The organism is Psychrobacter sp. C 20.9, assembly GCF_001921765.1.
Lineage (GTDB): Bacteria > Pseudomonadota > Gammaproteobacteria > Pseudomonadales > Moraxellaceae > Psychrobacter > Psychrobacter piscatorii_B.
In genome coordinates, this window is sequence record NZ_MRYC01000018.1 from 1 (window position 1) to 57,671 (window position 57,671).

General features: G+C 44.3%; 50 protein-coding genes, 2 tRNA genes and 2 pseudogenes. 22 read left to right on the forward strand and 32 right to left on the reverse strand.

Features of this window, described 5'->3' with window-relative positions; genetic code table 11:
* Positions 1-229 precede the first annotated feature (229 nt).
* Entirely contained in the window at positions 230-1,210 is a 981-nt protein-coding gene (locus BTW00_RS11315) for an NERD domain-containing protein (RefSeq protein ID WP_058023781.1), read from the forward strand.
* Positions 1,211-1,222: 12 nt separating this feature from the next.
* Here BTW00_RS11315 and BTW00_RS11320 read toward each other — a convergent pair whose 3' ends face one another.
* The 8 genes from BTW00_RS11320 to BTW00_RS11355 form a co-directional block, all read right to left on the reverse strand.
* The gene (locus BTW00_RS11320; protein WP_058023780.1) at positions 1,223-2,194 is read right to left on the reverse strand and encodes a peptide ABC transporter ATP-binding protein; all 972 of its coding nucleotides are present in this window, start codon (positions 2,192-2,194) and stop codon (positions 1,223-1,225) included.
* Positions 2,191-3,264 carry an ABC transporter ATP-binding protein gene (locus BTW00_RS11325; protein WP_178379298.1) on the reverse strand — a complete coding sequence of 358 codons (1,074 nt, stop codon included), beginning with the start codon at positions 3,262-3,264 and terminating at the stop codon, positions 2,191-2,193. The genes BTW00_RS11320 and BTW00_RS11325 overlap by 4 nt, the downstream gene beginning before the upstream one ends.
* Before the next feature lies 1 nt (position 3,265).
* Complete coding sequence (locus BTW00_RS11330) at positions 3,266-4,180, reverse strand: ABC transporter permease (RefSeq protein ID WP_058023779.1); 915 nt, start codon at positions 4,178-4,180, stop codon at positions 3,266-3,268.
* Positions 4,181-4,337: 157 nt separating this feature from the next.
* Positions 4,338-5,354, reverse strand: coding sequence for an ABC transporter permease (locus BTW00_RS11335; protein ID WP_058023778.1), 1,017 nt, complete (start codon positions 5,352-5,354; stop codon positions 4,338-4,340).
* Between the two features lie 242 nt (positions 5,355-5,596).
* Entirely contained in the window at positions 5,597-7,237 is a 1,641-nt protein-coding gene (locus tag BTW00_RS11340) for an ABC transporter substrate-binding protein (RefSeq protein WP_075107497.1), read from the reverse strand.
* Between the two features lie 624 nt (positions 7,238-7,861).
* Entirely contained in the window at positions 7,862-8,188 is a 327-nt protein-coding gene (locus BTW00_RS11345; RefSeq protein ID WP_058023776.1) for a DUF779 domain-containing protein, read from the reverse strand.
* A 200-nt stretch (positions 8,189-8,388) separates the two neighbouring features.
* Entirely contained in the window at positions 8,389-9,417 is a 1,029-nt protein-coding gene (gene adhP, locus BTW00_RS11350; protein WP_178379299.1) for an alcohol dehydrogenase AdhP, read from the reverse strand.
* 237 nt (positions 9,418-9,654) lie between these two features.
* Positions 9,655-11,181 (reverse strand): aldehyde dehydrogenase family protein, encoded by a 1,527-nt coding sequence (locus BTW00_RS11355; protein WP_075107498.1) that lies wholly within the window; start codon positions 11,179-11,181, stop codon positions 9,655-9,657.
* A gap of 514 nt (positions 11,182-11,695) precedes the next feature.
* Here BTW00_RS11355 and BTW00_RS11360 point away from each other — a divergent pair.
* The 3 genes from BTW00_RS11360 to BTW00_RS11370 all read left to right on the forward strand — a co-directional run bounded on the left by BTW00_RS11360 (position 11,696) and on the right by BTW00_RS11370 (position 15,109).
* Complete coding sequence (locus BTW00_RS11360) at positions 11,696-13,633, forward strand: AAA family ATPase (protein ID WP_075107499.1); 1,938 nt, start codon at positions 11,696-11,698, stop codon at positions 13,631-13,633.
* Between the two features lie 144 nt (positions 13,634-13,777).
* Positions 13,778-14,926, forward strand: coding sequence for a type I glyceraldehyde-3-phosphate dehydrogenase (locus BTW00_RS11365; RefSeq protein ID WP_075107500.1), 1,149 nt, complete (start codon positions 13,778-13,780; stop codon positions 14,924-14,926).
* A 92-nt stretch (positions 14,927-15,018) separates the two neighbouring features.
* Positions 15,019-15,109, forward strand: a tRNA-Ser gene (locus BTW00_RS11370).
* 115 nt (positions 15,110-15,224) lie between these two features.
* On the opposite strand, the gene BTW00_RS11375 is transcribed toward BTW00_RS11370, so the two are convergent.
* The 3 genes from BTW00_RS11375 to BTW00_RS11385 form a co-directional block, all read right to left on the reverse strand.
* Positions 15,225-15,956, reverse strand: a complete 732-nt coding sequence (locus tag BTW00_RS11375) for a hypothetical protein (RefSeq protein ID WP_256714061.1) — start codon at positions 15,954-15,956, stop codon at positions 15,225-15,227.
* A gap of 352 nt (positions 15,957-16,308) precedes the next feature.
* Positions 16,309-16,641, reverse strand: a complete 333-nt coding sequence (locus tag BTW00_RS11380) for a CopG family transcriptional regulator (protein ID WP_071002054.1) — start codon at positions 16,639-16,641, stop codon at positions 16,309-16,311.
* Positions 16,642-16,831: 190 nt separating this feature from the next.
* A tRNA-Asn gene (locus BTW00_RS11385) sits at positions 16,832-16,907 on the reverse strand.
* 492 nt (positions 16,908-17,399) lie between these two features.
* On the opposite strand from BTW00_RS11385, the gene BTW00_RS11390 reads away from it, so the two are divergent.
* The 12 genes from BTW00_RS11390 (at position 17,400) to BTW00_RS11445 (ending at position 30,178) form a co-directional block, all read left to right on the forward strand.
* Positions 17,400-17,744: a multidrug efflux SMR transporter gene (locus tag BTW00_RS11390; protein WP_075107501.1), complete on the forward strand. Its 345-nt coding sequence runs from the start codon at positions 17,400-17,402 to the stop codon at positions 17,742-17,744.
* Between the two features lies 1 nt (position 17,745).
* Complete coding sequence (locus BTW00_RS11395) at positions 17,746-18,339, forward strand: TetR/AcrR family transcriptional regulator (RefSeq protein WP_075107502.1); 594 nt, start codon at positions 17,746-17,748, stop codon at positions 18,337-18,339.
* Between the two features lie 106 nt (positions 18,340-18,445).
* Positions 18,446-19,948, forward strand: coding sequence for a betaine-aldehyde dehydrogenase (gene betB, locus BTW00_RS11400; protein WP_075107503.1), 1,503 nt, complete (start codon positions 18,446-18,448; stop codon positions 19,946-19,948).
* A 104-nt stretch (positions 19,949-20,052) separates the two neighbouring features.
* Positions 20,053-21,753 carry a choline dehydrogenase gene (betA, locus tag BTW00_RS11405; protein ID WP_075107504.1) on the forward strand — a complete coding sequence of 567 codons (1,701 nt, stop codon included), beginning with the start codon at positions 20,053-20,055 and terminating at the stop codon, positions 21,751-21,753.
* 277 nt (positions 21,754-22,030) lie between these two features.
* A complete protein-coding gene (betT, locus tag BTW00_RS11410) occupies positions 22,031-24,076 on the forward strand; it encodes a choline BCCT transporter BetT (RefSeq protein WP_075107505.1) in 2,046 nt (681 codons plus the stop codon).
* Positions 24,077-24,309: 233 nt separating this feature from the next.
* Positions 24,310-24,798 carry a M48 family metallopeptidase gene (locus BTW00_RS11415; RefSeq protein WP_075107506.1) on the forward strand — a complete coding sequence of 163 codons (489 nt, stop codon included), beginning with the start codon at positions 24,310-24,312 and terminating at the stop codon, positions 24,796-24,798.
* Between the two features lie 159 nt (positions 24,799-24,957).
* Positions 24,958-25,380, forward strand: coding sequence for a Replicative DNA helicase (locus BTW00_RS11420; protein ID WP_075107507.1), 423 nt, complete (start codon positions 24,958-24,960; stop codon positions 25,378-25,380).
* A gap of 25 nt (positions 25,381-25,405) precedes the next feature.
* Entirely contained in the window at positions 25,406-26,344 is a 939-nt protein-coding gene (locus BTW00_RS11425) for a DMT family transporter (protein ID WP_075107508.1), read from the forward strand.
* 216 nt (positions 26,345-26,560) lie between these two features.
* On the forward strand, positions 26,561-28,321 hold the full coding sequence (locus tag BTW00_RS11430) for a TrkH family potassium uptake protein (RefSeq protein ID WP_075107509.1): 1,761 nt from the start codon (positions 26,561-26,563) through the stop codon (positions 28,319-28,321).
* A 78-nt stretch (positions 28,322-28,399) separates the two neighbouring features.
* On the forward strand, positions 28,400-29,101 hold the full coding sequence (locus BTW00_RS11435) for a TrkA family potassium uptake protein (RefSeq protein WP_058023762.1): 702 nt from the start codon (positions 28,400-28,402) through the stop codon (positions 29,099-29,101).
* A gap of 43 nt (positions 29,102-29,144) precedes the next feature.
* The gene (locus BTW00_RS11440; protein ID WP_071002047.1) at positions 29,145-29,687 is read left to right on the forward strand and encodes a DUF3124 domain-containing protein; all 543 of its coding nucleotides are present in this window, start codon (positions 29,145-29,147) and stop codon (positions 29,685-29,687) included.
* Positions 29,688-29,764: 77 nt separating this feature from the next.
* Positions 29,765-30,178 (forward strand): PaaI family thioesterase, encoded by a 414-nt coding sequence (locus BTW00_RS11445; RefSeq protein ID WP_058023760.1) that lies wholly within the window; start codon positions 29,765-29,767, stop codon positions 30,176-30,178.
* Positions 30,179-30,224: 46 nt separating this feature from the next.
* Here the strand turns inward: BTW00_RS11445 and BTW00_RS11450 are convergent.
* The 8 genes and pseudogenes from BTW00_RS11450 to BTW00_RS11485 all read right to left on the reverse strand — a co-directional run.
* Positions 30,225-30,530 (reverse strand): annotated as a pseudogene (locus BTW00_RS11450) (cytochrome c); the annotation flags it as partial.
* Positions 30,531-30,588: 58 nt separating this feature from the next.
* A complete protein-coding gene (locus BTW00_RS11455; RefSeq protein WP_143506604.1) occupies positions 30,589-31,107 on the reverse strand; it encodes a cytochrome c in 519 nt (172 codons plus the stop codon).
* Between the two features lie 104 nt (positions 31,108-31,211).
* Positions 31,212-32,006: a PAP2 family lipid A phosphatase gene (locus BTW00_RS11460; RefSeq protein WP_075107510.1), complete on the reverse strand. Its 795-nt coding sequence runs from the start codon at positions 32,004-32,006 to the stop codon at positions 31,212-31,214.
* 92 nt (positions 32,007-32,098) lie between these two features.
* The gene (locus BTW00_RS11465; protein WP_083603640.1) at positions 32,099-32,569 is read right to left on the reverse strand and encodes a diacylglycerol kinase; all 471 of its coding nucleotides are present in this window, start codon (positions 32,567-32,569) and stop codon (positions 32,099-32,101) included.
* 239 nt (positions 32,570-32,808) lie between these two features.
* Positions 32,809-34,155, reverse strand: coding sequence for a HAMP domain-containing sensor histidine kinase (locus BTW00_RS11470; RefSeq protein ID WP_075107537.1), 1,347 nt, complete (start codon positions 34,153-34,155; stop codon positions 32,809-32,811).
* 77 nt (positions 34,156-34,232) lie between these two features.
* Positions 34,233-34,934: a response regulator transcription factor gene (locus tag BTW00_RS11475; protein WP_075107511.1), complete on the reverse strand. Its 702-nt coding sequence runs from the start codon at positions 34,932-34,934 to the stop codon at positions 34,233-34,235.
* Between the two features lie 56 nt (positions 34,935-34,990).
* Positions 34,991-36,682 carry a phosphoethanolamine transferase gene (locus tag BTW00_RS11480; RefSeq protein ID WP_256714062.1) on the reverse strand — a complete coding sequence of 564 codons (1,692 nt, stop codon included), beginning with the start codon at positions 36,680-36,682 and terminating at the stop codon, positions 34,991-34,993.
* A gap of 160 nt (positions 36,683-36,842) precedes the next feature.
* Positions 36,843-37,532, reverse strand: a complete 690-nt coding sequence (locus BTW00_RS11485) for a Crp/Fnr family transcriptional regulator (protein WP_075107513.1) — start codon at positions 37,530-37,532, stop codon at positions 36,843-36,845.
* An 85-nt stretch (positions 37,533-37,617) separates the two neighbouring features.
* On the opposite strand from BTW00_RS11485, the gene BTW00_RS11490 reads away from it, so the two are divergent.
* The 3 genes from BTW00_RS11490 to BTW00_RS11500 all read left to right on the forward strand — a co-directional run bounded on the left by BTW00_RS11490 (position 37,618) and on the right by BTW00_RS11500 (position 42,126).
* Positions 37,618-38,409, forward strand: a complete 792-nt coding sequence (locus tag BTW00_RS11490) for a class II aldolase/adducin family protein (RefSeq protein WP_075107514.1) — start codon at positions 37,618-37,620, stop codon at positions 38,407-38,409.
* A gap of 393 nt (positions 38,410-38,802) precedes the next feature.
* Entirely contained in the window at positions 38,803-41,160 is a 2,358-nt protein-coding gene (locus BTW00_RS11495) for an ATP-binding protein (RefSeq protein WP_075107515.1), read from the forward strand.
* 33 nt (positions 41,161-41,193) lie between these two features.
* On the forward strand, positions 41,194-42,126 hold the full coding sequence (locus BTW00_RS11500; RefSeq protein ID WP_075107516.1) for a response regulator: 933 nt from the start codon (positions 41,194-41,196) through the stop codon (positions 42,124-42,126).
* 123 nt (positions 42,127-42,249) lie between these two features.
* On the opposite strand, the gene BTW00_RS11505 is transcribed toward BTW00_RS11500, so the two are convergent.
* The 5 genes from BTW00_RS11505 to BTW00_RS11525 form a co-directional block, all read right to left on the reverse strand.
* Entirely contained in the window at positions 42,250-43,023 is a 774-nt protein-coding gene (locus BTW00_RS11505) for a sulfite exporter TauE/SafE family protein (RefSeq protein ID WP_256714063.1), read from the reverse strand.
* Positions 43,024-43,221: 198 nt separating this feature from the next.
* Positions 43,222-44,727: a tripartite tricarboxylate transporter permease gene (locus BTW00_RS11510; protein ID WP_075107517.1), complete on the reverse strand. Its 1,506-nt coding sequence runs from the start codon at positions 44,725-44,727 to the stop codon at positions 43,222-43,224.
* Between the two features lie 5 nt (positions 44,728-44,732).
* Complete coding sequence (locus BTW00_RS11515; protein ID WP_075107518.1) at positions 44,733-45,188, reverse strand: tripartite tricarboxylate transporter TctB family protein; 456 nt, start codon at positions 45,186-45,188, stop codon at positions 44,733-44,735.
* Positions 45,189-45,304: 116 nt separating this feature from the next.
* Positions 45,305-46,324, reverse strand: a complete 1,020-nt coding sequence (locus tag BTW00_RS11520) for a tripartite tricarboxylate transporter substrate binding protein (protein WP_075107519.1) — start codon at positions 46,322-46,324, stop codon at positions 45,305-45,307.
* A gap of 529 nt (positions 46,325-46,853) precedes the next feature.
* Complete coding sequence (locus BTW00_RS11525) at positions 46,854-48,143, reverse strand: SLC13 family permease (RefSeq protein ID WP_075107520.1); 1,290 nt, start codon at positions 48,141-48,143, stop codon at positions 46,854-46,856.
* 345 nt (positions 48,144-48,488) lie between these two features.
* On the opposite strand from BTW00_RS11525, the gene BTW00_RS11530 reads away from it, so the two are divergent.
* Entirely contained in the window at positions 48,489-49,211 is a 723-nt protein-coding gene (locus BTW00_RS11530; RefSeq protein WP_371915073.1) for a GntR family transcriptional regulator, read from the forward strand.
* Positions 49,212-49,379: 168 nt separating this feature from the next.
* Here BTW00_RS11530 and BTW00_RS11535 read toward each other — a convergent pair whose 3' ends face one another.
* Both BTW00_RS11535 and BTW00_RS11540 read right to left on the reverse strand, forming a co-directional pair.
* Complete coding sequence (locus BTW00_RS11535) at positions 49,380-50,075, reverse strand: hypothetical protein (protein WP_075107521.1); 696 nt, start codon at positions 50,073-50,075, stop codon at positions 49,380-49,382.
* Positions 50,076-50,254: 179 nt separating this feature from the next.
* Positions 50,255-50,515 (reverse strand): annotated as a pseudogene (locus BTW00_RS11540) (GntP family permease); the annotation flags it as partial.
* A 544-nt stretch (positions 50,516-51,059) separates the two neighbouring features.
* Between BTW00_RS11540 and BTW00_RS11545 the strand changes: the two are divergent.
* Both BTW00_RS11545 and BTW00_RS11550 read left to right on the forward strand, forming a co-directional pair.
* Complete coding sequence (locus BTW00_RS11545) at positions 51,060-51,923, forward strand: LysR substrate-binding domain-containing protein (RefSeq protein ID WP_075107522.1); 864 nt, start codon at positions 51,060-51,062, stop codon at positions 51,921-51,923.
* A 387-nt stretch (positions 51,924-52,310) separates the two neighbouring features.
* Positions 52,311-53,735: an aspartate ammonia-lyase gene (locus BTW00_RS11550; RefSeq protein ID WP_075107523.1), complete on the forward strand. Its 1,425-nt coding sequence runs from the start codon at positions 52,311-52,313 to the stop codon at positions 53,733-53,735.
* A gap of 137 nt (positions 53,736-53,872) precedes the next feature.
* On the opposite strand, the gene rluF is transcribed toward BTW00_RS11550, so the two are convergent.
* From rluF to BTW00_RS11575, 6 genes are all read right to left on the reverse strand, one after another.
* Positions 53,873-54,859, reverse strand: a complete 987-nt coding sequence (gene rluF, locus BTW00_RS11555; protein ID WP_075107524.1) for a 23S rRNA pseudouridine(2604) synthase RluF — start codon at positions 54,857-54,859, stop codon at positions 53,873-53,875.
* A gap of 111 nt (positions 54,860-54,970) precedes the next feature.
* A complete protein-coding gene (locus BTW00_RS11560) occupies positions 54,971-55,249 on the reverse strand; it encodes a peptidylprolyl isomerase (protein WP_075107525.1) in 279 nt (92 codons plus the stop codon).
* A 177-nt stretch (positions 55,250-55,426) separates the two neighbouring features.
* Complete coding sequence (locus tag BTW00_RS11565; RefSeq protein WP_075107526.1) at positions 55,427-56,281, reverse strand: patatin family protein; 855 nt, start codon at positions 56,279-56,281, stop codon at positions 55,427-55,429.
* Between the two features lie 246 nt (positions 56,282-56,527).
* Positions 56,528-56,881, reverse strand: a complete 354-nt coding sequence (locus BTW00_RS13855; protein WP_083603642.1) for a DDE-type integrase/transposase/recombinase — start codon at positions 56,879-56,881, stop codon at positions 56,528-56,530.
* Entirely contained in the window at positions 56,809-57,153 is a 345-nt protein-coding gene (locus BTW00_RS14310) for an IS3 family transposase (protein WP_143506605.1), read from the reverse strand. Before BTW00_RS14310 ends, BTW00_RS13855 begins: the two co-directional genes overlap by 73 nt.
* The gene (locus tag BTW00_RS11575) at positions 57,153-57,464 is read right to left on the reverse strand and encodes a transposase (protein WP_075107527.1); all 312 of its coding nucleotides are present in this window, start codon (positions 57,462-57,464) and stop codon (positions 57,153-57,155) included. Before BTW00_RS11575 ends, BTW00_RS14310 begins: the two co-directional genes overlap by 1 nt.
* Positions 57,465-57,671 lie beyond the last annotated feature (207 nt).

The following is a 57,671-nucleotide window of genomic DNA, read 5'->3' on the forward strand; positions in this document are numbered from 1 at the left end:
CTGCTTTAAATCGCTTTATGATTATGTTTGATGACCGTATCAGCAAGCATTTAATCTAAACGGCAGTTACACAGAATTCGGGATGGTCTCAGCACAGGCTTTCTTTCTTATCGTTAAATATCAGATACTCCACTGTAATCACTTAATACTTCCTTATAAATTTTTTAATGTGGTTGATAACTTATTATAATCGATATTTAACTTGCTATGAATTTAAAAGACGCTTCCTATGTCCCTAAAATCCACCTTCAAAGGCTTCCTAGGTGAAACCGTCATCAACGTCGCCATGTGGCTAAAGCTTGAAAAAGACGTTTATCATCGGCTAAACAATGTCACTTTGCCATTAGCCAATGGTGGTAGTACGCAAATCGATCACGTCATCGTCTCTGTATACGGCATCTTTGTCATTGAAACCAAAAACTACAAAGGTTGGATATACGGTAGCGAGAAGCAAAAGCAGTGGATACAAGCTTTTCCAAATGGAAGTAAATTCAAATTCCAAAATCCGCTACGTCAAAACTACTTACATATTAAGACGCTCGCAGATTTATTAGGCTTGGAGCTGAGCTACTTCCATTCGATGATTGCTTTTATCGGTGAGTGCGAGTTAAAAACCCGCGATGAGTTGCCCGAGCATGTATTGACCAGTGGTATGGTCTCGTATGTAAAGAAAAAACAAGATAAGCTACTCACTGAAGACGAGGTTTCATCTATCGTTGAGCAAATTAATAGCAATAGATTTAGTAAGTCTTGGCGCACCAATCGGCAGCATAAAGCTTATCTAAAAGATAAGCATAGCAACCCAAGTAAGAATACTGAGAATCCTACACTTGAACCAATAGTTAAAGAAACTGTAAGAAGAACTCCTCTAAAAAGTAGGGAAGCACATGGATGGTCTGGTCAAACTGAGGTTGAATCTACCGCATTACCAATTGATAGTCTAAATACTCAGCAAATAATCAAACCGCATGATATGGCTGATAAGGTTTTTCTTACGCCATTTGAGATTATAGAATCTGAGCCAAAAGTGAATGAACCTGCGATACTTAAAGCGACAGACCATGACGCTAATATCGATCAAGCGCCAACCTGCCCAAGATGCAACGGCGAGATGGTCAAACGTGTGGCAAAAAATGGCGCACGCCAAGGACATTCCTTTTATGGGTGCGCGCAATTTCCTAAATGCCGCGGCGTAGTAAATATTGATTAACTACTAGTCACATTACCCATATATTTCTTCCAAACGCAGACAAGCTACCAATCGACCATCCCATTCGCGCAGTTGTGGCTCGATTTCGCTGCACTGCGAGGTCGCATATGGACAGCGTTTATGTAGAGCGCACCCGCTTGGCGGATTAAGCGGGCTTGGTAGCTCACCTTGTAGGGTTAAATCTTTCTTTTGGCCATTTACTGTGGGTGCAGCTGCCAGTAATGCGATGGTATAAGGATGTTTTGGCGCATTATAAATGGCTTCTTTGGGCCCGTGTTCGACCGCTTGACCTAAATACATGACCATCACATCATCAGCGACATGACGTACGACTGACAAGTTGTGTGAGATAAAGACGTAAGCGGTACGATACTCATCCTGCAAATCCATAAACAGATTTAAGACTTGCGCTTGAATCGACACATCAAGTGCAGAGGTAGGCTCATCAGCGACGACGATTTTAGGATTGAGCATCATCGCGCGGGCAAGGGCAATCCGCTGGCGCTGACCACCCGAAAACATATGTGGGAAACGCCCAGCATGTTCAGGACGTAGACCCACGTTTCTCATCATCTCGTTGATTTTGTCACGCTTTTCTTCTTTAGACAGATTGGTATGAATATCCAACGGCTCTGTCAATTGATAGGCTATAGTATGACGCGGATTCAAGCTACCATAAGGGTTTTGGAAGACCATTTGAATTTCGGTACGTAAGTCTTTGAGCGCCTTTCTGCTATAGCCAGTGGTGGCTTCGTCGTTGATAAAAAGCTCGCCCTGCGTCGGCTGCTCGATGAGTGTCAGCTGGCGGGCAAGGGTGGATTTGCCGCAGCCTGATTCACCAACGACTGCCAATGTCTTGCCAGCCTCAAGCTCAAAAGAGATACCGTTCAGCGCTTTGACGTGCGCTTTTGGTTTGCCCAATCCTTGTGATACCGGATAGTGCTTATGTAGATTGTCTGCTTTTAAAACCACTTTATTACTCATACTTGTGACTCCAAAATAGCAGCGTGAGAGATGGGGGTGCGAGCAGTAGGATCGGCATAAATGCAGCGCACTTTGCCATTTGGTGTGTCCAAAATAGGCGGCGGCACGTCACAAGCAGGCTCTTTATATGGGCAGCGAGGAGATAATAAGCACCCGCTTGGGCGATCATATTGACTTGGTACGACCCCAGGCAAGCTGTTCAATCGATCTTGTCCGATAGCCAGCTCAGGAATGGCTTGTAAGAGCGCCTCTGTATAAGGGTGTGCAGGATGTTGGAAAACCTCTGGCACGGTACTAGTTTCAACCACTTGCCCAGCATACATGACCGCGACATCACGCGAGTTTTGTGCAACAAGGCCCAAATCATGGGTAATCAAAACCATCGCCATTTGTTTTTCGCGTTGCAATCGACCGAGCAAATCCATAATCTGCGCTTGTACGGTGACATCAAGTGCGGTGGTCGGCTCGTCGGCGATGAGCAGTTTTGGTTCACATGCAAGCGCCATCGCAATCATAACGCGCTGGCTCATACCGCCTGAGAGTTGATGTGGATACACTTTGAGTCGGTTTTTGGCGTCAGGCATTTCGACCAACTCTAACAGCTCTAATATGCGTGCCTGTACTGCTGCACCGCGCAAACCAAGATGCTTGCGCAGTACTTCACCCAGCTGCATCTCAACGGTAAAGCTTGGGTTGAGGCAAGACATCGCATTTTGAAAGATCATAGAGATGTCTTTGCCAATGATGCCGCGTTTTTCTTTGGCAGGCATACTGATCATGTCTTTATTATCAAACATCACTCGCTTGGCGCGGACGGTGGCAGACGGCGGCAATAGCCCCATTAGCGCCATCATCGTGACTGACTTACCTGAGCCGGATTCACCAACGACAGCGATGACTTCACCTTGTGTGATTTTTAAAGACACATCATCGACAGCACGAAAGGCACGCTTTCCTTGACCAAAAGTGACCGACAGATTTTCGATGTCCAATAACAGCGGCGCGTCTGTTGTTGATGCACCATTCATAGAAGTGTGAGTGGTAGGCGTTTTAATTAAAGGTTCAGTCATCTTAGGTCACCTGCTTTAATTTGGGATCGAGCGCGTCACGCAGGCCATCACCCGTCAAGTTAATCGACAATGCAGCCAAGAAGATAGCGACACCTGGCCAAATAGCGAGCCAAACGTTACTTTGAATGTATTGACGAGCCGTACCGAGCATCGCGCCCCATTCAGCATCAGGTGGCTGTACACCAAAACCTAAGAAACCAATCGCACCCGCTTCTAAAATAGCAGAAGAAAAAATCATCGTCGCCTGTACGATGAGCGGTGCCATACAGTTGGGTAGAATCGTGATAAATAATAAACGCAGCACACCAGCACCCATCACCTGCGAGGCGATAAAGTACTCACGTTGTAGCTCTACCATTGCGGTGGCGCGAGTCAGACGAATAAAGGGCGGCGTACAGACCAGTGCAATCGTAATAATCGTATTGGTCATAGAGGGCCCTAAGATAGCGGCAATGATGATGGCCAATAGTAAGCTAGGGTATGACATCAAAATATCATTGACCAGCATGACCGCTTTGCCCCAAACCTTGGGCCAAAATGCGGCACTAAGTCCTAGTGAAATACCGACTAGCATCGCAAGGGTCGTCGCGCTCAGACCGATAAATAAAGAGTAACGCGCGCCATACATCACCCGAGACAAGGTATCTCGTCCAGCATCATCCGTGCCTAGCCAAAACATCGCATCACCACCACTTAAAAAGGCTGGCGGCAATTGCTCTTGGCCGGTAAATAATTCATAAGGGTCATGGGGGGCAATTGCGGGCGCGAGTATGGCAACAATAACCATTAGCATGAGAATAATAAAACCCAACACCGCGCCCTTGTTTCGGCAAAAGGTCGATAAAAATAGTTGCCAAGACGATGGCGGTGTGGCAGCCATCAGATTGACATCAGAGGGGAGAACAGAAGGCTTCATGAGCAGTTCCTATAGTGGCTAGCGCAGTGACATTTTTTAGAATTTTGTTCCTAAAAAAGTACTAAGCATTGCTAAAACATCACTTCAGCGCCAATCATCACTATTTATAATATAAGTATTTATCAATGTGACATTGCAACACTGCAACATTGTGACATTAAGAGGTATGTCGAATACGTGGATTGATCAGACCATACAAAATATCAATAAATAAACTGACCAAAATCAAGGCAGTGGCGACCAACAAAATACCGTTTTGCACAATGGGGTAATCACGAGTAAAAAAGCCATCGAGAAGCCAATTACCAACACCCGGCCAGCTAAAGATAGTCTCGGTAATAATCGCGCCTGCAAGCAAGGTTGCCATTTGTAAGCCAACCACAGTGACGACAGTGATTAGCGCGTTACGCATCACGTGTACCATGATCACGCGGCGTGGCGATAAGCCCTTGGCGCGAGCCGTACGCACATAGTCTTCATCCAACACTTCCAGCATCGCAGAGCGTGTCATCCGCGCGATCATCGCGAGTGGAATGGTCGATAGTGCGATTGATGGCAAGATAAAGTGTTTGACCACATTCCAAAAAGCGCCCGGTTCCCCTGAGGTGAGAGAGCCAAGCAACCATGAGCCGTACAAGGGATGGACATCCAAGAACTGTGCGACAGAGATCACACCAGCAACGGGTAAAAGGCCAAGATAGTGAGCGAATATACCTGTCAGAATAGGGCCTAGTAAGTAGATCGGCATCGAGTATCCTGCCAGCGCCCCTGACATCAGAGTATAGTCAATCCAAGTACCACGGCGTAGCGCGGCAAAGATACCCAAGCTCACACCAATCACACTAGCAATGACAATCGCACATAGCGCCAACTCTAACGTTGGAACGAAGTGCGCAAAAAAGTCTTGTAACACAGGAGAGCGAGTACGAAAGGATTGACCAAAGTCACCCGTCAATATACCCGTCAAGTAATCCCAGTATTGAACGATAAGGGGTTTGTCTAATCCCAGTCTTTCTAGGGCGCGAGCATGTAGCTCTGGATCCACCATACGCTCACCCATCATGATCTCGACTGCATCGCCTGGTACGAGACGGATCAGAGTAAAAGTCGATAGCGTGAGGCCAAGATAGACAGGAATAAGAATGGCGATACGGCGCAGAATATAAAGTAGCATGGGCTGCTCAATAGTTGTGATTCAATGAGTGGAGTAGTAGCAATGAATGAGGTCGTCCGTGACCATGCCCTTAAATGACCAAGCACTTAAATCAAAAGTACTCAAGTGAAAGGTGCTCAAATGAAAAGTATGTGAGTCGAAAAACAATCAACTCATATAAATACGGCTGGAACAGAGATTCTGAGCCAGCCGAATACAAATCAAATAATAGTGCATGTCGTACCGGACGTAATTAGCTAAGGCTATTCAACTTTCACGCCATCGAAACGTACAGCACCAAGTGGACTGATTTTGAAATCCACAACGTTTGGTGCAGTGAACACGGTAACTACCGAATGCGCCATAGTCGTCCAAGGAAGCTGCTCTTTGAAGATCTGCTGAGCTTGTACATAGTCATCCACACGCTCATCTTGATTGGTGACCTGACGTCCTTTCATGACCAAATTATCAAAGTCTTTATTACACCAACGTGAGTAGTTATTACCACCGACCGCGTCACAAGACAGTAATGAGCCCAACCAGTTATCCGGATCACCATTATCACCCGTCCAACCTGCCAAGATCACATCAGGCTCGCCTTTCGCCGCGCGTTTTAGGTATTCGCCCCACTCATAAGTAACCAGTTTGGCATTGACGCCAATCTTCGCCCAATCTGCTTGGAGCATTTCAGCCATGAGTTTGGCATTAGGGTTATATGGACGTTGAACAGGCATGTACCATAAGTCGATGTTCATATTGTCCGCGCCAGCTTCTTTAATCAGCGCTTTTGCTTTTTCAACATCATAAGGTGCATCTTTTAAAGAATCGTCGTAGCCCCACTGCGTAGGCGGCATTGGGTTGGTTGCCTTGAGACCTTCGCTTTGATAGACAGCATTGATGATCGCGTCTTTATTGATCGCCATATCCAATGCTTGACGTACTTTAAGATCACTTAGCTTCGGCTTTTCAACGTTGTAGCCCACATAACCGACGTTGAAACCTGGTTGATCAAGAACGGTGGCTTTACCAGATTTTTTGACCGATTCAATTTCGGCAGGCTTTGGATATGCCGATACATGACATTCACCCGCTTGAACTTTTTGCGCACGAACGGCTGAATCTTTAGTAATAACAAACACAAGGTTGTCGATGTAGATGTTGTCTTTGTCCCAATAGTCTGGGTTTTTGGTATAACGGATTTGCGCGTCTTTTTGATAGGACGTAAAGACGAAAGGCCCAGTACCAACAGGTTTGTTATTGATATCAGGCTCATTACCAGAGGCCATCAACTGATCTGCATATTCAGCAGAGTTGATATAAGCAAATGGCATCGCTAGGTTTTGTAAAAATGGGGCATTGACTTCGTTAAGCGTGACTTTGACAGTATAGTCGTCGACCTTTTCGATATTTGAGATGATATCAGGTAATCCCATGCCAACTGAATAGGGGAATTCTGCAGGGTAAGCTTTGTTAAATTCAAAGTCTGGGTTGGTGAGACGTTTTAATGTAAAAATCAGATCGTCTGCGTTAAAATCGCGACTTGGTGTGAAATAATCGGTTTTACCGAACTTGACGCCTTTTCGAAGATTAAAGGTATAGGTCTTACCATCTTCGCTAATATCCCAGCTTTCAGCGAGTCCTGGCTGAATTTCAGTCCCATCTCTTTTAAACTGTACCAAACCGTTATAGATAGGATAAGCACTCGCATCAAAATCGGTGCCGGCGGTGTACTGTGCGGGATCGAAACCAGCTGGGCTGCCTTCTGAACAATAAAGTAGGGTTTTAGCGGCTTTTGCATCTGAGCTGGCAGCAGACTCGTCAGTGGTTTTATTGTCGCCACTACAAGCACTCATACCCAAGATAAGCGTTGTCAACAGCGTCAGTTTAAAGAATGATTTTTGCATTATTACGTCCCATGTAATGATAGGTAGTTGCTTATAAATTGCTATGCCTGTCTGAGGAATTAGCAAACTTTCAACTGCTTTTGGTATATTTATTTTGAAGATATGTTTTTTACAAAAAGATACATATATAAAGTTGAGAAAGATTTAATTTATATAATGTAGAACATATCGTTATAAATAAGTCGTTTGAATATACTCTCATAAATAGCGATAATGCAAGAAATCTTTGAAATAATTTAATAAAAAAGACGATTTCTATTATTTTAGAGAGCTAATACACCCAAAAAAGGTAACTTTTACGAATTTTGACAGTAAAATTCATAATAAAAAGTTATTAATATGCATGTATATTAATAAATTAGTTACTTTTCGGATACAAATATTTTTATTGTTGTGATGATAGACAAATGTATAAATGACAATGATTTGTAAAAATCAGTGGATTATTGAGCAGCTGCTGACTATTTGGTGCGGTAGCTATTAGATGCTGTGGTTATTAGGTGCTGCTATGATTTGTTTTTATTAAATCAGCCAGTTTTTCCCCAATATCATAGGACAAGCTAAGACTGTCATATGGGGTACATTATTTAAGATTAATGCTACCTAGTTTTGCGTCAAACGTCCTTATATCGTACAGATTTCTGAGCGTACGATAAAGCGTTTGCCTTCAGGGATTTCTAACGAAAAACTCGCACCGCGACCATTGACGACATCAATGGTCAAATCGGTATGCTGCCATAGATTGTATTGTGCGCGTCCCATATAAAATGGACAGCCAACAAGCTCACCAACCAGCACATCCTGACCGCCTACCTTAAACTCTCCTAATGGATAGCACATCGGCGAGCTACCATCACAGCAGCCACCTGACTGATGAAACATCAGTTTTCCATGCTTGGACTTTAGTAGCTCAATTAACGCTTTACAAGATTCTGTTGCTGCCAGTTTCATATCGTACTCCTTCTTATGGCCCATCCATGGTTTATATAATTGCTCTCTAGTATCAGTATGCCACAGTCAAATCAAAAAGGTCGCATCATCTTCAGACACATCACAACTGGCATATGACTAAAAAGATACGACCTTCGGCTGATAATTGACAGTTGGAATAACTATGTAATAAGCTTATAACACTGTCATTTTACTATCCGTTATTGATTATAGTCGATGACGATACGACCTTCGATTTTGCCATTACGCATCCGCTCAAAAATATCATTGATGTTCTCTAACGGCTCAGCTTTGACGGTCGCTTTGACTTTGCCAGCCGCTGCCATATCTAGCGACTCTTGTAAGTCAAGACGTGTGCCAACGATAGAGCCGCGTATGGTGATACCATTGAGTACAGTATCAAAGATTGACACCGGGAAGTCGCCAGTGGGGAGCCCGTTACATACTAAAGTACCACCGCGACGTAACATGCTTAAGGCTTGATCAAAAGCTTTTGATGATACTGCAGTGACTAACACGCCATGAGCGCCACCGATTTTTTCTTGTAGCAACTCGCCTGGGTCTGTATTTTTGGCATTTACCGTCACTGTTGCCCCCAGCTTTTTGGCGAATTCAAGTTTTTCGTCATCAATATCAACAGCAGCAACATTGAGCCCCATGGCAATGGCATATTGTACAGCCATGTGACCAAGGCCGCCGATACCTGAAATAACAACCCAGTCGCCTGGCTTGGTGTCGGTCATTTTAAGACCTTTATATACCGTGACGCCCGCACATAAAACAGGGGCAATCTCAATGGAGTCGACACTCTCAGGAATAATGCCAACATAGTTGGCATCTGCAAGGACGTATTCTGCAAAGCTACCGTTCACTGAGTAACCAGAGTTTTCTTGCTTTTTACATAAGGTTTCCCAGCCACCCAAGCAATGCGTACAGTGACCACAAGCAGAGTATAGCCATGGCACACCAACTCGGTCACCTGCTTTGACATGAGTTACGCCGTCACCGACCGCCGTGATCACGCCAACACCTTCATGACCTGGGATAAATGGCGGGCTTGGCTTAACAGGCCAGTCCCCCTCAACTGCATGTAAATCAGTATGACAGACGCCTGAGGCGTGCATTTTGACAACTATTTGCCCAGCACCTGCGGTTGGAATGTCGACTTCTTCGATTTTTAAGTCTTGACCGAACTCATGTAATACAGCGGCTTTCATTTTGTTAGTCATAATAAGCTCTCTTTTATGGGTGATTGATAAATGTTGATATAAAAAGTTGTTGCGATATTGCGTTCAAAACATGCAAACACCTTATTTTGAACGCAAGACTGTTACAAATTTTTCCTGCTGTGCGCCTAAGCGCATTAGAGGATATAAAAATTCGTCTCAGTTTTTTTATTTAGATCGTTTTAGCGAGCGGGCTATGTAACACTTGTGATAACCCGCTCCATGATTAGCAATGATGGTTTAGAAGAAGCCCATTTTTTTAGGGCTGTACGATACCAGCATGTTTTTGGTTTGCTGATAGTGGTCGAGCATCATTAAATGGTTTTCACGTCCGATACCAGATTGTTTGTAACCACCGAACGCCGAATGTGATGGATAAATATGATAGCAGTTGGTCCATACGCGGCCTGCTTGGATACCACGTCCGAAGCGATATGCCTTGTGTACACTACGGGTCCATACACCAGCGCCTAAACCATACAAGGTGTCATTGGCAATCTGCATGGCTTCGTCATCGTCTTTAAAAGTAGTCACGGCAAGGACAGGTCCAAAGATCTCTTCTTGGAACACGCGCATGTCGTTGGTGCCCTCAAAGATCGTTGGCTTGACGTAGTAACCGTCTGTCAAGTCGCCATCGTGCTTAGCTTGCTCTCCGCCGACGAGCACTTTTGCGCCTTCTTTTTTACCGATGTCGAGATAAGATAAAATTTTCTCTAGTTGGTCTGAGCTGGCTTGCGCGCCAATCATGGTGTCGGTATCGAGTGGGTTGCCCATTTTGATGGCCTCGACACGGGCGATACAGCGTTTGATAAACTCATCATAGATGCTCTCATGAACGAGTGCCCGCGATGGACAGGTGCAGATTTCACCTTGGTTCAGTGCAAACATCACTAGACCTTCGACCGCTTTGTCCAAGAAGTCATCGTCCTCATCCATAACATCGGCAAAGAAGATGTTAGGGCTTTTGCCACCAAGCTCTAACGTCACTGGAATGATGTTTTCGCTCGCGTACTGCATAATGAGGCGGCCAGTGGTAGTCTCACCTGTAAAGGCAACTTTATTGATGCGCGGATTTGACGCAAGTGGCTTACCCGCTTCGACCCCAAAGCCATTGACGACGTTCAGTACACCCTTTGGTAAAATATCAGCGATGCCGATGGTCTCTAACATGAACAGAATAGAAACTGGCGTTTGTTCGGCTGGCTTTAGAACGACACAGTTACCAGCAGCAAGGGCAGGTGCTAGCTTCCATACGGCCATTAGGATAGGAAAGTTCCAAGGAATGATTTGACCGACGACACCAAGTGGCTCATGAAAATGATAAGCCACAGTGTCTTCGTCAATCTGACTGATACCGCCTTCTTGTGCGCGAATGGCGCTGGCAAAATAACGGAAGTGATCAATGGCTAGAGGGATGTCGGCTGCGAGTGTCTCACGAACAGGCTTGCCGTTTTCGTAACATTCGGCAATCGCAATCGCTTCTAGGTTGGCTTCCATGCTGTCAGCAATTTTGAGTAACAAGTTGGCACGTTCAGTAACACTAGTCTTGCCCCAAGCATCTTTGGCAGCATGTGCGGCATCTAGTGCTTTTTCAATATCGGCAGGTTTTGAGCGGGCGACTTGGCAAATAGTTTTACCATCGATGGGGCTTGTGTTATCAAAATACTCTCCATCGATAGGAGCGGTCCACTCACCATTAATAAAGTTATCGTATTTTTCGCGGAACTGAACAGGGCTACCTTCCGTATTGGGATTTGCATACAGCATGAAACACTCCTTGTTGTGTTGTTTGTTTTATCGGATAATACAGGCGCAATTTTATCTATCCTAATATCTGTTATCGCAAAACAATATCAGTTGATGTTGTGATTGATTAACATCAATTGCTCTCTGTACACGTTCCATACTACTCGGCTTCTGCTGATAATCATACTAAAATTTTATAATGACTGATGAGTGAATGTATAACTTTAAGATTTGTTTTTTAGTGAAAAATAATATCGCTGTAATACTTTAACGGTATAGTAATAATAAGAATATCTTTAACGATTTTATTACTGGATAAGTCAAAAGATAACATATTGGTTTTTTATGAGTGTATAGAATAAAGTGCTTCTATAAAACATAATTAATAGACAATTGTTATTAATTATATTGGCGATAGTTTTAAATTGTTTGAGCTTAAAATCCCTGCCGTTCGGGTATGAACCGTTGCACTACTCTGTCAGTTGTCATGACTGTGTTGTTACTCTCTTTTTATACTAATAGTTGGTTTGAATCTATGCGTCAATCTTCTGCTCTTGATATCTTAAAAACAGGTCAAAACGTCTTTTTGACTGGCTCGGCAGGCTCAGGTAAGACGTATACCCTCAATCAATACATCGATTATCTACGCGCTCGCCGGGTACCTGTTGCGGTGACGGCCAGTACCGGTATTGCCGCCACGCATATGAATGGCACAACGATTCATAGTTGGTCAGGCATCGGTATCAAAGATGAGCTGAGCGACCGAGATTTGACCAATTTGTCACGCAAACAGTTCTTGGCAGACAGACTAAAAGACACGGCTGTGTTGGTCATCGATGAGATATCAATGCTACATGCCAAGCAGCTCAACTTGGTTAGCCAAGTGCTCAAGCATATTCGCAAAAACGACAAAGCCTTTGGTGGCATCCAAGTCGTGGTCGCAGGAGATTTTTTTCAGTTACCGCCGATTGGCAGTAAAGGGGAGACGAATCGTGAAAAATTCGCCTTTATGTCTGAAGCGTGGCTCGATGCCAAATTCCATATTTGCTATTTATCAGAGCAGCATCGTCAAGTCAGTGAAGCGGCAAATGGCGGGCTTGATTTGGATGATATTCTCAACCAAATCCGTCGTCAGGAAGTGACCTTTGAGGCGATTGCCGCCTTAGAAAACACGTACGATCAAAGCGTCGATATCAAGCGTACGCGTCTGTATACCCACAATCTCAACGTCAATAAAATCAATGACAAAGAACTTGCGTCTCTAGATGGCGAGATGATGCGTTTTGAGGCGACGGCGACAGGCGATAGTAAGCTGGTTGAGACGCTAAAAAAGACCGTGCGTACCCAAGACGAGCTGATTCTAAAAGTCGGCGCTAAGGTAATGTTTATCAAAAACAATGCCGAGCTTGGTGTCTCTAACGGAACGATGGGCGAGTTAATTGGATTTGCTGCTGTCAAAATAGACGATAAGGAAAGTAGTGACGCGTTAATCGAAGACGATAGCAGCGATGACGTTGATGAGGATGCTGCTGGCGAAAAAATGACAAAAGGTAAAAAGTCCGCTGCTAAGAAAGATAAAGAAAAGCCAAAGTCGAAGAAACCAACGACCCAGAAAATGCCTGTCGTGCGGCTTAATTCAGGACGAGAAGTCATCGCTGAGCCTGAAGAATGGATTATCGAAGATGAAACGGGTGAGGTGCTGGCAAGTTACTTACAAGTACCGCTCTGTCTGGCATGGGCGATTACCATACATAAATCGCAGGGCATGACCCTCGATGCGGCTGAAATCGATTTGTCGCGTACCTTTGAGTTGGGACAAGGTTATGTGGCATTATCACGCCTCAAGTCGCTATCAGGTCTACAGCTGCTGGGTATGAACGACATGAGCTTGCAACTCGATCCATTGGCTCGCGGCGCAGATAAGCGGTTTCTGGTACTGTCTGAAGAGGCGGATGCCAATTATGCGATGCTAGATGAAGAAAGCATGCAGCAGGCACATGAGAAGTTTGTTTTAAAGTCAGGTGGTACGCTCAGTCAATCCGTGATTGACGCCTATGCTGCGCTGCAAAAAAAGCGCCGCGAACAACAGCAAGCGAAAATCGATAAAAAACAGAAGTTAGGCAATCAGGTCTCTGACAAATCAGACAGTACTCTACTTGCGACCAGAGTGTTATTGGAGGAGAGTTTGACCATTGCGGAGATTTCAGAAGCACGTCAATTGTCACAATCGACCATCATGCGCCATATCGGTGAGCTAAAATCACAAGATCCGAGTCTTGCCTGCGATCATCTGCGTCCAAATGATGAGATCATGACAGCGGTTGGCAACGCTTATGTCGCCATCAAAGTTGCCAATAACCCAAACGACTTCAATGATGATGGCAGTATCAAACTGCGTCCGATATTCGATCATCTCAAGCAAAGCATTGACTACAACACCATTCGTTTGGCATTGATTTTTATCACGCCATAGTTTGTTATGACAAGATAGTTTGTTATGACAAGATAGATTTTACGACACTGTCGGTTTTTTGAACAAAAAATATTGAATCAACTGTTAGAGCATGTCTAAAGCGACAACGCCCATTCTTTATATCCCTTTATAGCGATATCTTTTATGCCTGATTTTTCTAGCGCCACTTATCAACTGACCTCTGACCCGTTAGCGGCGACCTATCGTACCACTGGTGAGCACTCACAGCCATTGAGAGTGGCTATTAATGGTTTTGGTCGTATCGGGCGCAATGTACTGCGCGCCTTGCTAGAGCGTTTTGAAGTATTAGGACGTGCAATCCATGTAGTCGCGATTAATGACTTGGCACCAGCAGATATTTTGTTGCATTTATTAAAATTTGATAGCACGCATGGTCGCTTAAGCCGCTTGGGGGTCAGTGCTGATATTATTGAGAGCGGAGCCGATAATGAGCATAAAACTCAGCTCTGTCTCACCAAAAACACTCTGACCTATTGCATCAATATGCTCTCAGAACCCAATCCACAAAACCTACCTTGGCAGTCGCTAGGGGTCGATGTGGTACTAGAGTGCACCGGTCACTTTCGCTCATATGAGCAAGCGATGCTGCACATCCATGCAGGCGCACAGCAGGTGATCATCGGTGCAGCGCCATTCGATGATGTGGATGCTTGTATCGTTATGGGGGTCAATACAGATGCGCTCATGCTTGATTTACCGATTATCTCCAGCGTTTCTTGTACCACGCAAGCACTAGTGCCGCTGATTGACACATTGGATAAAGCGTTCGGCGTCAAGTCCGCTATGATGACAGAGATTCATGCGGTTACCGCCGATCAGACCGTGCTCGATCAAGCGCATCGAGATCCCAGACGGGCGCGTGCTTCTGGCTACAATATTATCCCAACGACCTCGAGTAGTATTGCTGCGACGGAGCGGGTATTGCCAGCGATGGCGGGCAAAATAAATGGACATTCAATACGGGTGCCCACCATCGATGTGGCAGCGATTGATGTGACCTTTGTATTTGATACGCCAGAGGTCAGCGTTGATATTATCCGTGACGCCCTTCAATCTGCCAGTCAGACGCATTTACGTGACATCATGGCTTATACGGATGAGCCGTTGGTCTCTAGTGATTTTATTCATCAAACTGAGTCGCTTATCATAGATGGTCAGCAGCTCATGCAAGTAGGCGAGCAGTACAAGGTTTTTGCGTGGTACGATAATGAATGGGGTTATGCCAACAGACTGCTCGATATGTGCCTGCATCTGGCCTCAAGCAAGCGATAAACCAGTGATTCAAAGGTATTTGCAAATTAATTGAATTTTTTTAGATTAGGGGCTTGCATTATAAAAGGATGTCTATATAATGATGCACCAATGGAGACGTGGCAGAGCGGTTGAATGCACCGGTCTTGAAAACCGGCAAGGGTTCATAGCCCTTCGAGAGTTCGAATCTCTCCGTCTCCGCCAAATGCTAAAAAGCCCCAATCAGTAATGATTGGGGCTTTTTTTTATGGTGTATTTTATAAATACTGGACGACAGGCTCTATAAACCTCATAAAAGATCAAATGATGCGCAGTCCCCCTATTTAGCTAGTGAATTGCCAAACCCAATGCTTTGATCATCTGCCAATATAAGTGTGCCTTCTTTAATCTCGATCGTCATATCCTTCGTGTTTTTAATGGCGCGCATGACATTGATGTCTTCAATACTACTCTCGATGATGATCTTGCCAGATTGTTCTGGCTCGATGGCTGGATCAAATTGTATGAGAGGAACGTTGAAGTCTTTGCCTTGTTTCAGGTTGGCGTCTTTCATGGTTAGTGTGCCTTGAAAACTTTGTATTGCAACGTCTCCATGGTTGGATAGCATAAACTGCATTTTGACTTGGTTTAAGCTATCGCTATCACTGGTCTTAATCGGTAGGAGAGCGACAGGATACGTCTGTGCCGTCGCATTTGCTGTTTGACCTGTCACAATAGGACTTTTTTTGCCTGTTGGATTATTAGGATGCAGCCGCTCGTACTCACGCTGTTGTATGAGGGCCTGCTTGATAGTGGTGCGCGGCATGGCGCCCGATTCATACGCATCGCTAAGCTTCATGCGTAGCATATATCGACTGAGTAGCTGCTGATCGTCGGCAGGTAATTGCTCAAAAGTCTGTCCCAGTTTTTTTTGCCATTGATCAGAGTCAGTCGGTATGGTTTTTTGGTCTGGATCCGTTTGCGGCGACGAGCAACCCGGTGCTATCGCTAGCATGGCGACTGCCATAGTCAGACACAACGTTTTATAAAAATGCTGCTGTAACCCCATCATCGTACCCCTCCTTATACATTTTCATCCTCATATTGAAATTGAGGATGCACCCCAATCATTGCGACTATTTTCTTAATATACCGTGTTTGGGAACGGGTTTTGTTTAGTTATCGCTAACCACAGTCGCAAACGTACGATAAGGTCAAAGAATAAATGCGTGTCGGTATGAGGCAAAAAAGAGTTCAGAGAGCAAGGTTAATCTATAAATTGCAATCTCACCTTTATAATAGCCACAAAAAAGACCAAGCTTGCGTGAGCAGACTTGGTCTTTTTGATAAAAATAGTGACAACGTCTTAGAGTCTCAGTCAATCTCAGCCAGATCGTTATGATTAATACGACTGATGAAGGATATTATTGATCGCTGTCTTGCAATTCAGATAAAGAGTGAGAGATATTGTTGTTATGGGTCACAACGATTGCCTCATCGATGATGCGCTGGCTCACACCGCGCTTACGTAACGTCTCAATAAATACTTCGTCATGAGCGAGCGTATAATCTTGATGGTCACGATCGAGTCCTTGACGAATATAAAGACGGATAAGCCCTTGAATGCGCTTAAAACCCAATTCTGAGCTGGTTGTTTCTAATAGGGCAATCATTTCTTCAGACAACCGAATACTGATCGGGCGCATGATTTTTTGCGGATGATCAGAGAACTTATTTTTTACACGTGCAGGTATCATAATAAACCATTATTTTTAGTGAGTAGGGGTAAAACACTCAAACAAAAACGAACCCAATCAAAACTAATCTTACCATACAACAAAAATGCCAAAAAGAACACCGCTGCCATGCGAATATTATGATCAGTCAATATGAAAACGGCAACAATAAAAAAACCTTCATCAAATAGTGATGAAGGTTTTTAGTATATGGCTCTCCAACCTGGGCTCGAACCAGGGACACACGGATTAACAGTCCGTTGCTCTACCAACTGAGCTATTGGAGAATAAGCTGTCATAACTGCAAGTGTTTCAAGCTTTATAAAACAGTCATTACTTGGCTTGTTCGCGTTATGTGGGGCACATTTTAGCCAAGTCGTTAAAGGCTGTCAACCTTATTCTGAGATAAATTATAAATATTATCGCAATTATTATAAATAGGCGTTTATCCCTTATCAGATAGGACGTTTCAGCGCCTCTGCTCGTTCAATAGGGGCGTAAATAGACCGATTTGCTCACAATGATACGTACGCTTATAAAAATAAAAGACGTTACGTAGAAGAATGCGCAAAAAGCGCACGCGAGTATTTAGATCGTAAGACAAAGCAGGTAATAAAAACAGTTCTATCTTGAAATAAAAGCCATTACGACATGCTTTGACACAATAAAGTTGCAAGACAGCCCTTCACATTGGTAACAGAAATCTATAAAATACCGACCATGTGGTTTCTTTGCTATGTTTTATTAGCAGTTGCTTAAATAAAGGCGGTGCGCAAAAGATGAGTTCTACTACGATTGCCTACGGTTACCTAACCATTGCCATTATATGTGAGGTGGTAGGGACGACATTTTTGGTGAAATCAGAGCAGTTTACCCGTTTAGGGCCGACGCTGATGATGGGGGCGCTGTATGCGCTCTCATTTTATTTATTGGCACAGACACTCAAGGTGATACCGCTAGGCATTGCTTATGCGTTATGGGGCGGGTTGGGCATTGTGCTCACATCGCTTGCAGGTTTGGTGCTATTTAAGCAAACCCTTGATACGGCAGCAGTGGTTGGCATCGCCATGATCGTTGGCGGTGTCGTTGTAATGAATTTATTGTCTAATTCTGTGGTGCATTGATATGAGTGTAGAAATAGAAAATCCTTATAAGCGTAAAAAACAGCCAGAAGTGGTTCGCCGTGCTCTGCTCGATCAAGCGGCACGGATCACGCTTGAGCAAGGGCTATCTAAAGTGACGTTTCAGGCAGTCGCTGATGCGGCAGGCGTGACAAAGGGCGGTGTGATGCATCATTTTGCAACAAAAAATGCCCTTGTGCTTGAAGTGTTCGATGATGCAATGGCGAAATTTGAGGCAGCAGTCGAGGCCGCTATGGCAAAAGATCCTGTGAGTCATGGCGCTTTTACCCGTGCTTATATCGATGCCACCATCAGTCTGGGCGAAAAAGCGCAAAAAGAATACGACAACCAAGCCACCTTATATGTATTGATGCTAGGTGATAGTGAGCTGCGTGAGCTGTGGGCCAAATGGGCCAACACGCAGTTAGAAAAACATGCCGCCACTGACGATACTGAAACCCTATGTATGGCTCGTCTGGTCGCTGATGGGATTTGGCTCTCCGACTTTTCAGGTATCAACATATCAGATAAAAAATCGCTACATGATCGATTGATAAAAATGACGCAACCTGACTTTGACAATCGTTCGGGTCAATAAATATCCGGATTGCTAACCATCCAACTTTAGAATTTTCACAATGACGATATGATTTGGTAAAACGGCGTTTTATTGCCGCTTTTATCAATCCTCCCAAGGAGTATTTATGACAGATATCAACAATTTGACAGACATTATCGATTTAGAACAAGTGCAAACTGCCTATATTAATGGTCGCTACTTAGCGGTCGATGACACGCTCGCCACTTTTGAAGACATCAATCCAGCGACAGGTGAAGTGCTGGCAACCATTCAGCAAACCACCAATGAGCAGATTGATGATGCGGTCAAAGCGGCTCATAAAGGTCAAAAAATCTGGGCGGCGATGACCACCGTTGAGCGTGGTCGTATTCTCTCAAAAGCTGTTGAGATATTACGCGCGCGCAACGATGTGCTCGCATTACTTGAGACCAAAGACACGGGCAAAGCCTACTCTGAGACAAAGTATGTCGATATCGTCACGGGTGCTGATGTGGTTGAGTACTATGCAGGACTTGCGCCCATGATTGAAGGTCGTCAGATTCCACTGCGTGACACGAGCTTTGTCTATACTCGCCGCGAGCCGCTGGGTGTGGTCGCTGGTATTGGCGCATGGAACTATCCGATTCAGATCGCGATGTGGAAAGCCGCACCTGCATTGGCTGCTGGTAATGCGATGATCTTTAAACCATCAGAAGTCACGCCGTTGACTGCCTTAAAACTGGCAGAAATCCTGACAGAAGCGGGACTGCCAGATGGTGTATTCAATGTCGTACAAGGCAACTACGAAGTGGGTCAAGCACTGACCAATCATCCAGATATCGCCAAAGTATCATTCACAGGCGGTGTACCAACGGGCAAAAAGGTCATGTCGAGCGCGGCAAGCTCATCGCTAAAAGATGTGACATTAGAGCTTGGCGGCAAATCACCATTGATCATATTTGATGATGCCGATATCGATACCGCGGCTGACATCGCGATGATGGCCAATTTTTATAGTACCGGTCAGGTATGTACCAACGGCACGCGCGTATTTGTTCCTAAAGCGATGCAAGAAAAGTTTGAGCAAGCTATCTTGACGCGTGTTGAGCGTATCAAGCTGGGCGATCCGATGGATGAGAACATCAACATGGGTCCATTGGTCAGCTTCCCGCATATGGAGCGTGTACTTGGCTATATCGAGCAAGGTAAAGAGGGTGGTGCTCGTCTACTAACGGGCGGCGCACGTATCACGACAGACGCACTGGCAAATGGTGCCTTTGTTGAGCCGACGGTATTTACAGATTGCAGCGATGATATGACCATCGTCCGTGAGGAAATCTTTGGTCCAGTCATGTCGATACTGACCTATGAGACCGAAGAGGAAGTTATCCGCCGCGCTAATGATACCGATTATGGCTTAGCAGCTGGGGTTGTGACTGCGGATCTAAATCGCGCGCATCGTGTCATCGCTCAGATCGAAGCGGGTATTTGCTGGTTAAACACATGGGGTGAGTCAGCGGCGCAGATGCCGGTTGGTGGCTATAAGCACTCAGGTATCGGTCGCGAAAACGGGGTTGAGGCGCTTGAGCACTATACTCAGACCAAATCTATCCAAGTAGAGTTGGGTGCGTTTGAATCGGTCTTTTAACGAGTGGTATTGAGAAAGTGAGCGCAGTTTGGGCCTGATGACGCTGTGCATTTGACCTTGCTGCTACCAACCGATTTATATTTTTCCATATTATGGAGCATGTTATGACATCAACCACCCCTGAGTACGATTATATTATTGTTGGTGCAGGGTCAGCAGGTAATGTGCTGGCCACGCGTCTGACCGAAGACGCCGATATCAACGTGTTATTACTAGAGGCAGGTCGTCCAGATTATCGATTGGATTTTCGTACCCAAATGCCAGCGGCGCTTGCAATGCCGCTGCAAGGGACGACCTATAACTGGGGTTACAAAACAGATCCTGAGCCATATATGAACAACCGTGTCATGGACTGTGGTCGCGGTAAAGGGCTTGGCGGCTCATCGCTTATCAACGGTATGTGCTATATACGTGGCAATGCGCTCGATTATGATGATTGGGCAAAGATAAAAGGTTTGGAAGACTGGACGTATTTGGATTGCCTACCGTATTTTAAAAAGTCAGAAAACCGTGATGTCGGCGAAAATGACTACCACGGTGCGGGCGGCCCTGTTGAGATGACTACCTCAAAGCCAGGCGTCAATCCATTGTTCCAAGCCATGATCGAAGCTGGCGTACAAGCAGGATATCCGCGTACTGAAGACCTAAACGGCTATCAGCAAGAAGGTTTTGGCCCTATGGATCGCTTTGTGACCCCAAATGGTCGCCGCGCATCTACGGCTCGAGGCTATCTAGATCGCGCCAAGCCGCGTGACAATATCACGATTTTGACAGGGGCGCTCACCGATGTGATCTTATTTGATGGCAAGCGTGCCGTCGGGGTCAAGGTCGAGCATGGAGGCCAGACCAAAAAGTTTTACGCATCTCGTGAAGTGGTAGTGTCGTCTGGTGCGATTGCCTCACCGCAGCTATTGCAGCGCTCAGGTATCGGCCCTGGTCAGTGGCTAAAAGACGCTGGCGTGACAGAAATACTAGATTTACCGGGTGTGGGCAATAACTTGCAGGATCATTTAGAGCTGTATATGCAGTACGAATGTAAGCTGCCAGTCTCGATTGCGCCTGCCAATAAATGGTGGAATAAACCTGCCATTGGTGCGGAGTGGTTGTTCAATGGTACAGGCCTTGGGGCCTCCAATCAGTTTGAAGGCGGCGGTTTTATCCGTACGGATGAGACATTCACTCACCCAAATATCCAGTATCATTTCTTACCGCTTGCCGTGCGTTACGATGGTCGTAGTGCCAGTGATTCGCACAGTTTTCAAGCCCATGTCGGTTCATTGCGCTCGCCAAGTCGTGGTCGCGTCAAGCTGACCTCAAAAGACCCCAGTGCGCATCCAAGTATTTTATTTAACTATATGTCACATGAGCAAGATTGGCAGGAGTTCCGCGCGGCGATGCGTATTACGCGTGAGATTATGCATCAACCTGCGCTGGACCCTTATCGCGGTGCTGCCATCTCACCCACCGAAGACTTGGTGACCGATCAGCAGCTAGATGACTATGTGCGCGAGCATGGCGAGACGGCTTACCATCCCTCATGTACCTGTGCGATGGGCGAAGATAATGATTCGGTCGTCAATGGTCAAGGGCTGGTACATGGTATTGATGGCTTACGAGTCGTCGATGCCTCTATCATGCCAAATATCATTAGTGGTAATCTCAACGCCACCACCATTATGCTGGCCGAAAAAATCGTTGATAAAATGAAAGGCGTACAATTGCCGCGCTCTACGGCAGATTATTATGTGGCCAATGGAGCGCCGCTACGCGCTGAGCCAATGCGCGATTATCTCTCAACGGTGTAAATGACAAATCAGCATAAAATATGCTGCTAAATAAAGAACGATATCAGATAACTCCAAAATAATGGCCTTTCAACGTAAAGGCCTTTTTTATCAGCGTCAATATATGAGCGCAATGTATGTCATATATGGGTGTTATTTATCATTTTATTCTCTTTTATTCATTGGTACTGCTTTGTGCGTCATGCGGTTAAGTATACGTTATGTGGTCAAAAGTCATAATACTATGCCGGACAAAGCAATATCGGACACTGTTTAATTTACTTATTTGAGGTCTTTTATGTACAGTTCGCCATCAAAAGAGGTGACGAAACCGTTGAGCTTAAACAAAACTGTGTTTTTAGGTTCGGCTATTATTTCTATTTTATTGATCATCTGGACCATTGCTTTTCCAGATTATAGTGAGACCTTACTGAGTTCAAGTATGGCGTGGGTATCAGATAAGTTTGGCTGGTATTACATGCTAGTGGTTGCCGCTTATAGTATCTTTGCTTTGTTCGTTGGTTTTTCTAAATATGGCGATATTAAGCTGGGTCAAGACCACGAAAAAGCGCAGTTTCCGTTTTTAGCGTGGGCAGCCATGCTGTTTTCAGCGGGTATCGGTATCGATCTGCTATTTTTTGGGGCATCAGAGCCATTGATGCATTATTTAACGCCGCATACGGGCCTAGAGCCTGCGAGCGCCGAGGCCATGCGTCAAGCGCTTGCTCAGACTTTTTTGCATTGGGGTCTGCATGGCTGGGGTATTTATGCACTGATTGGTATGGCACTGGCTTACTTTGCTTACCGCAAAAACATGCCACTTGCGCTACGCTCACCGCTCACGCCAATATTTGGTGAACGCTTGATCAAAGGCTGGCTAGGTGATGGGATTGATACTTTCGGTGTTGTCTGTACGTTGATGGGTATTGCGACGAGCCTAGGTATTGGGGTGCTACAAGCTAATGCTGGCTTGACCCATGTCTTTGGTATTGAATCTAGCAAGATGGTTCAGGCGCTGATCATTGTCGGTGTGGTCGTCGCTGCCGCTGTCTCTGCGATGACAGGTGTTGAAAAAGGCGTACGTCGTCTGTCTGAATTCAATATGTTGTCGTCAATATTGCTATTGCTTGCCATCCTCGTGATGGGTAATACCGTATATTTATTAAACACCTTTACGCAAAATATTGGTCAATATTTCCAAACCATTATCTATAAAACCTTTGATGTTTATGCCTATGACGGTACTGCCGGTGCCGACTGGAAATCAGGTTGGACGATATTTTTCTGGGCATGGTGGGTGGCTTGGGCACCGTTTGTTGGTCTGTTTATCGCGCGTATCAGCCGTGGCCGTACGCTACGTGAATTTGTCTTTGGCGTGATGTTCATTCCATTGGGCTTTATTTTTGCATGGTTCTCTATCTTTGGTAACACTGCGATAGATCTGGTCGCCAATGGCGCAACGGCGCTTGGTGAAACTGCCGTCAATGATGCCGCCATGGGCATGTTTGCGCTATTTGAATATTTCCCCTATAGCGAAGTGCTGTCATTTGCAGGTGTAATCATCGGTCTGGTGTTCTTTGTCACCTCTGCGGACTCAGGCGCGTTGGTACTTGCCAACCTAAGCTCAAAAGGCATGACTAATGACACGGATGCACCGGTTTGGTTGCGTTTGTTTTGGGCGGCGGCAACAGGTCTTATCACACTAGGATTATTGTTTGCGGGCGGTTTTGCCTCATTACAATCCGTCTCTGTGATTGCAGGCTTGCCGTTCTCTTTGATTCTAGTGCTCTATATGATGTCCATGTGGAAGTCACTGAAAGAAGAGGGCAATAAGCGCAAAGCCAGCACGATTGGTACTGCCAATGTACTTGACAGCGGTAAAGGCTGGAAAGCACGCTTGCAACGCATTGTGAGCTTCCCAGGACACGCGCAGGTCGAAAAATTCTTGAAAACAGTCGTAATGCCAGCGATGACTGAGGTCGAAAAAGAGTTCAAAGCAGGCGGTCTCAAAACCTCTTTAGATGCGCATAATCTTGCCAGTATCGGTGAAGATATCGATGCAGGCATGGGCCAAGACAGTGGTCAGGTCGACGGTCTAAAACTGCGCGTCGGTCATGGTGATGAAGATGACTTTATTTATGAAGTTAACTTGATCAAAGCTGAACGTCCTAACTTTACATTGAATACATCAAACAAGCAGGCAGAGCATTATTATCGTGCTGAGGTGTTCTTAAGTGAAGGCTCGCAAGAGTATGACTTGGTCGGTTATACCAAAGAGCAGGTATTGGTCGATATCTTAAATCAGTACGAGCGTCATTTGCAGTATCTGCATCTAGAGCGTTAATGGCCTAGACCATCGCGCTATCAATCTATATGTACGATAGCCGATAAGTGACCGTCTTTATAAGAAAGTGTTATAAGCAATGACCCCATAAGTTGACTACCGCTTATGGGGTTTTTTTGTGGCAAATAAGGTAAATGGGAAGTAGAACAAGCTAGAGATAACATATAGCCAATATAAGGTAAAATTGAGCAGATACGCAAATAGGTTTTAACACATAGACAAAGGATATCGTTGTGAGCAGATTAAAATACATAGCGCATTACTCAGAGCAGATTCAAACGCAAGCGGCGCAAATGATAAGCGACGGTCGGATGGGTGAGTATTTGGATAAAAAATATCCCACCCAGCACCAAGTGCAAAGTGATAAGGCGCTTTATCACTATGTCAATGAGATAAAAAACCAATACATGCGCAAGATTGGCCCGCTATCAAGCGTCAGCTATAGCAGTAAGTTAAAGGTACTAAAGCATGCGCTAGGTATCCATACTACCCAGTCTCGCGTGCAAGGCAGCAAACTTAAATCACACAATAGCATCACGGTGGCTAGCCTATTTAAGGAAGCGCCGCCAGAGTTTTTACGGATGATTGTGGTACATGAGCTGGCGCATTTTAAAGAACATGATCATAACAAGGCGTTTTATCAACTGTGTTGTCATATGGAACCTGAGTATCATCAGCTCGAATTAGATATGCGTTTATGGTTGCACTGGCAAGAGCAATGATTGGACAGCAATATAAAGTCAAAACATCTCTTTGCCACCGTCTGAAAACGCTCAACGTTATCGCTAACCGTGCTAAGCTTGCCTGTACTAAAAATTTAACTGCCAAAACATAAATTGAGACACAATTTTTTTGTTATCTCACGAAAAATAGAGAAAAAAATGATTAATACCAAAATATACAAAGCCATCTATACCTTAGCCGAAGAATTGCTAGAGGCCGATCGTCGCGGCGACCAAGCAAAATTTGATGCGCTTTATGCAGAACTAAAAGCCATTTGTACCGATAATGAAGGCACTGACAAAGACCACCCAGAGCAGTGGGAGACCCTTGCTGATTTCACAGAGGATTTGGACGAAGCTTTAGTTATCTATGATAAGGCATTGATCAAAGCCACAGCGATCAACTCAAAAGATCACATGGCCTCAATCGCTTTTTCTATGGCGGTGCTACAGCTTGAGACGGGTCAGACTGAAGCGGCTATCCAACATCTACAAAATGCCAAAGTTGCAGCCAACAAAATCGAAGACAAAGAATTTAAGGTTGAGATAGATGAGCTGCTTGCGAAACTGGTGACTGAATGATCGACCTTGTCCAATAGGATAATGGATGAATGACTTACTCAATAAAAATACTCACAAAAACACGTGGCTAGTGCCTATTGCTTGCCTATTAGCAGGGGGTGCGCTTACTGGTATCTCGACCAACTTGGCAAAATATGCTGTCAATATCAGTCTAACACCACTCGCGTTTTTGTTTTGGTCGATCACTGGCGCGGCCATTATTTTACTAATCGTTGCTCTTATCAAACAAGAGATACCGCCTATTAGTGCCCGTAGTATCGAGTATTATTTTGTCGCCGCCTTTGTTAGCGTGGCGGCTGCCAATTTACTGCTCTTTTCGGCCATTCCTCATGTTGGGGCAGGGTTTGTTGCTCTAATTATATCTTTACCCCCACTGCTAACGTATCTTGGCGCACTGATGCTACGTATGGAGCGTTTTTATCTCATTCGTGCGCTTGGCGTAGTGGCGGCGCTTCTTGGCGCAGGGGTGTTGGCTATTCATAAGCTTTCTGCACCAGAGTCTAGTGTCTTCTGGATCTTAGTCGCACTGTGTGGCCCAGTGCTACTCGCCATTGGCAATATCTATCGGACGTTACGCTGGCCTGACAATGCTTCATCTAGTGCGCTTGCACCCGGTATGCTGGTGGCGGCGGCATTGCTGCTAGGTTTGTTTAGCGCGCTCTCTGATTTTTCTGTCGCGATACCTTTGGATGCTTGGCTGCCGCTAGGGTTGATAGCCGTACAAGCGTGGGTGTTTGCTGGTCAGTTTTTCTTATTATTTCTTTTGCAAAAAACAGGTGGCCCTGTATTGCTCAGTTTACTAGGGGCGGTTGGCGCTGTCGTTGGTGTACCGATTGCGATATTTTTGCAGGGAGAGCGTCCACCTGAGGGGTTGTTTTTGGGAGCATCTTTGATAGCTATCGGCGTGGTGCTGGTGACATGGGGCGGCGTAAAAATGGCGACCATAATAACAAAAGAAGAATGAGAGACAGCTTAGCAAGTGGGGGCTTAGTAAGTGGGGAGAGGAGTCAGTACGTCAGTCAGTATTGTATGATATTGCAAGTATTTGATATCTCATCTGAATGACTCTTAGGATCTATATTGATTCAATAATTGGTTACGATTCTCTCAAATCAGTTTTTGTGAATAGGGCAAAAAAGGAGTATAAGTATCGTGGTTATTGTTGTCATGGGTTCAAGCTATGAATGCAGCCGCACGTTATCGATTATTGAATAATGTTACGATTCTGATTAGTGTCATCGCGGTAGCTATTGCCTTATTGGATAGTGGCTTTACGTTGCCCATTTGGCTCCAACAAGTGTTTCATATTTTTTACTTGGTCGTTATTTTGCTCAGCTTTGTGGTGACGGTTGGCCGTTATCTCTACACAAAAAAACCTCGAACGCTCAATAAAGTTGCTATTTTTGATGCTTTTACCAGTATCGCGATTGTCATTTTACTTACCGCGCATTTCACTGATTTGGTGCGTTCTGGATTGGACGCCGCCGTTGATGGTTTTGTCGCGATAAAAATCGCCGTATTTGTGACGTTTATCCGTGAACTCTCTGATCATAATTTCAATCTCAATCGCACCTTTTTGCATCCTGCACAGTTTTTTATTTTAAGTTTCTTAGCCGTTGTGCTGGTTGGTGCTTTGCTCCTAATGATGCCCAATGCGACAACGCAGCCGCTGTCCTTTATTGATGCGCTCTTTACCGCGACCAGTGCGGTTTGTGTGACAGGGCTTATTGTCGTGGATACGGCAACCTATTTTACGACGTTTGGCCAAGTCATTATTATGGGACTGATACAAATCGGCGGCCTAGGTATTTTGACGTTCGTGACGTACTTTAGTTACTTCTTTAAGGGTGGCGTCAGTTACGAGACGCAAGCGAGTATTAGCGAGATGTCTTATATGCGCGGCATGGGTAATGTGGTGTCGACACTTAAGTCTATTTTATATGTGACATTCGCCGTTGAGGCGGTGGCGGCGGTACTCATTTATATCAGCATTTATGATATGCCTGATATGAACTGGTCTGAGCAATTGTTTTTTTCGGTCTTTCATGCGATATCCGCTTTTTGTAATGCTGGGTTTTCTACCTTTAGTGCTGGCATGTATGACGATTCGCTACGTTTTAATTATCCATTGCAGCTTATCATTGCGATGACCTTTATCTTTGGCGGTATGGGCTTCACCATTGTGGTCAATGTACTGCGCTATCTGCGTCATCGCATTGAGCAGCTGATCTATCGCAATGACCGGCACTATATTTATCAGCCTTGGTTGCTGAATATCAACAGCCGTATTACCTTGATTACGACTGGGGCGTTATTGTTGACTGGTCTGGTTGGGGTGATGGTATTTGAATACAATAATGTACTCGCTGACCATACCAGCTTTTTCGGTAAGCTTATCACAGGGTTTTTTACGGCTGCCACGCCGCGAACCGCAGGGTTCAATGTCATTGATATGGGTGAACTGACTTTTCCAACGGTCATGCTAACGATATTTTTGATGTGGATTGGGGCGTCGCCCAACTCAACGGGTGGTGGTATCAAGACCAGTACCTTTGCGATTGCGCTATTAAATACACTGAGTCTAGCCCGTGGGCAAACAAAGATAGAAGTCTTCAAGCGTCAGATTGCGGAGATTTCAGTCCGCCGCGCGTTCTCTATTATGTGGTTGTCATTATTGGTCATCGGTACGGGTGTGACGCTGATTAGTTATGATCAGCCAGAGCTTGATTTGATCAAAGTGGTATTTGAATGTTTCTCAGCTTATAGCACGGTTGGGCTAAGTTTAAACCTGACAGCAGACTTATCGGATTTTAGTAAAGTCGTGGTTTCGGTCATCATGTTTGTTGGACGGGTCAGTATGCTGACGATATTTATTGCGCTACTCAAAAACATGCGCCAACGCAATTATCGCTATCCGACTGAGGAAATCACGATTAACTAACTTGTGATAAATAGACGGTTTTATGTGCAAAAACAGGGAAACATAGAGTAAAAGACACTAAAAAAGGTCATAAAAGTTATGAAATACATCATCGTAGGGTTGGGGAATTTTGGGGCGTCACTGGGAGCAGCATTGACCCGCCAAGGTCACGAAGTGATTGCCATTGACAGCAGCATGCAACGAGTAGAAGCCTATAAGGAGGTCATTTCTCATACGCTCTGTATGGATGCCACGGATGAGTATACCGTGAGCGGATTACCGATTGTCGATACCGACACCGTCATTGTCGCTATTGGAGAGGATCAAGGCGCCAACGTGATGGCAACGGCGCTGTTTAAAACCCTAAAAGCAAAACGTTTGATCAGCCGTAGCATCAATCCGCTGCATAAAAAAGTTTTGCAGGCCATTGGTGTCGATGACATTATTTACCCTGAAAAAGAAGCAGCCAATCGCTGGGCCAAACGACTGTCACTAAGCCATTTTGTTGATTCGTTTGAGTTAAGCGATAACTTTAGTATGGTAGAAATCAAGATTCCAAATGTGTTGATCGGCAAGACGGTTGAGGAGTTGCGGTTGGAGCAAAAATTCAATATCCGATTGCTTAGTACCTTGCGCTATGAGTATTATGAAGACAGCTTTGGTCGTACCCAGACCAAACCTAGCGTGCAAGGTCTGGCCACGCCTGAACAAATATTGCAAGACCGTGATGTATTGGTCATTTATGGCGCAAACAAACACATCAACCATTTCTTACGTAGCGTGGGTGTGAAAATCAAATAACAGCTTGCAATCGCAGTGACATGAAAAGGGACAGGGGAAGTTTATGAATAAGCGCAGTATATCCGTTCTATTGGTCGCTGTTATCGTGTTGCTGTCAGGCTGTGATCCGTCTGCGCAAGATCCGAATGTTCTTCTGTCCGAGCACCAACAAGATCCGATTGAAGCGTTAGAGGTGACATCCGATGTAGATCGCAGTCAGTTCAGTTATAAAGAAACCTTTTATGTACCGATTTATTCTGATATCTATACTGATAGAGACAATCGCAAAGTACTATTGTCAGCGACGCTGAGTGTGCGCAATACCACGCTGAAAAAATCACTGTATATTAATAAAATTGATTATTATGATACGGATGGGGCACTGGTAAAGTCGTATCTAAGCAAACCCATCGAGCTATCAGCGATGGCCACGCTAAACTACATCGTCGAAAAAGAAGAAGATAAAGGCGGGTCGGGTGCTAACTTCATTATCGAGGTCGAAGGTGTCGATGAAACCGTCAGACCAGTTATCGAAGCGGTCATGATTGGGAATTTTAGTAATAAAGGATTTGCCTTTAGTACAGAAGGTACGCCAGTAATACATTAAAGGAATGTATTCAGTGAAGTAATAAATAACAAGGAAAGTTTAATTTAATTCAATTCAATTCAATTCAAGGAAGCGTTATGTCTGCAACCAAAGAAGAAATCAGCGCCTTTATGGCGTTAGAGTTTCCACAAACCAAATGTATCGTCGAAGCAGTCAGTGAAAATGGTGCGACTTTATCACACGAGATTGGCATCGATGAGCTACGTCCTGGTGGCACAGTGTCAGGACCTGTCATGATGGCCGTCGCTGACGTCGCCATCTATGTTGCGATACTTGGGAAAATCGGTATCGTGCCATTGACAGTGACGACGAGTCTGACTATCAATTTTTTGCGTAAACCATCAGCAGATGCACGTATTATCGCTGAATGCACCTTACTCAAAGTAGGGCGAGCCTTGATAGTGGGCGAGGTATCTCTGTATTCAGAAGGCTCAGACGATGTCGTGGCTCATGTCGTCGGCACCTATTCTGTACCGCCTAAGCGTATCTAAAACGCTATGTAAGCGCTTGGGTACGTTATAAGATAGCGAGCGTCTTCTACTCGCTCGGGTCTGAACTTGGTGGAAAATCATGGCGTAGCTGCGCCACATTAGCAGTCGTAACCGTATCCGTGAAGTTATTTAAATCGCTATGCACGTACTGTGTGACGGCTGCTATTTGCGCATCATTCATCATGCTATGAAACGATGGCATCCCGCGCAGACCATTTATTAACACACTAATGATATAGTACTTCGATTGCATTTTACCGTTGTTAGCCAGCGGTGGATAGTAGCCAGCGCCGTATGCACCGTCACCTTTTTGCATATGGCAACCTGCACAAGAGTCGTCATAGAGTTTTTTGAGTCCTGCGCGGTTTTCGGTAGAAGGCACTTTGATGACATTCCATGCCAGCATTAAGCTACGGATATTCAACGGGAAAGGCAGGTGTGTGGTTTTTTTCAGGGGGTTTGTCTACGATAGGGACGGTCTGAAAATAAGCAAATAATGCACTGACATCGTCATCTGTCAGGCCATGATAGGACGGGTAAGGCATCGCAGGATAAATCTGATGATTTGGCGCCCGACCTTTGCGCAAGGCTTTTTTAAAATCGGCCTCAGTATAGTTGCCAATACCATAGCGCGTCGATGGTGTGATATTGGTCGAGTAGATATTGCCAATCGGCGTATCAATCGGCACGCCGCCACTATAGTCTTCACGGTGGCAGGCCATACAGTCGGCGCTGCGCGCCACATAAGCACCGCGGTTGGCAAGCGCACTATTGACTGGGCTGACATTTGGTAGGGTTATTCTGTTAGGCAAAGTGTCCATTGGCAAACTGACCGTCTCTGCTATCGCAGCGGTAGAGAGTACGCCGAAACCGATTGTCGTGGTTAAGCAAAACAACAGCGCTGGCATAACGGCAGAAAGTGGTTTCATAACGTCCTTATAGTGCTGATAAATCATCCTTAATCCCTCATCCTAATATGCCTGCAGTTCGCCAGTCGTGTCTAGCAAAATAACGCAACGTGATAACTATCATTCTAAGTGCTTGAGGTTTCAGTACCAAGCAAGCTAGTGGCTGTGTCGGCATGTTTTTTACTGGCGCTTTTGGCTTTTGCCTTTATCGAATCTTTAAAGAATAGCGTCGCAAGCGCACACGCTATCGTCAGTGATAGCAGCATCGAGACTAAAGTATGACTAAAAAAATGATCGCCAAATAGCATCTTATACAGCCCCATGCTCCAGCCTAAGAGCGTGACTATTTTTAGTATTTGATAACGGTGCTTTTTGAGTGTTGGCAAAAAAGCCAATCCATATAAGGAGAATCCTGCGCTGGCGTGAGCGGCAGGAAAACATTTGGCAGGCGTTGCGGCAACCATGTTTTGCCACAGATTGAGATAAGGCAACTCACCGCCAAAAATTACCAAGTCATTCGGGCAGCTCACATGGGTGACGCCTTTTAATGTGGCAATGGTAGCCGGTACAATCGCTAATACCAGCAGTAGATAGCCGATCTCCCGAATTGGTAAAGGAAGCAGAAATTTATCGAATTTACGGCGATGCTGTGAGGCAAGGTCGGGCAAAGGCTGTCTATATTTTATAATTAACACTGCTATGAGGTAGACCGCCAGTAGGATCAGTAGGGCTTTGGGCAAATCATAAAAGATAAACGCATAAGGCTGCGCGCCTTTTTCTAGTAGCCAGTGTCCATGGCTATAAAAAAGCTCACTGATGCGTATGTCTAACTGACTATGTTCAAACACCAACGTAGCGAGGATGGTCAAACACAGTAATTTTAGCCAGTCCCTAGCCATTGAGTGGTTTTCTAAAGTCATGGATACCTCTGGCAATGTATAGTAAGTAAGAACGTATAATAAATAGGATAGCTTCTAGCGTGATTATTGATCAGTGCCTGTGATAGATGTCTTTATAAAAAGACAGACAACGCCATGAGCCATAAAATTGTTAATAGACATAACGACACGAACTGCGCCGCCGAGCCAACATCTTTTGCGATTTTTGCGAGTGGATGCTTGGCGGTTGATGTGTGATCGACGCAAGCTTCGATACCCGTGTTAATCAGCTCAACAATTAAAGATAAAAAAGACGCGAGCACCAGTGTCATTTTTATACCAAGCGTAAAAGGCATCATAATGACAGCGGCAAGCAGGACAACATTGAGCCACACGACTTGTCGAAAAGCCGCCTCAAATTTGTATGCTGCCTTAAATCCGTCCATTGAATAGCCAGCAGCTTTTATAATTCGGTAAAAGCCCGTTTTGCCTTTTGCGCTTTCTGCAAAGCTATTAGGCGTGAGCGCACTGTGATGTGCTGCCTGCTTGATAGAGCAATGCTCGGCTGACTCGTCTTCAAGATTAATAGGAGTAATTTTATTCATATAGAATTCTTAATGATCCATTAATATCAAGGTGCGCTTTCGGTTTTGCGTGACCAAAAAAACAGTCAAGCAAAGTCGATATAGCCTAAGTATAAGACGAGCGAGATTAAGAAAACGTTAAGAGCGTAAGCAGGAATGAGAATAAAGAATGATTCGGACAAATGGCACAAATGGCATTGCCCGCCAGTTCAGTGGGCAATGGTTAAATAGAAATTGTGGTGATAGTAAGCAAAATACGGTTATTTATAATAAATAATAAAAGTGCTGCCGCCAGACGGATTGGCTTGATGGGTCAGCTGCCAGCCCATATGAGACATGATGCGTTGTACGATACTCAGTCCCAATCCTGAGCCTTCAACCTTGTGATTGATATCATTTTCTGGTGACAAGGCTGTGCCTGTACCCTCGTCTTGATAGTCATGAGTTAGGCGCTCAAAGCGCTCATACAGCAGCGGCATCATCGCCTCAGGAATACCAAGACCAGTATCAGTTACCATGATTTTTTCGTCATCGATAGTGATGGTGACTTCGCCATCATCGGTATACTGAAACGCATTTTTTATCAAATTGCCGAGTGCCATTTTTAATAGCTCAGGACGCACATAGGCGCTATATTCTTGCTCAGCGACTATTTGACACGTGACCGTTTTATAGCGCAGCAAATAGGTCAATCGCTGCACCTCGGCTAAGGCAATGCTATTGATAGAAGTTTGCGGTGCATCTAGCTTTTCAGGGGCGCGCGAAAGTAAGAGCAGGGCGGTGATAATCTCAGAGGTCTCACGGGCGGTAGTGCCAATCCGATTGGTAAACTCGTTCAGATGACTGTCTGCTGGTAATTGCGAGGCTAGCACTTCAAAGGCACCCATGATGATGGTTAAGGGCGTGCGCAGCTCATGGCTGACATCACCAGTAAACAGTTGCTCGCGCTTTAGATACTGCTCAAGTTTATGGTTTTTTTCATCGATAGCTCGCGCCAATACGCCCACCTCAGAGGGCAAGTGCGTGAGTTCCGTTAGGTTGCTATGATCCGTTTCGACGGCTTTTTTTAAATCGAGTAAAGGCTTGATGATTTGTTTGGAGGACAAATGAGAGAATATGGCGGCAATAAGCAAACTTAAAATGACCGCCACTCTTAGTGTATCTGCAAAGATATCTTCTAAATTTTCGAAGATTTCTAGTACAGGGTAGTGGCTCATCACCATCTCAACCCCTTCCAAGTACGTCAAAATATAGGCTTGACCGTCTTGAGTATAGGCGAAAAAATGAAGGTTGCCGTGGGTTTTGCCAGACTCACCGTCTATAGTGACAGACTTCTCTTGCACCGTTGCCGTTGCTGTTGTTTGCAGGTTGGTAGGGGCACTATCGTAGCGATAGATCTTGATGCCTGGATCGGCAGTATAAATAGAGCGATCACCGTACTTTTCTTGGCTGATATCAAGCTGCTGCAACAGCCGACCCTTAACCAATTCTTGTTCTATTCTGCTCTCCGCGTATAGAAAAATACTGACAAAAGCTCCGCATAGCAACAGCGCGAATATAAAGTAGGACAATCGAAACTTATTGGCTATCGAGTCTATATTAAACATAGTAAAGAGGTACTTAATCGAAGGAGGCGGTTGATATAGTGAGCGATGGTAGATCGTATGAGGTGCCATCCATTGAGTCATACTACCGCGTTTTCTGATTTATTGGGATCGATAATTTGATAACCCACACCAGGCACTGTCACTATCATGGTTTTGTCAAAGGGCTTGTCGACCTGCGCCCGCACGCTATGCATATGAGTACGTAGCGCATCACTGCTCGGTATATCTAGACCCCAAACCTTTTCTTCAAGTTCTGTCTTGCTGACGACTCGCGGTGCGGCACTCATTAGGATATGTAATATCTTAAATCCAGTTGGGGTGAGCTTAATCGACCTTCCTTCGCGCATAATAGTATGCTCACTATTATTTAGCGATAGCGCGCCCACAGCGATACTGTGTACAAAATGTTCGTCCTCATGACGACGTATGAGTGCTTTGATACGGCACTCTAGCTCAATCAACGAAAATGGCTTGACCAAATAATCATCAGCACCGCTATCAAAGCCTGCCACTTTATCCAAAATCGTATCGCGAGCAGTGAGCATGAGGACAGGCGTTTTGTCATGCAATTCTTCTCTGAGTTTCTTACACAGCTTGGTGCCATCCATACCTGGTAGCATCACATCGAGCAATATCACATCATAATGATTGCTTGCGGCGAGCGTTAGCCCACTGTAGCCATTATGTGCGTTGTCCAGCTCAAAGCCTTTTGGCTCAAAAAACGCATAAATATTGGCCACGATATCGGGGTTGTCTTCAATAACGAGTATCTTATACATGGTGTTGACCTACAAAATAGTAGCTACCTAAAAGATGGAGCAATATAAAAATGGATTTAGTTATTTACTTTAAAAAAGGTTGGCGCGCCTTTGACCGCATCAGTCGTGATGCCAAAAAAGCTCAGCAACGTCGGCGTAATAAAATCATGTGACACGGGCTGACTGCTCATATTAGAGAGGCTGTCTGCACCGATGTCATTACTGTTTGGTGACCAAATGACTGCGGGCACGTGCTTTTGAGTATCCGGGGCAAACTTATAGGGCAGACCATGCAAGTAAATATTATTTTCACCAAGACTCTCGCCATGATCGCTCATATAAACCATGACTACATCATAATCTTGTTCGTAAGTTTTTAGGGTATCGATCACGTTATCCAAAAAGTAGTCGGTGTACAGAATCGCATTGTCATAGCCATTGATCACAGACTGAGTATCACATTTCGACAGCTCATTGGTCATACAGACAGGTTTGTACGTTTCAAATTCTTTAGGGTAGCGCTGGTAATAAGCGGGGCCATGATTACCCATTTGATGTAATAAAATAAGCGTGTCTTTCGGTGAGCTGCCTGACTTAACCAGTTTATCAAAACCATCAAGCATACCAATATCTCGGCATTCAACATCGCAGTTCGGATTGGTATCAGCCGTTTTGTAGTCCTCAAAAGTGACACGATCAGCCACACCTTTAGAGCTAGAGTTGTTGTCTCGCCACACGACATTGACCCCTTGCTTGCTGAGCGTATCGAGTACGTTTTCATTGTACTTGGCGGTATCGATATCATAATTTTCTCGATTTGCATAACTGAACATGCAGGGCACTGAGTAGGCAGTCGAAGTGCCACAAGAGACGGCCTCTTTAAAACTATAAAGGTTTGATTGCTTTGAGAGTAGTGGCGTGGTATTGCGTGTATAGCCGTTTAAACCAAAGTGATCAGCGCGAGCCGTTTCGCCAACGACGAACACCATGAGCTTGGGTTTTGCAGCGCTGCTGTTTGTAGTGCTACTGGTAGGAGCGACGCGCTTTGCATCTGTCGCATGTAGGGTGAAAGTATCAGGATGGCCCAGCTCATTGACATAGTTTTCGCCAAGTTTGATCGTAGAGTAAATAGGCGTGATTGGGTTGGCATATGAGCGCACCTCTTTATGCTGACGAAAGAAGCTGGCGTACTGGTCACCAAAGGGTAAAAGACACGCCGCGATGACTGCGATAGACAATATCAAGGTGGCTGTCTTTTGTAGAATGCTGCGTTGCCAAGTAAAGCGCTTTAGACGAATTTTGCTAATAATAAATGCCGGTAACACGCCCAGTAACAGCACCTGAATGACCATGCTAGGGGCAAACAATCCCATCGCCTCTGCTTGATCGGTCTCCAGACTATTGATCAGCATGTTGCTGTCAAATATCGTCCCGTAAGCATCGGTAAAATAACCACAGATGGCAGCAGTGATCAGTAGCGCAATCAATATTGGTTTGGCAATCGGACGATAGCAAAGCAGTTGTAATACCAGCCACATCAGTCCAAACAACAAGCCAGTAATAGACAGTATAAAGCCGACGTTTTTGCTAAATGGATAGACATCTAGCACCTGCTCAAAAAAGCCAATATTGGCAGTCGCCACCAAATATAAGGCAACAATGATAATAAGATAACTGAGATTTACCTCATGATTGTAGAGCTTACTCAGATAGCTGTTTTTTTTATTGGCTTTAGGCGCATCGATTTTGGCGGTTTGAGATATTGACATATAAGTACTTCTCAACAGAATGGTAGGAAACGTCATTCCTTACCATAACAAGTGTGCTGTTAAGAAGATGTTAAGGTGGCAGCTTTGAGGCTGATGCTAGTTTGCGAGGTGTTGAGTGGTTTATATAAAATTTTACGGAAAGATTTTATAGATATTCAAATTATTCAGGATTCATGATTGCTTTTAACTCAGACTGATTCTTTATAGTAATAAAACCATAGTGCATATCTATGAATTCCTGTTTTTGCCAAGACTGAATGATTTTATTGATGGTTTGTCGGGTGGTACCGAGCATAAAGCCAAGCTCTTCTTGCGACAAGCGTAAGTCTATTTTGATATCGCCATTCACTTGCTTACCATAAGTACCGATGAATCCCATGAGCATGCTCGCCAGTCGCGCCGATGTATTGAGTGAGGTGGCATCATCAATCCAATCAAAGGCTCTACGAATACGCGCACAAGTGATGAGCGCGAGGTGCTTGTATAAAATTGGATACTGTTGCGCCGTTTGAATCACCACCTTTCTGGGGATAGAAATCAACGTAACCTTATTGATTGTCCACGCATCATGGGTACGAGGATGGTCATCTATGATAGATATCTCGCCAAACCATTCGCCACTAGATAGGTGAGCGAGAGTCATGGCATTGCCGCTAGCGCTCACATTGCAGACTCTAATCGTACCCGACACGACAAAGTGCAGCGCCGCATCATCGTTGTCACCAATCGCATGAATCATTTGGCTTTTTTGATACGTTTTTAGCACAGCGTTATACGCCAGTAGCGCTTGCACATCGGCTGGCAAGTCAGCAAACCATGGGTCGTTATTTAAATGATGATTGATATTCATAAGTGTCATGTTTTTGACAGATTTGGGTTTGAAGAATGGTGTAAAGTAATTATTCGGACTATCTACAACTTTAAAGGACTATACAATGCAAACAGCGATAAAAACGACCACACAAACTGATTCCACATCGAGTGTACACTATAATATGAGCGAACAAGAGTGGCAGATGCGAGTAAATCTTGCCGCTTGTTATCGCTTAGTTGCTTCTTATGGTTGGGATGACCTGGTATTCACTCATATCTCTGCACGCGTACCAGGGACGGAAGATGAGTTTTTAATCAATCCTTATGGCATGCTATTTGAAGAGATCACCGCCTCCAGCCTAGTCAAAGTCAACAAAGCGGGCGAAAAGGTCTCGCCATCAGCGTTCAATGTCAATCCAGCAGGATTTATCATTCATAGTGCCGTACACGAAGCCCGTGATGATGCGCACTGCGTGATTCATCTGCATACCAGCGATGGCGTAGCGGTCTCGGCGCAAGAGCAAGGCCTACTACCCATCTCTCAACAATCATTATTTCCGTTATCTAACTTGGCATATCACGATTACGAGGGCGTTGCGCTTAACCCAGAAGAAAAGGTTCGTTTGGTCGCTGATTTAGGCAAGGCTAACTTCATGATCTTGCGCAATCACGGTCTGCTCACTTGTGCTGACACCGTCGCTGATGCGTTTTTGAATATGTATATTTTACAAAACGCCTGCGAGATTCAAATCAAGGCGCAAAGCGGTGGCAGCGCATTGACGCCGATACCAGCACAAATATTGGCTGGTATTCAAGCGGCATCGAAGCAGGTGACCAGAGGAGCGAATGGTGATATCGCATGGCCTGCCTTATTAAGAAAGCTGCGCCGTACTGACCCATCGTTTGAGGAGTGATGACACACGGGTGGATTTAGATGATTATTACCATCAAGGACATTATATGTATGCATAAGTAAAAGACAATTGGGTGATAATGATGGTTTATCTACCGTTTAGAACCCGCATTCTCTAAAAAAATGAATTCAAAAAACGCAGGGTATCAAAAGATGCGCTGCGTTTTTTTATACATATCTAAAAATCACTCTCGTACACTCTCTTTCCTTCCCCGTTTTTACAAGCCTTTTTCAATAGTCCAACTTTTATTAACCAGTATCTTCTTTGTCATCATATGTTCACAACTCGGCCGTATTCTTATGCCCATTATAAATAGTTGTTGTGTGTCACAGAGATTGATATCCATTAAGCGATTCATTGATAGCAGTTGATGCGTAGATAAAAGGTGTGTGTATGAGCGTTGCTGGCAGGCTTGGTAGTATCTCTACCCGTATGCTGATTATTTTAGCGTTGGCTTTTTTGCTGATTATCCTCATGGTGTACTTGGTCATTGAGACCCAAGGTAAGCCGCGCATTATGGAGATGACATCAGAGACTGTGGTTGAAACAGGCAACGAAGTCATCAACAGTATCATGGTGAGTATCAACCATGTCGATGGGCTGGCAAAAGCAAGCAGTACGATGGCAGGCGGTCTACCTAAAGAGGATGCACTTTACCAAGAAACCTTTGGCAATCTCATGCAACAGATGGATCAAAGAATCGTGGGAGGTGGGGTGTGGTTTGACCCAAATATGTATGCCCAAGGTCAAGAGCGTCAGTCGTTTGTATGGGCGCGCGATGAGTCAGGCATCATGCAGTCAGTGACACGCTATGACCAAGTGAGCCAAACGCCCAATGCTTATTACCGAGACTGGTGGTATATTCCAGCGTTGTACGCCAATCATGATCATTGTGTCTGGAGTCGGGCATACATCGATCCCACGAGCAATCAGCCGATGATGACTTGTACTAAAGCATTGTACAACAGTACTAATCAAGCGTTTGATGGCGTGGTGAGTTTTAACTTATTATTGGACAATCTTGATGCCGCCATGAAGAGGTGGCAAGAGAAAATAGGTGGCTATGTCTTTTTGGTTGACTTGGACAATCGATTTTTGACCTTTCCTGAGCAGTCGCTCGTCACTCAAACCACCGCCAACAATCCACAAGGTGAGATGATGAACGCCAGTCAGTTGGCGACTATCAACCCGAGTTTTGCGCCTATCGCGGACAGTTTGGGTCGCATTAACGATACGCTCATTGATGATGCTACTGCCAAAGATGAAAGCCGTTTTACCTTGGCGGCTCGTAGTATTTTGAGTACGACCAATCTGGGAAAAATAAGTGAGCAAGAGTCTGAGTTGCTCTCAGCGTTGCTGTTGTTAAATATCGATCAAACTTTCAATTTAGTCGACAGCCATCTGGTCGATACCATCGCTGTGCCCAATGATTTTGTCTTACAGCAGCCAGCCACAGCCTTCGTCTTTCGCATGCCATTTACTTACTGGAAAATGGTGATTGTAAAACCCAATAGTGATCTGCTCAGTGTTGCAAATGCTCTATCGAACCAGCTGATTCAAGCCATGCTACTGGGCTTTATCCCTATTTTATTATTAACGGCATGGGTGTTCCGTCAGTATTTTACTCGTCCATTACAACGTATGTCGCTTTTGGTGGCTGAGATGGGCGCTTTGATTGAACAAAAACAATATCAAAAATTGCTCGCACATAAGCTGCCCAGCTCAAGCGTGAGCGAAATTCAAATCATCAGTGAGCAGACCAACCAACTGATTGATCGTGTGGTCGAAAACGAAGGCGCGCTTGCCGAAATCAACGTCCATCTAGAAAAACAAGTTGCTGCCCGTACCCAAGATCTACAGCAAGCGATGGATGAGCTAAAAGCCTCACAAGTACAATTAGTGCGCTCCGAAAAAATGGCAACCTTGGGTCAAATGGTGGCAGGCGTGGCGCACGAGGTCAACACACCACTGGGTTATGTGCGTAGTAATATCGAACTGGTCGGTGATAACTTGACGCGTTTCGATGAGCTGATCAGCCAGACTGACCAGCTATTGCAGGCGCTAAAAGACTCCAATGCTGACCAAGCGCAAGTAGCACAATTGACGGCTCAAACTCTACAATGCTGTGAAGAGATTAAAGAAGATGAAGTCAGTGAGGACTTGGCCGATTTGATCAAAGACAGCTTGTACGGGGTCGATCAGATAGCTGAGTTGGTGGTAAGTTTGCGCGACTTTTCTAGAATTGATGAATCAAAAGTAAAAGACGTCGATATCAATGACTGTATCAATACCTCGCTGGTCATGGCGCGCAACAACCTCAAAACCCTAGATATTACGACCAACCTAGCGACACTACCGCTGACTCAATGTAACCCCTCGCAAATCAATCAAGTGCTACTAAATTTATTCAATAATGCCGCTCAAGCCATAGCGCCTGATCAAAAAGGCGAGTTGCATATCACATCAGCTGTCGATGAGACGCAGTCGCAGGTAGTGGTGCAGGTCACAGATAATGGTATCGGTATCAACGAGCAGGCTTTAGAACGTATCTTTGAGCCGTTTTTTACCACCAAAAAAGCAGGCGATGGGACAGGTTTAGGGCTGGCGATCAGCACGCAAATTATTGAACAGCATGGCGGCAGTATTGCAGCGAGCTCAATCGTCGGCGAGGGTACGACTTTCACCATTATGCTGCCAATACAGTCGAAAACTTATGAGAATAAACCCTCCAAAGCCTTATTTGAAGGTTGAGAGACTTCTCACCACTCACCTAAAGAGAGCCTCATGCAAAAACCAAAAATTGCCTTTATCGATGATGAGCCGCGCATTTTACGCAGTTTAAAGATGCACTTTCGCCAGTCACACGACGTGTTTGTCACCACGGATGCCACTGAGCTTATGAAATATGTCAGCGAGCACGATGTACAAGTGGTCATCAGTGACCAACGTATGCCTGATAAGCAAGGGACGGAAGTCTTGCGTGATATTAAAGAAGCGTCACCCAATACCATTCGTATCTTGTTAACAGGCTACGCCGATCTCAATGCGGTGATTGACTCGGTCAATGACGGAGAGATTTACCGTTATATCACCAAGCCTTGGCAAAATGATGAGCTCAAAAAGATCGTAAATAAAGCCACAGAGATTGCTCAGCAAACGCAAGATATTACCCAAAATATGAAGCAAGGTGATGAATCTCAGAGTTTTATGAATGCTAGTAGCAAAAGGAATATACTGGTATTAGATGATGATGAGAGTATTTATCAAGAAATAAAAAATCAGTTTAAAAGTACTTATACAGTGAGCTGGGCAAGCAACCTCGAGCAGGCTGCGAAGTTATTACAAAAAAAGAAGTTTGGTGTCACCATCACGGATGCGACGCTCAACGAAGAAAATATTACTCCTATTGTCTACGCCCTAAAAAATATCCAGCCCGATCTGATGGTGCTGATGTTGACTGAATTTAAAGACGCTCACATGGTGATTGATCTCATCAATAAAGGGCAGGTATATCGCTGTCTGCCACGTCCTACCAACTTCTCTATCATGAGTATCAGTCTGGACCGCGCGTTTGAGCATCACGAAAGACTGGTACAGCAGCCGATATTAGCAACTCGTCATCATGTTGAAGAAGTACCAGAAGCTGAGACTTTTAATTTTTCTGAAAGATTGAAGGGTTTCTTTGCCAAGTTTAGAGGCTGGCGCATGATGATGTAAGATATTCTGATTAAGATGCTATATCAGGTCAGCATATGATTGAACATTATCTTTAATAAAGAATAAATACCCGTATTTATAAGAATTTGCGTGACATAATTACGGTATCGAGTGATAGGCTTATTAAAACAATACGTTTATGTTTCTTATGATCATTATTAAACCACTAATCACCATTAGTATCAGCAGCATTATTCTAAACTGACGAATACTGATGCCAGCCAAAAAGCGTTTGCCAATGACGTTGCCAATAACGGCACCCAGTCCTAATACAATACCATACACACAGATCTTGACTGTGAGTATGCCAAAAAAGGCGTAGCTGACGACTTGTACAATACCGACAAAAAAAGAATTCGCCGTTTTGGTCGCAATAAGATTCTCTTTTTCTAGACCTGCGTTCATATAAAAAGGGTTAAGAATGGGACCTAGGCCACCCACCAACGTGCTCATAAAGGCAATGAAAAAGCCCACAGGTACAAAACCTACTTTTGGCATGTCAAACGTTTTACTTACTTTACCGAACTTGTATTGGAAAATAGTAGAGACTAGAAATGCACCTACCAATAACTGAATCCAGCCTGCATCCAAACGACTAAAGACCAATGCCGCCAACCACGCTCCTACGATAGCGCTTGGCACATAGTATTTGGTCAATGACCAGTCAATATCATGCCAAAATAAATAGAGCCGTGAGGCATTACTCATAAAGGTAGCCACGTTGATCACAGGCGGCGCAACCGCAGTCCCTATCATCGAAGAAGTGACTGGTATCAGCAGCATCGCACCGCCACCACCAGATATCGTAGAGATAATAAAAGCGATCATACCAGCACTGAATAGTCCTACTAAGTGCCACGTTGGAATGGTTTGCAACAAATTTAAAACAAGGGGCACTATAAAATCCTATTTCATGAGTGACATCAAGTAGTGATGTTTTGCTAATGTTGGACAGCTGACAAAAAAAGTGAGGAGTGTTAAAGGCTTGTTCCTAATAACTATTGAAAGTAGGGTAAAAGTATCTCTAAAAAAACGGTGGCCATACCTGAGTATAACCACCGCCGGAGAGACATTTAGAGACGAACTGACAAAAACTTATGCAGCAGTCTTCTTAAAGCGTTTACGATACGTTTTACGAATGATTGGCATGAATATCATGACCACGACCAGACCCCATAATGATACGGTGATTGGGCTGCTCCACAGGATAGACATCTCACCTTGAGAGATAGAGAGCGCACGACGTAGGTTAGACTCCATAAGCTCACCTAGTACATAGCCTAGGATAAGGGCGGATAGAGGGAAGTGCAGTTTACGTAAGAAATAACCAAAGATACCAAGTCCTACCATGAACACCATATCAAACGTTGTACTGTTGATAGAGTAGACACCAACGAAGCTAATAGCAGCGATTGATGGGATCAAAATATAGTTTGGTACATTCAATAGCTTAGAGAAGAAACCAACCAACGGGATGTTCATGACAAGCAAGATAACGTTACAGATGAACAATGAGGCAATAAGACCCCAAACGATATCTGGCTGCTCAGTAAATAGCTGTGGACCTGGCGTGATATTGTACAACGTCAACGCGCCCATCATAACCGCTGTCGTACCAGAACCTGGGACACCTAAGGTCAACATCGGTACAAATGAGCCACACGCTGATGCGTTATTAGCCGCTTCTGGTGATGCTAGGCCACGAAGATCACCTTCACCAAATTTGCCATCATCACCAGCAATTTTACGTTCACTGGCATAGGTCATTGCACTGGCAATCGTCGCACCTGCACCCGGTAGGATACCAACGAAGAAACCCATTGCACCACTACGCAACATAGCACCGATGGTGAAGAGAAACTCTTTTAGGTTGAATAAGCTACGCTTACCTTGCGCGACTATTTTACCACCCGTACTGGTTCTTTCGAGCAAAATCAAGATTTCACTGACACTAAAGAAACCAATAACGATCGTTGTGAATTGGATACCATCAGATAGATTGACGGAATCGAAAGTATAGCGATAAATACCCGTCACTGCATCGACGCCGACAGTCGCTAGACCTAAGCCAATCAAGGCTGATACTGCGGTCTTAATCGGTTGATCACCGACCAAACCACTCAAGCAGCAAATCGCGAATACCATCAATACAAAGTATTCAGCAGGGCCAAAAGACACCGCCCATTTAGCCAGTAGAGGTGCAAATAGCACCACGCCGATGGTCGCAATCGTCGAGCCAATAAAGGAGGCGACCGCAGAGATGGATAAGGCGATGCCGGCTTTGCCTTGTGTCGCAAGCGGATTACCATCCAAGGAGGTCATCACCGCCGCGGCAGATCCTGGGACGTTTAGTAGAATGGCAGAAATACGACCGCCGTATTCACACCCCAAGTATACAGCTGCTAAAAGGATAAGCGCACTTTCTGGTGGCAGACCAAGGGCAAAAGCAAATGGTAGTAGAATTGCCACACCGTTAATTGGGCCAAGGCCTGGCAACATACCCACAATCGTACCAATAAAAGCACCGATGAGTGCAATCAGTAAGTTTTTGGGCAACATTGCTACGCCGAAACCGTGCATTAAAAAATCAAAAGTTTCCATAATAGCTATCCCATTATTCCTGATAATATTCCAAGTGGCAGAATGACGTCCAAAGCCATGTCAAATAGGACATACAGGGCGATACTGATCACAACTGAAAAGATAAGGCTTTTAACAGGATTGCCGGCAAACAAGAGACCAACCGCAAAACACATCAGGGTGGTTGCAACAACAAAACCTAAAGGCTCAAAAATCAAACTATAGATCAATAATGCACTGACACACAGAACAAGATTTCTAAGCACAACCTTGTTATAGCCTAAATCAATGACTTTGGTAAATCGTGCTGGACGAAAGGCAATAACCAAGGTCAAAAGTGCCATCAGTGAGAAAATTAAAATAGGATAGGGCCGAGGGCCGATAGGATCATAAGCAATGGGAGCAACATAACCAATAGCTAAGTAGACCAAAAATAAGCTAAATAGTCCCATTAATCCGGAGAACGCACGTTCCATCGTCATAGAGGTATTCCTTAAATTTTAAATAAAAAGGTTGAGAGATGTCTCATCTGTCAACCTTCGATAAATACCATGAAGTTTTAGTATTCAATCATTAAGGGGATATGGTCTGGGTAATGCTACTGTGCGGCAGCATCAACAAGACCGTACTCAGCAGACAACTCACGTAGGTCACCAGTACGCTTATAGACATACTGTTCAAGCTCATCGCCAGTCATAGAGAATGGTAGTAACTCTTGCTGTTCACGCAATTCTGCGAATTTTGGATCAGCAAGCATTTTATCAAAGCTTGCTTTCCACCAGTCATAAGCGGCAGGGCTAACGTCTGGACCCATGTAGTAACCACGAACGACAGGCCAAGTCACATCATAGCCTTGCTCTACTGCAGTAGGGATATCAGCCATAGAGCCGCCCAGTCTTTCATCGGCAAATACGGCCAATACACGTAGTTTGCCAGCAGTAGCTTGTGGCATAATCTCAGCAATACCAGCACTCACAACAGTGACATGGTTGCCCATGACTGCTGTAATTGCCTCACCGCCGCCTTCCATCGCAACATAAGTCATGTCGCTAGGGCTGACGCCAACGGCTTTTGCCAAAATGGCCGTTTGCATCCAGTCCTGACCGCCAACACTACCACCGGCAGCAAAACTGATTGCTTTTGGATTTGATTTAAGTTCAGCGACCAACCCTGCTAGATCCTTGATTGGTGAATCTGCATTAACCGCAATGGCACCATAATCGGTACCAACGGCGGCGAGCCATTTCACGTCTTTTTCGGTGAATTTACCAAATTTACCTTGTGATAAGTTCAGGATCGATCCCGTTGAGAACGCGATAATAGCGTCTTCGTTAGCACGGTCATTGGCGACAATTTTGTTATATGCAACAGCACCTACGCCGCCTGGCATATAAGTGACGCGCATTGGGTCTGTCAATATCCCCGTGTCTCTTAGGCCTGACTGAGCAAGCTTACAGGTCAAATCAAAGCCGCCACCTGGTTTTGCTGGAGCAATACATTCTGGACGTGAAGGACCTGCGAATTCATCTGCACCTGCGCTCGCAGTTTCGTTAGCATTGTTACAAGCTGTCAAGGTAAGTACAGATAGACCAAGCGCTAGATAGGATAGTTTTTTCACACGACACTCCTTGTGTGTATTTTTTCAGTAAAAATCAATAAAATTTTGATTAAAAGGAAGAGGCGACTATACAAAAAGTTGGAAGCAGACCAATAATGTTACCAACCTTTACAACCGTAGTCTTTTTGTTCACTTTGCAAAAGTAACAGAATAATTTAGAAATAACAAGAAACATATGTATGTATGTATGAATTTTTTTTAAGTAGTAGTCATAGCCATCTGGCGAGTCGCACAAATAGCTATTTTAATATGAAGTCACAAAGAAACCAGTTTGGATTCTCAGATAAAATTTTATAATACTAATAATAACAAAAGGTTATGGTTTATCATCAATGGGTATAAAAATGATTTTAATTTTAAAGCGGGTGGCTTGATGGTAGGAGCAGGATAGATGAGGTGAGCGACAAAGCTTATGCTGTATTTTGATCACAAAGATCATCTGACAGACATAAAAGTAGACGCATTCGAGGGGTGGTTTGCTGAATGAATACGTCTTTTGTTGTGATCTGTTTGTTATCAGCAATAGAAATTAGAACATCATCTGAATAAACAAAATAGCGATCAAGCCAACGACAATATCCAAAGGCACTGCTTTGAACAATAAAGTATGCAACAGCTTGTTCTTGTCTATATGCACTTGAGCGGCACCCAGTATCAGGCTACCTCCTGAAGAGAAGGGAGAGATGGACGAGCTTTGAGCGCCGATCACGATACAGATAAACAAGAAAAAAGGACTCAAACCAGAAGCCACTGCCAACGCAGGCACCATCGGAAATAGCGTAGGCGCAACAACACCAAGCGTACTGGCAAATATCGACATAATTGCACTAATAATAAACACCAAAAATGGTATCATCCAAATAGGAACGTTGGTACTGAGCCACTCTGTTAGCTCATAAATAACGCCCACTTCCACACCGAGGCTAATCAACATACCTACACCGCAAATCATAATAAGCGTATTCCATGGTATCAACGCAATCACAGTTTTTTCATCACCCAGCTTCAAAAATAAGCTCATCAAAGCAAAGAAAATGGCAATAAAACCAATATCAATTCGAGCGTTCAAAAACTCAATGGCGTCTACATTCGGTACAAGTAGGTTTGAGATGGGCACAACCAATACAATCGTCATCATCATAAAAATCAGCATGATGGATTTTTTTTGTTTGGTGTCAAAAGGCGCTGGAACAACGGTTTGAATGGCGATCTTGCTGGTCTTGGCATTGATAAAGCTATAGCTTCCTAACAAGACAATCGGCATCAAAAAGGTCGCGGCAAATATGCCTAAGCCATACGTAAAGGTATTGTCATTGGCCACACCAGCACCGCTCATAAGCTCTCTGAAAATCACACCGCTCTGTGAAGTGATAAAATTGGCACCTGCCAGCGCCCCGTAATTCACGGATAACGTTGCAATGATGATATTTAAATTGGTTCTTTTAGATAACAATAAAATCATCGGTGCCATCGTGGCAAGAACCGTGTAATAGCCAGCCCCTAACGCTGCTACTGTAGTGGCAGCAAAAAAAATCGCCAGCGGCAAAAACGCTGGAAAATGTCGACACTTGTATATCAAATGCTCACACAATTTTTCTAACGCGCCATTCGCTAAGGAAAAATTATAGAAGAGCGTAACGGCAAAAATTACAAAGAAAATCTTTAGAGGCCACAATTTAATAACCTCGTAAGCGCTTAGCTGCATGCCAAAACAGCCAATCAGATACGCGAACACGATCGCAAACAAGCCGATATTGATTTTAGTGGTGTAACCCAACACAATAGAAATTACTATGGCCGCTATAAGATATAGGGTCATATTCGCTCCTCGGTCTTGACTGTATGACATCTAAATATCTACATACATATATATGTTTTAGATTAAAGAGCATTGTGATAATGTTGACAAACAACTTTCTAAGCCAGCAAATCTTATCAGCTTTTTAAGTGTATATAACTCAATAGAATAATAGCAAAAAAGGAGCCGTTAATTAGGTGAGATTGACCAAAAAATCTAGATAGACTTTAATATCGAAATGATGTGTATAGAGTTTGGTAAGGGCTTAAGATAGAGTGTCAGAGATATTTTATTTCTTATGAACATGATTGGGCTTAGAAAGATTGGGCGTATTAATAAAATCTTCCTATTGTGGTGAAAAAAATTATGGATAATTTTAAAAAATTTAACATGCCACGGTACGAGCAAGTGCGGTGGCATATTCAAACGTTACTGACAGAAAATAAGTGGGATGAAAAAACCCCCTTACCGACAGAACAGGAGTTTGCAGACAAGTACCAAGTATCGGTGGGCACCGTACGCAAAGCGGTCGAAAAACTGGTGGATGATGGCGTTTTGATAAAGCAGCAAGGTCGCGGCACTTTTTTAAAAAGGCCAAACTTTGAGGGCTCGTTATTAAGGTTTTTCAAATACCGCGATAAAGACGCTTCTTATGTCATACCGACTGGCATCATCAAAAAGGTCATGTTGATAGAGCCTGTTGAGGCAATCAATAAAGAATTAAACATTCACGAAAAAGAAAGTTTGATTTATATAGAACGTGTGCGCATTGTCGAAGACAGAGTGATTTTGAGTGAAAGAATTTGGTTACCCGAGACCCGTTACCAAGATTTTATCGGTCTTGAACCTGAAGAATTTGAAAATCTTCTTTATCCTTTTTATTACAAAAAGTGCGGTCAGTTTGTCTCATCTGCCGTAGAAATGCTGTTTTTTATCTCCAATCATATAGACCCTTATCTGGACAATACCGAACAAGAAAACTTGGTGAAAGTATGCCGCGTTGCTAAAAATCTAGAAGGGGATCCTATCGAGTATAGAGAGTCGTATGGATTGGCAGAAAAATTCAGTTATGAGGTCAATATTATTTAACCATTGGCCACTTAACTATTGGCGAGGGCAGTGGTTAAGTTATGCTCAATAAGCTATAAAAAAGGAGCCGATGATTCGGCTCCTTTTTTATATCGGTTTTATTTTTATTTCGAATCTAGAATCTATGAATGACCGATTAAAGAAATGGCCTATTCATCATTGAGCAGCTTACTTGCTGTTAAACGTAATCGTCTGTCCGCCATTACTAGCTGGCGGTGCGATAGTGACTTTGCTCGCAAGTATGTCGCCTTTGGCATTGATTTTGTAGCATTCTTTTGAGCTGCCTTCAGAGGTGCCACCAGCAAGCATGTTGTCTGAGGTTTCGATACAGAACCATGCGGTCTGATTGTTGGCTCGCGTCAGGGACCAGTTTTGGTTATAGGTTCCTATTTTTTTGCGCATGCTGCTATCGCTATAGACATTTTCAGTAATCAATTTGTTTGAGTCGCCCACCGTCGCCATTTTTGGGATAGTGGTTGTTTGGTTTGAGACCGAATATTTGCCTGTGCTGTCTGTAAAACCGTGAAATACCAAAGGGTTCAAGGTGAAGTAATTGATAGCGACTGACTGGTTAGTGATTTGATTGTTCACTTTATTGATCGTGTTGATCTCAGTACCTTGTACCTTTTTATTATTGAAGACCATATTGCCTTTAGGCGTGACTTGAATATCTGCTGAGGCCGTTTGATTGCCGATAGTGGCAACCAAATTTTCACTACGTTGTTTGGTATAGATATTGAGCATGGCAGTCTCAACAGGGTACTCGGTCACTATGTTGTTTGGGTTGGTGTTACCCATCGTTCCACCGCTCGCACAAGCGCTTAAGCCCAGTCCTGCGGCAATACATAATCCTAATGTTTTCATGATTTAATCCCTCAGTCTATTTGGATGAATGCTATTAGTAGCTACTGTAAGTAGCAGTTATTATAAGGAATATCTACTATAATCGAATTTTTTAGCAATGACATCTGCTAACCATCCTAGACCTTCTATTATTACATCACTATAACAACCAGTAATTTTCTAGTGCGTTAAGAATTGCGGGCGACGCTATAGGCGTAACCTGAGTCTTCCATCAATTTGCCAAAAATAGCCCCCAAGATAAACAGCGGAAAATATTTGACAGCAAAGCCGCCAAGACCTTGCATAAAGACTTCAGTATAGATCCCCATCGTTTGGCTGCTCTGCCCACTTAATACCACTGCCAAGATAGCGAGTAGAGGTGCCAAAACTAAGACGCTCACGCCTCGATAGGCAAAATACATTAAGAGGGACAAAGACAACAAAATAGCAAAAATGCTCATGATTTTGATTTCCTTCCATGGAAAAATAGGCAGTGAAATATAATGGTTGCGGCTCATTATTCTTCTTATAAAAAGACAGTTTATAAAAAGGTATTGACCCATCAATGAAAACGATGGGCTGTTTTTGTAATCTTTATTTGGGTGATAGAATTAGGCCCTTAACAGTCCATGCTTTTCATAGTGGTTTTTGGATGATAACTATTGCTCCACGAAAATCTGATAGACGGTTGTTCATAATAGCTATCCTTAGCATGAACTCAATATCACCAGTCCAACGATGAAAAAAAGTGATGAGAAAAATGTAGTGATAGGGCAATCACGTAGAGATAACGGCTTACTTAACTCAAATAAAATGATACATTATGTATCGTCTTAGAATTTAGCAGGGTGGTAAACAAAGGTCAATCAGCATACCTTAAGAGTCACGGCGAAGGCTTAATGAGCTACTTTGGACAGAAAGCCGTCGTCTTTGAAATGAATGAGCTTAATAGATGTAACGCGTGTATTCGAGCATAAGACGTAATATATAAGTGTGGTGATATCAATGATAAGAGAGCTTAAAACCTTCGTCGCCGTTTGCGAGTTAGACAGTTTTGCCGCAGCAGCTCGGCACATCAACTTGACCCAGTCTGCGGTCAGTGCACAAATAAAAACGCTCGAGGACAATTTGGGATTGGCATTATTCACCCGCTCTGCCCGTGCCATTACCCTAAACCCGCAAGGCACGCGCGTATTACCGATCGCCAAAGAGATTTTGGCGCTTTATTCAACAATGCAGCTGTCCTCAGATACCGATATCGCAAGCTATTACGGGCAGCTTAGGATTGGCTCGATAAACTCCGTGCAAGTGGGTATCTTGCCAGAGGCACTAAAGGCGATTACGTTACTTGCCCCCTTAATGCAGACAGAAATTGTCCCCGGGCGTGCCGTAGAGTTATTTGAGAAACTAGAAGTCGGGGAGATAGATGCGGCGATTACCATACAGCCAGCATTTGCCTTGCCAAAAGATATTGTGACGCAGTCCATTATGACCGAGCCTTATGTGCTCATTAGCCCTAAAAAATGGCCCTTTCATAGCCTCAGACAAACGCTCGAGCAGCATCCTTTTATTCATTACACCTTACAGTCTTCAGCGGGTGCAAAGATAAACAAGTTCTTTAAACAACAGGACATCAAGGTAAATACGATCATGGAGATCAATGATCTTGATGCTATCGTTCGGATGGTGGAGTCGGGTTTAGGCGTGGCGTTGATTCCGTATGCAGGACTATGGATTAGAAGTACGCCGCCCGTACAAATTCATTATTTAGGAGATAACAGTTTGGTGCGCGAGGTTGTACTGGCATATCGTTATACCGATCGTCAGCAGCCACAAATCAATGCCTTAAAGCAAGCATTGGGACTGTAAGTGAGTCAGGAGTCTTATCAACCCTAGCTTTTCTCACTGAGGCTAAGTGTTTGCTTGTACCGCTTATAATTAGCAATCAATCTATTTTTTCAATCAATAAGCTTTCTCATAAAATCTTTCTCATAAAATCCTTCCTATCACATAAATATTTTCCAAAAACCTAACTTAAGAGCGCACATTCTTTTTTATAGAACAACCTTATCTGTCATATTTTTTATTAAGCAGCAAAATTTTTGGGGCTGAGAGCGAAATATTTGCGTTTTTCTTGTGCTAAATTCTCGGTTACGATGGCGCTAATCTTTAGTAGCACTAAGACAATGCACCTAAATAATTAAGTATTGTACCTCTACTGCTTCAACCTTCCATACTTTAAGAAGCCATAAAAATATGACACATACAGATAACCTTATCGATAATAAAGCCCATACTCGTATTGAAAAAGACTTACTCGGTGAGCAAGCCGTTCCTGCAACCGCACTATACGGAATCCAAACCCAACGCGCCGCGCAAAATTTTGACATTACCGGCGTGTCAATCAGCCATTTTCCTGATTTAATCAAAGCACTGGCAATGGTGAAAGCCGCCGCTGCAAAAGCCAATTATCAGCACGGTCTACTCAGTGAAGAGAAGCTCAGCGCCATCACTGATGCGTGTACCGATCTGATACAAGGCGAGCATCATGAGCAGTTTATTGTTGATCTCATCCAAGGCGGAGCGGGCACGTCAACCAACATGAATGCCAATGAAGTGATTGCCAATATTGGCTTAAAAAAGATGGGGTTTGAGTATGGTCAGTATAGTCATCTCCATCCCAACAATGACGTTAATCGCTCTCAGTCGACCAATGATGTCTATCCGAGCGCGGCACGTTTGGCGATGGTATTTGCGGCAAAACCACTGCAAGAAGCCATTATCAAGCTACAAAACAGCTTAGCTATCAAAGGCAAAGAATTTAGCAGCATTCTAAAAATGGGTCGTACTCAATTGCAAGACGCAGTACCGATGACGTTGGGGCAAGAGTTTAACGCCTTCGCCAGTGATCTAGGCAGTGAAACGGCGCGAATCGAAGATGCTTGTTTACAGTTATGTGAGTTGAACTTGGGCGGTACGGCGATTGGTACGGGCATCAATGCGCCCAAAGGTTATGCTCGCTTAGCGATTAGTGAGCTTGCGACGATCAGTGGTCTGCCAGTGACGCTCTCTGAAGATTTGATCGCCGCTAGTGCCGATATGGGCGCGTTTATTACGTTTTCGAGTGCGCTCAAACGCCTAGCTATTAAGCTGTCTAAATTGAGCAACGATTTACGTCTACTGTCGAGTGGACCGCGTACGGGCTTGGGCGAGATTAATTTGCCAGCGATGCAACCTGGCTCGTCTATTATGCCGGGTAAAGTCAACCCTGTGATTCCTGAGGCCATGACCCAAGCTGCGTTTCAGGTGATGGGTACAGATATGACGATTACCATGGCGGCAGAAGCAGGGCAACTGCAGCTCAATGCAATGGAGCCGCTGATTGTTTATAACCTACTAAACAATGCGCGCCTGTTACAGAAGTCGATTCGTATGCTCGATGAGCGCTGTATTCAAGGCATAACCGCCAATAAAGCTCGCTGTGCGCAGCATGTCGAAAACAGTATCGGTATCGTGACAGCACTGGTACCACATATCGGTTATGAAAACGCCAGCCGTATCGCAGGAGATGCACTGCTGAGTGGGTCAGGCGTGGCGGAGCTGGTCAAACAAGAAAAGCTGCTCAGTGATGAGGAACTTGCAGCGATTTTATCACCTGATACGATGGTCAGTAGTATATAGATTTGTGCACATAAACTGGATTGAACAAAGCAAAAAAGAGCGATATCTATCAACGGATATCGCCCTTATTCTTTTAAAGTGTCTTATCTTCATCGTTTTGATCACTATGACAGCGATGTGATGAAATTAGACAATTACTATCGCTTAGACCCTCGACCTTTTGAGGGACGTCTGTCGTTTGTAGTAGGTTTACCATTGCCTGCAGCATTCTTGCCACGACTGGACGGACGCCCATCTCTACCTTTAGAACCTGCTGGCTTTCTGGCATCATCCTTGGCGTACTTATTGCGCCCCTTTGCAGTACCTGCTGATTTTGCAGAGGGTTTTGACTTTGAGTGAGCGTCAGTACGCGGTTTTTTTCGTGGTGCATTGCGCGATTTTTTGCCCGAATGATTGTCTTGCGACGAGGATTTTTCTACCGCCTTTAGCAGGGTCGATAGCTCTGTTGGTGTCAGGTCTCGCCAGTCGCCGACAGGAAGCCCCTTAAGGCTTACATTCATAATCCGCGTACGCTCAAGCTTGACGACCTCATAGCCAAAATGCTCACACATACGGCGGATTTGACGGTTCAAACCTTGAATGAGCGTGATGTTAAAGACGTTGGGTGCCACCTTAGTCACGGGACATTTTTTTGTCATCTTGCCCAGCATTGGCACGCCACTCGCCATACCTTCAATAAAGCTATCCGTGATCGGCTTATTCACCGTCACCAGATACTCTTTTTCGTGGTTATTGCCAGCACGCAATACTTTATTAACCAGATCGCCATTGTTGGTCAAAAAGATCAATCCTTGAGAGTCTTTGTCCAAACGGCCAATCGGGAAAATACGTACCGAGTGTCTCACAAAATCGACAATGTTGTTTTTCTCAGAGCTTTCCGTGGTGCTGACAATGCCGACTGGCTTATTCAAGGCAATAAAAATAAAATCATCAGGCTCGCGTGGCTCAATCAGCTGTCCGTTGACTTTTACTACGTCTCCAGCAGCCACTTGATCACCCACCGATGCACGCTTGCCATTGATGTATACATTACCTTGTTCAACAAAGCGGTCAGCATCGCGTCTGGAACAAATCCCACTTTCGCTGATGTATTTATTGAGACGAGTCGAGGAATTGTTATACATAAAGCACCGTTTTACCTGATAAAAAGCTTTTTTGCTAAGAAAAAAGCCTAAATTGAATGGTTCAGTCGTCTTGTCATTAAAGCAGCGACTTGCGTTTTTACAGTTTAACGCTTACGTTCTGTAAAGCACTTTGACCACATGCCAGCCAAATTTGGTTTTTACCAAATGAGGGGTAAAAAGCTCACCGTTGAAGCAGATTTTATCAAAAGGTCCTACCATTTGGCCTTTTTTGAACTCACCTAAATGACCGCCTTTTTTGCCTGATGGACAGGTTGAGTATCGTTTGGCCAGCACATCAAATGCTGCGCCTTTTTTGAGCTTGGCAATAATATCTTCTGCCAACTCTTTTTGTTTAACTAAAATGTGCAATGCGCTAGCGGTACGAGCCATCGTATAAACCTTTCATAGAGTATCAATTATCGGGTCATTATATCATTACCTATCTTATTTTAGCTTAGTTACTAACCTTTGTGGTTCAAAGGTTATCTAAGGCAAGATTTAAGCCAATTTCTTATATTCGAGGCCCGTGTTTTCTCTTTAATATCTCTTCTTTACAAGATAAAGAGGTTAAAGCTGATGCCAATCCTCAATCGCCTTGTGTCCAATTTCTAGTCCCACATCATAGCTATAGCGGATTTTGGCTTTATTTTTGGATAATCGACTCGCCATGTTTTTTAAGTCGGGTGGACAAATCTCTAAAATTTTCTGTGATGATGGCGTCTGTAAAAATTGTACCGAGTCATTATAGCGTTGGGTTCGCGTCAACAAGCTTTGGGCAAAACCATGTCGTTGCTTAGTATAATATTTAGCCAATAGCTGATCAGCTTTACTGCTTGCTTTAGCGTAGTTTTGCGGGCGAGTACGTATGACCATGAGCTTATCAATACTCTCTTGCCCAGCCGTCCACTGTACGGGCAAAGCATCTGCCACACCACCATCAAAATAAGGCTCACCAAATATCTCGACCGCTTGGCGGGTCAGCACTGGGATAGAGCTTGATGCCCTTAATCCATCCAAAATATTGTCTTTAGCCGCTTTGATGTAGGTTGCCTGTCCTGAAATAGCATGTGTTAACACCATGTAAAATTCAGCATGATTGGCAAATAACTGTGCCTGATCCAGTGGGTATTCTTGCTCCACCATATCCCACATCCACTTTAGATCCAGTAAGTCACCGCCCCTAAGGAAACGGCCATAATGAATAAATTCAGATCGAAGGGAATGATCCAAGTAAATATGTAGGGTGCGGCCTTGTTGTGCGGCCAAATAGTTAGCAACGTTAGTTGAACCTGAAGAGACGCCCACACACAGATCAAAAGGATTGAATTGTTGTTGTAAAAAGGCGTCTAAGACACCACTGCTAAATGCGCCACGCATGCCGCCGCCTTCAACCACCAGTGCTTGTCGATGTTGTTTAACCATTGAAAACCTCGAATGACGCTCGCAAAGTATACCTACAAGTACACAAAACGAGGGGGTAAAAAATGTTTATAAATATAGTCGATACTAGGGAACTATATTTTTAAGCCGTTCTAAACCTATTTCTTGGATATAGACTGTAGTGGTCAACTAATTTTAGACACCTGATAAGAGGTTTTGATTAAAGTAGCGTCTCTCTGTCTCTAATGGTGTTAAAGAGTTGTTGAAGCTGTGCGGTCTCACAGTTTGCTAATAACCCCAGATGTAATCACAGATATCTTGTTTAGCCTCGGTGATATTCTCGTAACCGCCTTTGGGCATCCACTCTGTCTTAAAGCTTCTAAAGAAGCGTTCAGTTGGGGCGTTATCCCAACAATTTTCTTTTCGGCTCATACTTTGAACCATGCCATGACAACTTGCGACTGACTCAGCGAACTGCTTGCTGGTGTAATGCGTGCCTTGATCAGAGTGAAACAGCACTCCATTAGGCTTGGGTCTCGTCTGATACGCCATCTGTAGCGCTTTGGCGATCAAAGTGCTATTGGGAGAGTCTGAGACACTAAAGCCCACCACGCGCCGTGCAAACAGGTCTTGAGCTGACAGCTCATTAGTCCCATGCCCTTCATAAGCTTAGACGCTAAATAACGCGTCAGCGTTATTTCGTGCTTATTGGCTAAAATGGCAACCACAGTGCGAGCACCAGCCGACTGCTTTGAGTCATTGAATATCTGACGTATTAAGGTTTTTAACCTAATGCGTTCTATATCAATCGGCTTAGTCTGTATGCCATAGTAGTAACTGCTTCTGACTACACCAAATAAGTCACATAGCTTGCGTGTGCTCAGTTGTCTGTCTTGCTCTGCTAGTGTTTTAATTAGCTATAGACGTTCAGGCTGTCCGATGCCAGCAGAGCGGAAGCCTTTTTTAATATGTCTTTCTCCATCTTAAGCTGTCTGACTTCTCTCTCAAGCTTTTGAATGTGATGCTGATCACCGGTTAGTGCTAGGCCTTCGGTTGGGGCAATACCTTGTTTCTCTTTTTTATACTTGTGTACCCAGTTGTCTAAGGTGGAAGTACCAATGCCTAGCGACTGGGCAACCTCAGCAGCTTTGCGTTTGTGCTCAACGACTAAGCTAATGGCTTCTAACTTGAATTCTCGGGTGTATTTTTGGCGTTTGGTAGTCATACTAATTATCCTCTTTGGGGTAGTATAACCTCTTAAACATGGGCCAATTTAATTATGCTACTACAAGATCTTGGCGGTCATAAAAGTTGCCCCAACGCTTATAATTATTATCCGTTCTCGACTCAGGGTTATAAGGAATGGCGATGTAGGTTTGAATTTTATTAGTATCCTAAATTAGTTGACCACTACAACTTTTCACTTACAACA

Coding starts and splice junctions, on each gene's coding strand:
- BTW00_RS11315 (WP_058023781.1), top strand. CDS start 230: ATGTCCCTAAAATCCACCTTCAAAGGCTTCCTAGGTGAAACCGTCATC.
- BTW00_RS11320 (WP_058023780.1), bottom strand. CDS start 2,194: ATGAGTAATAAAGTGGTTTTAAAAGCAGACAATCTACATAAGCACTAT.
- BTW00_RS11325 (WP_178379298.1), bottom strand. CDS start 3,264: ATGACTGAACCTTTAATTAAAACGCCTACCACTCACACTTCTATGAAT.
- BTW00_RS11330 (WP_058023779.1), bottom strand. CDS start 4,180: ATGAAGCCTTCTGTTCTCCCCTCTGATGTCAATCTGATGGCTGCCACA.
- BTW00_RS11335 (WP_058023778.1), bottom strand. CDS start 5,354: ATGCTACTTTATATTCTGCGCCGTATCGCCATTCTTATTCCTGTCTAT.
- BTW00_RS11340 (WP_075107497.1), bottom strand. CDS start 7,237: ATGCAAAAATCATTCTTTAAACTGACGCTGTTGACAACGCTTATCTTG.
- BTW00_RS11345 (WP_058023776.1), bottom strand. CDS start 8,188: ATGAAACTGGCAGCAACAGAATCTTGTAAAGCGTTAATTGAGCTACTA.
- adhP (WP_178379299.1), bottom strand. CDS start 9,417: ATGACTAACAAAATGAAAGCCGCTGTATTACATGAGTTCGGTCAAGAC.
- BTW00_RS11355 (WP_075107498.1), bottom strand. CDS start 11,181: ATGCTGTATGCAAATCCCAATACGGAAGGTAGCCCTGTTCAGTTCCGC.
- BTW00_RS11360 (WP_075107499.1), top strand. CDS start 11,696: ATGCGTCAATCTTCTGCTCTTGATATCTTAAAAACAGGTCAAAACGTC.
- BTW00_RS11365 (WP_075107500.1), top strand. CDS start 13,778: ATGCCTGATTTTTCTAGCGCCACTTATCAACTGACCTCTGACCCGTTA.
- BTW00_RS11375 (WP_256714061.1), bottom strand. CDS start 15,956: ATGATGGGGTTACAGCAGCATTTTTATAAAACGTTGTGTCTGACTATG.
- BTW00_RS11380 (WP_071002054.1), bottom strand. CDS start 16,641: ATGATACCTGCACGTGTAAAAAATAAGTTCTCTGATCATCCGCAAAAA.
- BTW00_RS11390 (WP_075107501.1), top strand. CDS start 17,400: ATGAGTTCTACTACGATTGCCTACGGTTACCTAACCATTGCCATTATA.
- BTW00_RS11395 (WP_075107502.1), top strand. CDS start 17,746: ATGAGTGTAGAAATAGAAAATCCTTATAAGCGTAAAAAACAGCCAGAA.
- betB (WP_075107503.1), top strand. CDS start 18,446: ATGACAGATATCAACAATTTGACAGACATTATCGATTTAGAACAAGTG.
- betA (WP_075107504.1), top strand. CDS start 20,053: ATGACATCAACCACCCCTGAGTACGATTATATTATTGTTGGTGCAGGG.
- betT (WP_075107505.1), top strand. CDS start 22,031: ATGTACAGTTCGCCATCAAAAGAGGTGACGAAACCGTTGAGCTTAAAC.
- BTW00_RS11420 (WP_075107507.1), top strand. CDS start 24,958: ATGATTAATACCAAAATATACAAAGCCATCTATACCTTAGCCGAAGAA.
- BTW00_RS11425 (WP_075107508.1), top strand. CDS start 25,406: ATGAATGACTTACTCAATAAAAATACTCACAAAAACACGTGGCTAGTG.
- BTW00_RS11430 (WP_075107509.1), top strand. CDS start 26,561: ATGAATGCAGCCGCACGTTATCGATTATTGAATAATGTTACGATTCTG.
- BTW00_RS11435 (WP_058023762.1), top strand. CDS start 28,400: ATGAAATACATCATCGTAGGGTTGGGGAATTTTGGGGCGTCACTGGGA.
- BTW00_RS11440 (WP_071002047.1), top strand. CDS start 29,145: ATGAATAAGCGCAGTATATCCGTTCTATTGGTCGCTGTTATCGTGTTG.
- BTW00_RS11445 (WP_058023760.1), top strand. CDS start 29,765: ATGTCTGCAACCAAAGAAGAAATCAGCGCCTTTATGGCGTTAGAGTTT.
- BTW00_RS11455 (WP_143506604.1), bottom strand. CDS start 31,107: ATGAAACCACTTTCTGCCGTTATGCCAGCGCTGTTGTTTTGCTTAACC.
- BTW00_RS11460 (WP_075107510.1), bottom strand. CDS start 32,006: ATGACTTTAGAAAACCACTCAATGGCTAGGGACTGGCTAAAATTACTG.
- BTW00_RS11465 (WP_083603640.1), bottom strand. CDS start 32,569: ATGAATAAAATTACTCCTATTAATCTTGAAGACGAGTCAGCCGAGCAT.
- BTW00_RS11470 (WP_075107537.1), bottom strand. CDS start 34,155: ATGTTTAATATAGACTCGATAGCCAATAAGTTTCGATTGTCCTACTTT.
- BTW00_RS11475 (WP_075107511.1), bottom strand. CDS start 34,934: ATGTATAAGATACTCGTTATTGAAGACAACCCCGATATCGTGGCCAAT.
- BTW00_RS11480 (WP_256714062.1), bottom strand. CDS start 36,682: ATGTCAATATCTCAAACCGCCAAAATCGATGCGCCTAAAGCCAATAAA.
- BTW00_RS11485 (WP_075107513.1), bottom strand. CDS start 37,532: ATGAATATCAATCATCATTTAAATAACGACCCATGGTTTGCTGACTTG.
- BTW00_RS11490 (WP_075107514.1), top strand. CDS start 37,618: ATGCAAACAGCGATAAAAACGACCACACAAACTGATTCCACATCGAGT.
- BTW00_RS11495 (WP_075107515.1), top strand. CDS start 38,803: ATGAGCGTTGCTGGCAGGCTTGGTAGTATCTCTACCCGTATGCTGATT.
- BTW00_RS11500 (WP_075107516.1), top strand. CDS start 41,194: ATGCAAAAACCAAAAATTGCCTTTATCGATGATGAGCCGCGCATTTTA.
- BTW00_RS11510 (WP_075107517.1), bottom strand. CDS start 44,727: ATGGAAACTTTTGATTTTTTAATGCACGGTTTCGGCGTAGCAATGTTG.
- BTW00_RS11515 (WP_075107518.1), bottom strand. CDS start 45,188: ATGACGATGGAACGTGCGTTCTCCGGATTAATGGGACTATTTAGCTTA.
- BTW00_RS11525 (WP_075107520.1), bottom strand. CDS start 48,143: ATGACCCTATATCTTATAGCGGCCATAGTAATTTCTATTGTGTTGGGT.
- BTW00_RS11530 (WP_371915073.1), top strand. CDS start 48,489: ATGGATAATTTTAAAAAATTTAACATGCCACGGTACGAGCAAGTGCGG.
- BTW00_RS11535 (WP_075107521.1), bottom strand. CDS start 50,075: ATGAAAACATTAGGATTATGTATTGCCGCAGGACTGGGCTTAAGCGCT.
- BTW00_RS11545 (WP_075107522.1), top strand. CDS start 51,060: ATGATAAGAGAGCTTAAAACCTTCGTCGCCGTTTGCGAGTTAGACAGT.
- BTW00_RS11550 (WP_075107523.1), top strand. CDS start 52,311: ATGACACATACAGATAACCTTATCGATAATAAAGCCCATACTCGTATT.
- rluF (WP_075107524.1), bottom strand. CDS start 54,859: ATGTATAACAATTCCTCGACTCGTCTCAATAAATACATCAGCGAAAGT.
- BTW00_RS11560 (WP_075107525.1), bottom strand. CDS start 55,249: ATGGCTCGTACCGCTAGCGCATTGCACATTTTAGTTAAACAAAAAGAG.
- BTW00_RS11565 (WP_075107526.1), bottom strand. CDS start 56,281: ATGGTTAAACAACATCGACAAGCACTGGTGGTTGAAGGCGGCGGCATG.
- BTW00_RS11575 (WP_075107527.1), bottom strand. CDS start 57,464: ATGACTACCAAACGCCAAAAATACACCCGAGAATTCAAGTTAGAAGCC.